General features: G+C 65.3%; 57 protein-coding genes (1 of these 57 cut by a window edge). 26 read left to right on the top strand and 31 right to left on the bottom strand.

The window, feature by feature from the left end:
* The 4 genes in view from AB7F41_RS07455 to AB7F41_RS07440 are tightly spaced (at most 60 nt apart) and all read right to left on the bottom strand, a layout consistent with a single transcriptional unit that may run on beyond the window.
* A protein-coding gene (locus AB7F41_RS07455; protein WP_428382906.1) for an energy transducer TonB crosses the window boundary here: on the bottom strand, positions 1-423 show its 5' portion. The gene continues 45 nt to the left of window position 1, outside the view; the window shows 423 of its 468 coding nt (coding positions 1-423); its start codon is at positions 421-423; its stop codon lies off the left edge, out of view.
* 60 nt (positions 424-483) lie between these two features.
* The gene (locus AB7F41_RS07450; protein ID WP_428382908.1) at positions 484-1,197 is read right to left on the bottom strand and encodes an energy transducer TonB; all 714 of its coding nucleotides are present in this window, start codon (positions 1,195-1,197) and stop codon (positions 484-486) included.
* Positions 1,194-1,712: an ExbD/TolR family protein gene (locus AB7F41_RS07445; RefSeq protein WP_428382909.1), complete on the bottom strand. Its 519-nt coding sequence runs from the start codon at positions 1,710-1,712 to the stop codon at positions 1,194-1,196. The genes AB7F41_RS07450 and AB7F41_RS07445 overlap by 4 nt, the downstream gene beginning before the upstream one ends.
* Positions 1,712-2,356, bottom strand: coding sequence for a MotA/TolQ/ExbB proton channel family protein (locus AB7F41_RS07440; protein ID WP_428382911.1), 645 nt, complete (start codon positions 2,354-2,356; stop codon positions 1,712-1,714). The genes AB7F41_RS07445 and AB7F41_RS07440 overlap by 1 nt, the downstream gene beginning before the upstream one ends.
* A gap of 700 nt (positions 2,357-3,056) precedes the next feature.
* Between AB7F41_RS07440 and AB7F41_RS07435 the strand changes: the two genes are divergently transcribed.
* Both AB7F41_RS07435 and AB7F41_RS07430 read left to right on the top strand, forming a co-directional pair.
* The gene (locus AB7F41_RS07435; protein ID WP_428382913.1) at positions 3,057-3,431 is read left to right on the top strand and encodes a hypothetical protein; all 375 of its coding nucleotides are present in this window, start codon (positions 3,057-3,059) and stop codon (positions 3,429-3,431) included.
* A 78-nt stretch (positions 3,432-3,509) separates the two neighbouring features.
* Entirely contained in the window at positions 3,510-6,137 is a 2,628-nt protein-coding gene (locus AB7F41_RS07430; RefSeq protein ID WP_428382915.1) for a TonB-dependent receptor, read from the top strand.
* A gap of 113 nt (positions 6,138-6,250) precedes the next feature.
* On the opposite strand, the gene AB7F41_RS07425 is transcribed toward AB7F41_RS07430, so the two are convergent.
* The 4 genes from AB7F41_RS07425 to AB7F41_RS07410 all read right to left on the bottom strand — a co-directional run bounded on the left by AB7F41_RS07425 (position 6,251) and on the right by AB7F41_RS07410 (position 9,489).
* The gene (locus AB7F41_RS07425; protein ID WP_428382916.1) at positions 6,251-7,648 is read right to left on the bottom strand and encodes an NAD(P)(+) transhydrogenase (Re/Si-specific) subunit beta; all 1,398 of its coding nucleotides are present in this window, start codon (positions 7,646-7,648) and stop codon (positions 6,251-6,253) included.
* A gap of 4 nt (positions 7,649-7,652) precedes the next feature.
* On the bottom strand, positions 7,653-8,105 hold the full coding sequence (locus AB7F41_RS07420; RefSeq protein WP_428382917.1) for an NAD(P) transhydrogenase subunit alpha: 453 nt from the start codon (positions 8,103-8,105) through the stop codon (positions 7,653-7,655).
* A 37-nt stretch (positions 8,106-8,142) separates the two neighbouring features.
* The gene (locus tag AB7F41_RS07415) at positions 8,143-9,270 is read right to left on the bottom strand and encodes a Re/Si-specific NAD(P)(+) transhydrogenase subunit alpha (RefSeq protein WP_428382919.1); all 1,128 of its coding nucleotides are present in this window, start codon (positions 9,268-9,270) and stop codon (positions 8,143-8,145) included.
* Positions 9,271-9,342: 72 nt separating this feature from the next.
* Positions 9,343-9,489 (bottom strand): aa3-type cytochrome c oxidase subunit IV, encoded by a 147-nt coding sequence (locus AB7F41_RS07410; protein WP_428382921.1) that lies wholly within the window; start codon positions 9,487-9,489, stop codon positions 9,343-9,345.
* A gap of 272 nt (positions 9,490-9,761) precedes the next feature.
* Between AB7F41_RS07410 and AB7F41_RS07405 the strand changes: the two genes are divergently transcribed.
* Positions 9,762-10,265 carry a ferritin-like domain-containing protein gene (locus tag AB7F41_RS07405; RefSeq protein ID WP_428382922.1) on the top strand — a complete coding sequence of 168 codons (504 nt, stop codon included), beginning with the start codon at positions 9,762-9,764 and terminating at the stop codon, positions 10,263-10,265.
* Positions 10,266-10,375: 110 nt separating this feature from the next.
* On the opposite strand, the gene groL is transcribed toward AB7F41_RS07405, so the two are convergent.
* Complete coding sequence (gene groL / locus AB7F41_RS07400) at positions 10,376-12,010, bottom strand: chaperonin GroEL (RefSeq protein WP_428382924.1); 1,635 nt, start codon at positions 12,008-12,010, stop codon at positions 10,376-10,378.
* A 42-nt stretch (positions 12,011-12,052) separates the two neighbouring features.
* A complete protein-coding gene (gene groES, locus AB7F41_RS07395) occupies positions 12,053-12,340 on the bottom strand; it encodes a co-chaperone GroES (protein ID WP_428382926.1) in 288 nt (95 codons plus the stop codon).
* 239 nt (positions 12,341-12,579) lie between these two features.
* On the opposite strand from groES, the gene lspA reads away from it, so the two are divergent.
* The 5 genes from lspA to AB7F41_RS07370 all read left to right on the top strand — a co-directional run bounded on the left by lspA (position 12,580) and on the right by AB7F41_RS07370 (position 18,746).
* The gene (gene lspA / locus AB7F41_RS07390; protein ID WP_428382928.1) at positions 12,580-13,086 is read left to right on the top strand and encodes a signal peptidase II; all 507 of its coding nucleotides are present in this window, start codon (positions 12,580-12,582) and stop codon (positions 13,084-13,086) included.
* Positions 13,087-13,186: 100 nt separating this feature from the next.
* A complete protein-coding gene (locus AB7F41_RS07385) occupies positions 13,187-13,885 on the top strand; it encodes a hypothetical protein (protein WP_428382929.1) in 699 nt (232 codons plus the stop codon).
* A gap of 66 nt (positions 13,886-13,951) precedes the next feature.
* Positions 13,952-15,280 (top strand): M16 family metallopeptidase, encoded by a 1,329-nt coding sequence (locus AB7F41_RS07380; protein ID WP_428382931.1) that lies wholly within the window; start codon positions 13,952-13,954, stop codon positions 15,278-15,280.
* An 86-nt stretch (positions 15,281-15,366) separates the two neighbouring features.
* A complete protein-coding gene (locus tag AB7F41_RS07375; protein WP_428382933.1) occupies positions 15,367-16,650 on the top strand; it encodes a M16 family metallopeptidase in 1,284 nt (427 codons plus the stop codon).
* A gap of 50 nt (positions 16,651-16,700) precedes the next feature.
* Positions 16,701-18,746, top strand: coding sequence for a M3 family metallopeptidase (locus AB7F41_RS07370; RefSeq protein ID WP_428382934.1), 2,046 nt, complete (start codon positions 16,701-16,703; stop codon positions 18,744-18,746).
* Positions 18,747-18,958: 212 nt separating this feature from the next.
* Here AB7F41_RS07370 and fabI read toward each other — a convergent pair whose 3' ends face one another.
* Positions 18,959-19,819, bottom strand: a complete 861-nt coding sequence (gene fabI, locus AB7F41_RS07365; protein WP_428382936.1) for an enoyl-ACP reductase FabI — start codon at positions 19,817-19,819, stop codon at positions 18,959-18,961.
* A 324-nt stretch (positions 19,820-20,143) separates the two neighbouring features.
* On the opposite strand from fabI, the gene AB7F41_RS07360 reads away from it, so the two are divergent.
* Positions 20,144-20,644: a sigma factor-like helix-turn-helix DNA-binding protein gene (locus AB7F41_RS07360; RefSeq protein WP_428406498.1), complete on the top strand. Its 501-nt coding sequence runs from the start codon at positions 20,144-20,146 to the stop codon at positions 20,642-20,644.
* A gap of 5 nt (positions 20,645-20,649) precedes the next feature.
* Entirely contained in the window at positions 20,650-21,552 is a 903-nt protein-coding gene (locus tag AB7F41_RS07355; protein ID WP_428382940.1) for an anti-sigma factor family protein, read from the top strand.
* Positions 21,553-21,561: 9 nt separating this feature from the next.
* Here the strand turns inward: AB7F41_RS07355 and AB7F41_RS07350 are convergent, their stop codons facing one another.
* Both AB7F41_RS07350 and AB7F41_RS07345 read right to left on the bottom strand, forming a co-directional pair.
* Positions 21,562-22,539 (bottom strand): DnaJ C-terminal domain-containing protein, encoded by a 978-nt coding sequence (locus AB7F41_RS07350; RefSeq protein WP_428382942.1) that lies wholly within the window; start codon positions 22,537-22,539, stop codon positions 21,562-21,564.
* A 118-nt stretch (positions 22,540-22,657) separates the two neighbouring features.
* Positions 22,658-23,410 carry an enoyl-CoA hydratase-related protein gene (locus AB7F41_RS07345; protein ID WP_428382944.1) on the bottom strand — a complete coding sequence of 251 codons (753 nt, stop codon included), beginning with the start codon at positions 23,408-23,410 and terminating at the stop codon, positions 22,658-22,660.
* Positions 23,411-23,636: 226 nt separating this feature from the next.
* On the opposite strand from AB7F41_RS07345, the gene AB7F41_RS07340 reads away from it, so the two are divergent.
* The 7 genes from AB7F41_RS07340 to AB7F41_RS07310 all read left to right on the top strand — a co-directional run bounded on the left by AB7F41_RS07340 (position 23,637) and on the right by AB7F41_RS07310 (position 29,584).
* Positions 23,637-24,341 (top strand): hypothetical protein, encoded by a 705-nt coding sequence (locus AB7F41_RS07340; protein ID WP_428382945.1) that lies wholly within the window; start codon positions 23,637-23,639, stop codon positions 24,339-24,341.
* Positions 24,342-24,390: 49 nt separating this feature from the next.
* Complete coding sequence (locus tag AB7F41_RS07335; protein ID WP_428382947.1) at positions 24,391-24,819, top strand: hypothetical protein; 429 nt, start codon at positions 24,391-24,393, stop codon at positions 24,817-24,819.
* A 195-nt stretch (positions 24,820-25,014) separates the two neighbouring features.
* A complete protein-coding gene (locus tag AB7F41_RS07330) occupies positions 25,015-26,199 on the top strand; it encodes a polysaccharide biosynthesis/export family protein (protein ID WP_428382949.1) in 1,185 nt (394 codons plus the stop codon).
* A gap of 205 nt (positions 26,200-26,404) precedes the next feature.
* A complete protein-coding gene (locus AB7F41_RS07325; protein ID WP_428382951.1) occupies positions 26,405-27,154 on the top strand; it encodes a CDP-alcohol phosphatidyltransferase family protein in 750 nt (249 codons plus the stop codon).
* 275 nt (positions 27,155-27,429) lie between these two features.
* Entirely contained in the window at positions 27,430-27,747 is a 318-nt protein-coding gene (locus tag AB7F41_RS07320) for a hypothetical protein (protein ID WP_428382953.1), read from the top strand.
* Positions 27,729-29,042 carry a glycosyltransferase family 4 protein gene (locus AB7F41_RS07315; protein ID WP_428382955.1) on the top strand — a complete coding sequence of 438 codons (1,314 nt, stop codon included), beginning with the start codon at positions 27,729-27,731 and terminating at the stop codon, positions 29,040-29,042. Before AB7F41_RS07320 ends, AB7F41_RS07315 begins: the two co-directional genes overlap by 19 nt.
* A gap of 161 nt (positions 29,043-29,203) precedes the next feature.
* Positions 29,204-29,584: a MarR family winged helix-turn-helix transcriptional regulator gene (locus AB7F41_RS07310; RefSeq protein WP_428382956.1), complete on the top strand. Its 381-nt coding sequence runs from the start codon at positions 29,204-29,206 to the stop codon at positions 29,582-29,584.
* Here the strand turns inward: AB7F41_RS07310 and AB7F41_RS07305 are convergent.
* The 4 genes from AB7F41_RS07305 to AB7F41_RS07290 form a co-directional block, all read right to left on the bottom strand.
* The gene (locus tag AB7F41_RS07305; RefSeq protein ID WP_428382958.1) at positions 29,578-30,684 is read right to left on the bottom strand and encodes a lipocalin-like domain-containing protein; all 1,107 of its coding nucleotides are present in this window, start codon (positions 30,682-30,684) and stop codon (positions 29,578-29,580) included. The two genes, AB7F41_RS07310 and AB7F41_RS07305, sit on opposite strands and share 7 nt — an antisense overlap.
* On the bottom strand, positions 30,674-33,142 hold the full coding sequence (locus tag AB7F41_RS07300; RefSeq protein WP_428382960.1) for an ABC transporter permease: 2,469 nt from the start codon (positions 33,140-33,142) through the stop codon (positions 30,674-30,676). The genes AB7F41_RS07305 and AB7F41_RS07300 overlap by 11 nt, the downstream gene beginning before the upstream one ends.
* Positions 33,139-33,852 (bottom strand): ABC transporter ATP-binding protein, encoded by a 714-nt coding sequence (locus AB7F41_RS07295; RefSeq protein ID WP_428382962.1) that lies wholly within the window; start codon positions 33,850-33,852, stop codon positions 33,139-33,141. Before AB7F41_RS07295 ends, AB7F41_RS07300 begins: the two co-directional genes overlap by 4 nt.
* Before the next feature lie 218 nt (positions 33,853-34,070).
* Complete coding sequence (locus tag AB7F41_RS07290) at positions 34,071-34,520, bottom strand: copper uptake system-associated protein (RefSeq protein ID WP_428382963.1); 450 nt, start codon at positions 34,518-34,520, stop codon at positions 34,071-34,073.
* A 137-nt stretch (positions 34,521-34,657) separates the two neighbouring features.
* Between AB7F41_RS07290 and AB7F41_RS07285 the strand changes: the two genes are divergently transcribed.
* Both AB7F41_RS07285 and AB7F41_RS07280 read left to right on the top strand, forming a co-directional pair.
* A complete protein-coding gene (locus tag AB7F41_RS07285; protein ID WP_428382965.1) occupies positions 34,658-35,209 on the top strand; it encodes a TetR/AcrR family transcriptional regulator in 552 nt (183 codons plus the stop codon).
* 31 nt (positions 35,210-35,240) lie between these two features.
* Positions 35,241-37,520: a hypothetical protein gene (locus tag AB7F41_RS07280; protein ID WP_428382967.1), complete on the top strand. Its 2,280-nt coding sequence runs from the start codon at positions 35,241-35,243 to the stop codon at positions 37,518-37,520.
* A gap of 119 nt (positions 37,521-37,639) precedes the next feature.
* On the opposite strand, the gene AB7F41_RS07275 is transcribed toward AB7F41_RS07280, so the two are convergent.
* The 6 genes from AB7F41_RS07275 to AB7F41_RS07250 form a co-directional block, all read right to left on the bottom strand.
* Complete coding sequence (locus AB7F41_RS07275; protein WP_428382969.1) at positions 37,640-38,017, bottom strand: allophanate hydrolase-related protein; 378 nt, start codon at positions 38,015-38,017, stop codon at positions 37,640-37,642.
* A gap of 80 nt (positions 38,018-38,097) precedes the next feature.
* Positions 38,098-38,772 carry a biuret amidohydrolase gene (gene biuH, locus AB7F41_RS07270; RefSeq protein WP_428382970.1) on the bottom strand — a complete coding sequence of 225 codons (675 nt, stop codon included), beginning with the start codon at positions 38,770-38,772 and terminating at the stop codon, positions 38,098-38,100.
* Positions 38,769-38,969, bottom strand: a complete 201-nt coding sequence (locus AB7F41_RS07265) for a hypothetical protein (protein WP_428382971.1) — start codon at positions 38,967-38,969, stop codon at positions 38,769-38,771. The genes biuH and AB7F41_RS07265 overlap by 4 nt, the downstream gene beginning before the upstream one ends.
* Positions 38,970-39,058: 89 nt before the next feature.
* Positions 39,059-40,051, bottom strand: a complete 993-nt coding sequence (gene hemH / locus AB7F41_RS07260; protein WP_428382972.1) for a ferrochelatase — start codon at positions 40,049-40,051, stop codon at positions 39,059-39,061.
* Entirely contained in the window at positions 40,048-40,860 is an 813-nt protein-coding gene (gene panB, locus AB7F41_RS07255) for a 3-methyl-2-oxobutanoate hydroxymethyltransferase (RefSeq protein ID WP_428382974.1), read from the bottom strand. The genes hemH and panB overlap by 4 nt, the downstream gene beginning before the upstream one ends.
* Positions 40,861-40,933: 73 nt before the next feature.
* Entirely contained in the window at positions 40,934-41,071 is a 138-nt protein-coding gene (locus AB7F41_RS07250) for a hypothetical protein (protein ID WP_428382976.1), read from the bottom strand.
* Positions 41,072-41,584: 513 nt separating this feature from the next.
* Here AB7F41_RS07250 and rpsF point away from each other — a divergent pair.
* Both rpsF and rpsR read left to right on the top strand, forming a co-directional pair.
* On the top strand, positions 41,585-42,016 hold the full coding sequence (gene rpsF, locus AB7F41_RS07245) for a 30S ribosomal protein S6 (RefSeq protein WP_428382977.1): 432 nt from the start codon (positions 41,585-41,587) through the stop codon (positions 42,014-42,016).
* Positions 42,013-42,249, top strand: a complete 237-nt coding sequence (gene rpsR / locus AB7F41_RS07240) for a 30S ribosomal protein S18 (RefSeq protein ID WP_428382979.1) — start codon at positions 42,013-42,015, stop codon at positions 42,247-42,249. Before rpsF ends, rpsR begins: the two co-directional genes overlap by 4 nt.
* Before the next feature lie 100 nt (positions 42,250-42,349).
* On the opposite strand, the gene AB7F41_RS07235 is transcribed toward rpsR, so the two are convergent.
* From AB7F41_RS07235 to AB7F41_RS07205, 7 genes are all read right to left on the bottom strand, one after another.
* Complete coding sequence (locus AB7F41_RS07235; protein WP_428382981.1) at positions 42,350-43,090, bottom strand: YfdX family protein; 741 nt, start codon at positions 43,088-43,090, stop codon at positions 42,350-42,352.
* A 231-nt stretch (positions 43,091-43,321) separates the two neighbouring features.
* On the bottom strand, positions 43,322-45,139 hold the full coding sequence (locus AB7F41_RS07230; protein ID WP_428382983.1) for a glucan ABC transporter ATP-binding protein/ permease: 1,818 nt from the start codon (positions 45,137-45,139) through the stop codon (positions 43,322-43,324).
* A gap of 178 nt (positions 45,140-45,317) precedes the next feature.
* The gene (locus AB7F41_RS07225; protein WP_428382985.1) at positions 45,318-45,632 is read right to left on the bottom strand and encodes an HPr family phosphocarrier protein; all 315 of its coding nucleotides are present in this window, start codon (positions 45,630-45,632) and stop codon (positions 45,318-45,320) included.
* On the bottom strand, positions 45,629-46,030 hold the full coding sequence (locus AB7F41_RS07220; protein ID WP_428382987.1) for a PTS sugar transporter subunit IIA: 402 nt from the start codon (positions 46,028-46,030) through the stop codon (positions 45,629-45,631). Before AB7F41_RS07220 ends, AB7F41_RS07225 begins: the two co-directional genes overlap by 4 nt.
* Before the next feature lie 179 nt (positions 46,031-46,209).
* Entirely contained in the window at positions 46,210-46,677 is a 468-nt protein-coding gene (locus AB7F41_RS07215) for an HPr kinase/phosphorylase (protein WP_428382989.1), read from the bottom strand.
* The gene (locus AB7F41_RS07210; protein WP_428382991.1) at positions 46,674-48,590 is read right to left on the bottom strand and encodes a stimulus-sensing domain-containing protein; all 1,917 of its coding nucleotides are present in this window, start codon (positions 48,588-48,590) and stop codon (positions 46,674-46,676) included. Before AB7F41_RS07210 ends, AB7F41_RS07215 begins: the two co-directional genes overlap by 4 nt.
* Before the next feature lie 22 nt (positions 48,591-48,612).
* Positions 48,613-49,311 carry a response regulator transcription factor gene (locus tag AB7F41_RS07205; RefSeq protein WP_014890774.1) on the bottom strand — a complete coding sequence of 233 codons (699 nt, stop codon included), beginning with the start codon at positions 49,309-49,311 and terminating at the stop codon, positions 48,613-48,615.
* Between the two features lie 551 nt (positions 49,312-49,862).
* Here AB7F41_RS07205 and AB7F41_RS07200 point away from each other — a divergent pair.
* Positions 49,863-50,192 carry a hypothetical protein gene (locus AB7F41_RS07200; protein WP_428382994.1) on the top strand — a complete coding sequence of 110 codons (330 nt, stop codon included), beginning with the start codon at positions 49,863-49,865 and terminating at the stop codon, positions 50,190-50,192.
* Between the two features lie 52 nt (positions 50,193-50,244).
* On the opposite strand, the gene AB7F41_RS07195 is transcribed toward AB7F41_RS07200, so the two are convergent.
* The gene (locus AB7F41_RS07195; RefSeq protein WP_428382996.1) at positions 50,245-50,484 is read right to left on the bottom strand and encodes a YdcH family protein; all 240 of its coding nucleotides are present in this window, start codon (positions 50,482-50,484) and stop codon (positions 50,245-50,247) included.
* A gap of 789 nt (positions 50,485-51,273) precedes the next feature.
* Between AB7F41_RS07195 and rpsL the strand changes: the two genes are divergently transcribed.
* From rpsL to AB7F41_RS07175, 4 genes are all read left to right on the top strand, one after another.
* Positions 51,274-51,645, top strand: a complete 372-nt coding sequence (gene rpsL, locus AB7F41_RS07190; RefSeq protein WP_014890767.1) for a 30S ribosomal protein S12 — start codon at positions 51,274-51,276, stop codon at positions 51,643-51,645.
* Positions 51,646-51,657: 12 nt separating this feature from the next.
* On the top strand, positions 51,658-52,128 hold the full coding sequence (rpsG, locus tag AB7F41_RS07185; protein WP_428382998.1) for a 30S ribosomal protein S7: 471 nt from the start codon (positions 51,658-51,660) through the stop codon (positions 52,126-52,128).
* A gap of 30 nt (positions 52,129-52,158) precedes the next feature.
* The gene (fusA, locus tag AB7F41_RS07180; protein WP_428383000.1) at positions 52,159-54,234 is read left to right on the top strand and encodes an elongation factor G; all 2,076 of its coding nucleotides are present in this window, start codon (positions 52,159-52,161) and stop codon (positions 54,232-54,234) included.
* Between the two features lie 45 nt (positions 54,235-54,279).
* On the top strand, positions 54,280-54,406 hold a 127-nt coding region (locus AB7F41_RS07175), incomplete at its 3' end, for a GTP-binding protein (protein ID WP_237155033.1).

The following is a 54,406-nucleotide window of genomic DNA, read 5'->3' as shown; positions in this document are numbered from 1 at the left end:
GGATCCGCCGGGCGGCGACGGCGCTTGCACGCCCGACAGGATCTTCTTCACTGTTTCGGCGAGCGCTGGGCTGGTCGTCTTGTCGATCGTCACCTTGTCGATCTTACCCTGGGCGTTCACGTGGAAACTGGCCGTCACCTCGCCGTCGCCGGCCGGACTTTCCGACGGCGTTCGCCTGGCGATCGCTGTGTAGAGCACGCCGAGGAACTTGCTCTCCGACATCGCCGGAGCGGCGGCAGGTGCGGTGGTTCCTTGCGGTGACGCGGGCGCGGCGGGTTTTGGCGCCGCGGGGCGCGCCGGCGTGACTGTCTTGGTCGGCGCGGTTGACTGCGCCGGGGTCGGCGTCGGTTTGGCGTCCTCGGCGCGCGCGGCGCATGCGGCAAGCGCCGCGGCGAGGGTGAGCAATCGCGCGAGCTTCATCATGCCCCCAAATGTTCTGGATGTTCGCAGGCGGCAGGCGCGTCGCGCCCGCCGCCGTTTGCGTCAGTGGAAGGCGAACGCCTGGCTGACATGCGCCGCGCCGCACATGCTTGGACCGCGGGACGACGACACGATCCGTCGCGCCAGCGCCGCATGTCCCGGCGTCGATCCCGACGCGGAAATGCCCGACAACCCGCCGCCCGGATTGACGTGGAAGGTCACATTCGCATGGCCAGGACCGAGGCTGGTGGAGCCCGGCGTATGCCGGCGCAGCGCTGCGGCGACGTGCGCAAGACAGGTGGCCTGGGACGCGCCCGAACTGGCGGCGTGTCCCTCAGGCGCGCCGTAGCGCCGGCGCGTCTGAGCCTGCTGACGCTGCTGCGCGCGCTGCACCTGCTGCTGCTCGACCTTCTTTTTGACCTTGTCGACGTCTTCCTTCTTGGCGGGCAAAGGCACCGCGTCGGGCGCCATCACCAGCGGCGGCGGAAGCGCGATCTCCGGCTCCTCGACAGCCTCTGGCGGAGGCGTGTCGTCGGCCTCCGCCACTTCCTCCTGCTCGAAGAAGTCGCCTTCCTGCACGAGGTCCATGCTGATCGAATCGAGCGACACGGTCTTCGGCTTCGGCGCATAGGCGAGAATCGCGAAGACGATCACATGGGCGGCGACGACGGCGGCGGTCGTCGCCGAGCGCAGCCATCCCGGCTTGACCGGCTCGGGTCCAGGCGGACGATCGCCCTCTCGCGCCATATCTTGCGGACTGAGCGCAAGATCCGTCATTTTGGCGCCTCCGCTGGCGCGGCCGCCGGAGCGGCGGCTGCGGCAGGCGCGGCGCGGCCGGGGCCGCCCTTGGTGGCGAGGCCGGTCTTGCTGCGCGAGTTGGTCATGATCGCGATATGGGTGATGCCATTGGTCGCGAGCCGATCCATCACTGCGACGACCTCGCCATAGACCGCCTCGGTGTCGCCGCGGATATGGACCACCCGCGTCTGGTCGTCGCCCATCATCACCTTGATGCCGTCGATGAGCGCCTCCGGCGTCGTTTCATCGGCGCCGAGCGCGATCTTGCCTTCCTTGCCGACCGTCACGACGATCGGATCCTTTTGATTGATCGGCGCTGCGGCGCTCGCCTGCGGCAGGTTCACCTTGACGCCCTTGGCGAGCAATGGCGCGGTCACCATGAAGATGATGAGCAGCACCAGCATGACGTCGACGAGCGGCGTCACGTTGATTTCGGCGAGCGGCTGATAGAGGCCGTCGGTTGCGCTCTGGCGCTGACGAGAGGGCATTCCCATTAGGCCGCCTCCCGCTCGCGACGCGAACGCGACTGATGGCCGCTGCACATAAGCAGCGACTCGTCCTCGATGTAATGGGCGACCTGCTGGCCGACGCGCGCGAAGGCGGCGCCGATGCGGTTGTAGCCGACCGAGGCCGGGATGGCGGCGGCAAGGCCGTAGGCCGTGGCCGCAAGCGCTTCAGCGATGCCGGGGGCGACGACCGCGAGGCTCGTGTCCTGCGACTGGGCGATGCCGGCAAAGCTCGTCATAATTCCCCAGACGGTGCCGAAGAGGCCGACGAAGGGCGCGACCGACGAGATCACCGCGAGGTTCGGCAGGCCGCCTTCCGCCTTGGTCAGGAACTCGCGCGCCGAGCGGCTCATATGGTCGGCGATGCGCGCGCGCTTGTCGCCGATCGTCTCGTCCGGGAGATCGAGCGCAAAAGCTTCGCGCCCGGCCTGCGCCACCGGCGCGAGAACGCCGACGTCTCCGCCCGCGCGGGCGGAGCGCGCCGATTTGGCGATGCGGGTGACGGCCACCACGCCTTCGACGATGAGCACCCATGTCCAGATCGACGCGAGCAGCAACAGCGCCATGACGGCCTTGCCGACGGGACCGGCGTTCAGGAACATGGCGAGAGGGGAAAGCGTGTTGTAATCCATTTCACTCACTCGTTTTCTTTAGGACGCGCTTGCGGCGACCGCGCAGGCCGAGCGTCAGTTTTGATTTTATTGTGTCGTCGCGAGATGAGCGCCGCTCAAGCGGCGAATGCCGCAATCGGACTCGGCGCTTTGCGCAAGCGAGTCCGACGCAAATCCGGGAATTTAGATCGAAGGCGGCGCGCGCGCGCCATTTGCGGCGCTCGAGGCGAAACTTTCTGGCGGCGGCGTCGCGACCACGCTGTGACGGATCTCAGCGGACCGCTCTGCGTCGGGCTGCGTCACCCAGGCGACGCGTTCGGGCAGCACGGCCGAGCCTGCATGAGCCGCCAGACAACAGTCGGGACATTTATGACCGGAGCGCGCCGGCGCGCCGTGGCGGCGCGCTTCGGTCGGCCTCTGCGCAACCGCTGAATCTTGTCCGTCGTGATACGCGGAATGATCGCAGGCGACGTCGATCCGCTCGACGAATGCGTAGGACGGTCGCGCGGCGCCAGACAAAAGAAGGGAAAAAATCAGCGCGCAAACGGCTGCGACGGCAGAAGCCGCGCGGTACCCCCGACGCATGGCGCGCAACTGTGACATAAATGTCTCTTAGTTGATTTTTTAATCTTTGACAACGCGCAGATGCTTGGAGAATCCCAGATTAGCGGTTCACATGCGCGAACGCAGCCGTTGCGGTTAACGGCGCGCGGTCTCGCCAATGCACTCTCGTCGACTCGCCGCTGTCCTCGCGCTCCTTGCGCTTATCGCGACGCTCGCCTCGCCCTGCGCGTCGCTGGCGTCGAGCGCTGTCGCGGCGTCTAACGGCCCGATTGCAAACTGCCATTTGCTGGCGGCCGCATCGCCCCTCGCGCCGGGCCAATCGGACCAGGCGCCCCCGGACGACATGGATCGAGAGGCGTGCTCTTGCGCCCTCTGCGAACTCGGCTGGACCACGCTGCCGCCGGCGGACGATCTTTTCGCGATCCGCAGCCTGGAATATCGCTTCTCGCCACGGGCGCCGCCGGCGCAGGCGCTCGTTACAATTCGCCTCAACCGCAGCGCCCCCGCGCGTGGCCCGCCCGCCTTCGCCTGATCGATCATAACGCATGGCGGCGAGAGCCGCTGGATTCAGGCGCGCCGTCTTGACCGGCGCCAGAAGGAACTACTCGACATGTCTCGCCATTCGCTCCTGCGCGGCGTCTCCGCCGGCGCTCTCGCTCTCTTTGCGTTTTCCGAACTCTGCGTCGCGCCCGCTGCTGCGCAGCAATCGCTGCCGACGATCGACGTCGGCGGCCAGCGCCGCGGCGCACGGCGCGGAGTCGAACGCGTCGCGGGCCCTGCGTCCACGACGAATGTGGCGCCGGCGCCCGGCCCGGCGCCTGCGGCGCCGTCGATCTGGGCGGCCACGCTTCCCGACGGCAAGCCCGCCTTCGTCCAAAAGTGGCAGTTGCCCAATACCGTCGCGAGCATCACGCGCAAGCAGATCGAGCGCCAGATCAACATCGTCGATACGGAAGACGCGGTCAGATACATGCCGAGCCTGTTCGTGCGCAAGCGCAACAGCGGCGACACCCAGGCGGTTTTGCAGACCCGCACCTGGGGCGTCTCGTCGTCGGCGCGCAGTCTCGTTTACGCCGACGATCTGCTGCTGACGGCGCTCATCGGCAATGACAATACGATCGGCGCGCCGCGCTGGGGCCTGGTCGCGCCGGAGGAAATCGACCGCGTCGATTTCCTCTACGGGCCTTTCTCGGCCCAATATCCCGGCAACTCGATGGGCGGCGTTCTGAAGATCACGACGCGCATGCCCGAAAAGCTCGAAGTCTCGGTCAAGAACACGACGACGGTGCAGGATTTCTCGCAGTGGGGCACGTCGAGAGGCTTCGTCAATAACGTCTCGAGCTTCTTCGTCGGCGACAGGGTCGGCGACTTTTCGTGGACGGTCTCCGGCAATTGGCAGCGCGGATCGCAGCAGCCGCTGACCTATGTCACGACGTCCAACTTCTACCCCGGCGGCTATATTGCGACAAACGTCTACGGCACCGCATTCGCCAACGTCATCGGCTCCACAGGCAATCTCGCCAACGATCAGGTCAATGCGAAACTCAAATTCGCCTATGACTTCACCAATACGATCCGCGGCACCTACACATTCGGATTTTGGTCGAACGACGGCCAGTCGTATCCGGAGAACTATCTTTACGCGGGCGCCGGCCCTTATTGGGGCGTGACGACGTCGGCGTCCAGCGTCAACAATGCGCCGTCGCCGGCGCTCAGCAACTCCGTTCTTCAGAACTTCGGAACGCAAGGCCGCTACCGGGTCCAGGAAAAGATCATGGTCAACGCGGCTGCGGTTCGTTCGAACAGCGGCGGTCCGTTCGACTTCGAGGTTTCGGCGTCCAATTTCACCTATCTGCAGTCCGATCAGATCTCGCCCTGGTCCGCCGCCGTGCCTTTCGGCGGCTATACCCAGACAGGGCGCGATACGTCCTTCACCGGCACCTATTGGACGCTTTTCGACGCGAAAGGAATCCTGCGGCCGCCAGAAGGAATATTGCAGGGCCACGATATCTCCTTCGGCGTGCACGGCGACCAATTCCATCTGAACAACCCGGTCTGGCTGACGACGAATTGGACCGCCGGGACGGACGCAAGCACCGGCGCCGCGGTCACCATCGCTCAGGGCACGACGCGCACGCAGGCGCTCTGGTTCCAGGACGCCTTCTATCTCGCTCCCGACCTGAAGTTCACCGCCGGTCTTCGCGGAGAGCACTGGACGGCGTCGGACGGTTATAATCAGGCGGCTGGCGTCAACAATTTTGGGACCGGGCTGACCGGCTCGACATTTTCCTGGCTGCCGATCTATCAGCCGAATCTCTACAGCACGCGTTTCTCCCCCAAGGGATCGCTCGAATATAAATACGACGACGATTGGCGTGCCGTCGGTTCGATCGGCATGGCGAACCGTTTTCCCACCGTGCGCGAGCTCTATAACCTCGCGACCGTGGGCGTGAACGGCGTCGCGACCAACCCCAATCCAAATCTGCGTCCGGAATCGGCGCTCAGCAAAGAGCTGATGATCGAGCGAAAGCTTGGACCCGACGGAGCCGCGCGCATTTCATTTTTCGATGAAGAGGTGCGCGACGCCATCATCAACCAGCTGGTGTCCGTGCCCGGCTCCGCCGCGCAGCTGGTGCAAACGCCGACCAATGTCGAACGCATTCGCAACAGCGGCGTCGAAGTGGCGTTCCAGAAGGACAATTTCTACCTCAGAGGGCTCGAGGTGCTCGGCAGCGCCACCTGGCTCAATGCGCGGGTCATCTCCGATCCGACCTGGGCGCCGAACAGGTCGAACTTTGAGTTCCCCTGGGCGACGTCCGTCGCCGGCAAGACTGTGCCGAACGTTCCGGAATGGCGCGGAACGCTCGCTTTCACCTATCGGCCCGACGACCATTGGGCGTTCACGCTCGCCGGCCGGTATCAGAGCAAGCTCTGGCGCACCCTGGCGAACAATGACCGCGCCTATGGAATCTATTTCGCCTTCGATCCGTTCTTCGTCGTCGACACGAAGATCCATTACAAATGGAACGATCGGTTCTCCTGCGACTTCGGCGTCGACAACATCGGCAATTATCGGTACTTCCTGTTCCATCCGTTTCCGCAGAGAACCTTCTATGTCGCCGGCCGCTATCAGTTCGGCGAGACCAAGGGCGAGCCAGGCCTGTTCTATACGGGGAACGAAGGCGGCTGGCCTGACGTCGGCTCCTGGTTCCAGCCCGTCGCCTGGAATTTCGAGTAGCGGCGCGCCCCTGCCTGGGGCGACTATCTTGGCCCTGTTCCATCGCGCAGCGACCACGCAAAAACGCCCGGGAGGATGCTCCCGGGCGTTTTGTTCGGCGATGATGAAGAGGCTTAGTGCGCCAGCGATTTGACGATCGACTCGACCGTTTTCTTGGCGTCGCCGAACAGCATCATCGTGTTGGGCCGGAAGAACAGCTCGTTCTCGACGCCGGCGTAGCCTGAGCCCATGCCGCGTTTTAGGAACAGAACCGTCTTCGCCTTTTCCACGTCGAGGATCGGCATGCCGTAGATCGCCGAGGTCTTGTCGGTCTTGGCCGCGGGATTGGTCACGTCGTTCGCGCCGATGACGAAGGCGACGTCAGCCTGTCCGAACTCCGAATTGATGTCTTCGAGTTCGAACACTTCGTCGTAAGGGACATTGGCCTCGGCGAGCAGCACGTTCATATGGCCTGGCATGCGGCCGGCGACCGGGTGGATGGCGTATTTGATCTCGACGCCTTCCCCCTTGAGGATGTCGGCCATTTCGCGCAGCGCATGCTGCGCCTGCGCGACCGCCATGCCGTAGCCCGGCACGATGATGATCTTGCCGGCGTTCTGCATGATATAGGCGGCGTCCTCCGCCGAGCCCTGCTTGACGTTGCGCGTCTCCTTGCCGCCTGCAGGGCCGGCCACCTCGCCGCCAAAGCCGCCGAGGATCACCGAGATGAAGCTGCGGTTCATCCCCTTGCACATGATGTAGGAGAGGATCGCGCCGGACGAACCGACGAGCGCGCCGGTGATGATCAGCGCCAGATTGCCGAGCGTGAAGCCGATGCCCGCCGCCGCCCAACCCGAATAGGAGTTGAGCATGGAGACGACCACGGGCATGTCGGCGCCGCCGATCGGAATGATCAGCGTCACGCCCAGCACCAGCGCGGCGAGGATCAGCAGGAACAGCCAGGCGCCGCTCTGCGTGCCGACGAAGAGCGCGGTCAGCGCCAGCATCGCGACGCCGAGCATGATGTTGATGGTGTGGCGCTCCGGCAGCAGGATCGGCTTGCCGGTCATGCGTTCGGACAGCTTCAGATAGGCGATGATCGATCCGGTGAAGGTGATCGCGCCGATCGCCGCGCCGAGCGACATTTCGACGAGACTGCCGGCGTGGATCTCATTCGCGTCGCCGATGCCGAAGGCGCGCGGGGCGAAGAAGGCGCCGCCCGCCACCAGCACAGCCGCCAAGCCGACGAGCGCGTGGAAGCCCGCGACGAGCTCCGGCATTTTCGTCATCGGGATGCGCTGGGCGATGAAGGCGCCGGCGCCGCCGCCGATGGCGACGCCGATCACGATCATCAGCAGGCCGCCGAAGGAGGGAAAATGCGTCAGCAGCGTGGTCGCCACGGCGATCGCCATGCCGATCATGCCGTAGCGATTGCCCTCGCGAGAGGTGGCGGGCGAAGAAAGGCCGCGCAGCGCAAGGATGAAGAGAACGCCGGCGACGAGATAGAGGAGGGCTGCGATATTGGCGCTCATGGCGTCAGCCCTTCTTCTTGTACATGGAGAGCATGCGTTCGGTGACGAGGAAGCCGCCGAAAATGTTCACGCTGGCGAGAATGACCGCGACGAAGCCGAACGCGTTGGCCCACCACGAACCGGACGCCTCTGCGGGGGTCGTGCCTTCGACGCCGGCGGCGAGCAGCGCGCCGACGATGATGACGGAGGAAATGGCGTTGGTGACCGACATCAGCGGCGTATGCAGCGCCGGGGTCACCGACCAGACGACGTAATAGCCGACGAACACGGCCATTGCGAAGATCGCCACGCGAAAGACGAAGGGATCGATCGCGCCGCCGGCGAGCCCATGCGCCGCGGCGGCGGCGGCCGTATGCGCGAGTTCGTCGGAATACTGTTGCGCCTGTTCGGCGAGATGGCGGGCGGCCTCGGCCGCCGCCTGCGCCTTCTCGAGCAATTGTTGCGTAGAGTCGGTCATCGCTTAACGCCCCTTTGTTTGATGTGCGCGCAGGCGGTTATTTGAAACGCTCGTCGGTGACGGCGCCGTCGCGCGTGAGCGCGGTCGCCTTCACCAGTTCGTCTTCCCAATTGATGGCGAGCTGCTTCGTCTCCTTCGAGACCAGCGTCTCGATGAAGGCCAGCAGGTTTTTGGCGTAGAGGCTCGACGCGGTCGACGCCATGCGCCCGGCGAGATTGAGCGCGCCGACGATCTTCACGCCGTCGACGACGCATGTTTCGCCGGGCTTCGTCAATTCGCAATTGCCGCCGCGCTCCGCCGCGAGATCGACGATCACCGAACCGGGACGCATCGAACGCACCATCTCCGCCGAAACCAGCTTGGGCGCGGGCCGGCCGGGGATCAGCGCGGTGGTGATGACGACGTCCTGCTTGGCGATGTGCGACGCGACGAGTTCGGCCTGCGCCTTTTGATATTCAGGCGACATTTCCTTGGCGTAGCCGCCGGAGGTTTCGGCCTGTTTGAACTCTTCGTTCTCGACGGCGATGAATTTCGCGCCGAGCGATTCGACCTGCTCCTTGGTCGCCGGCCGCACGTCGGTGGCGGTGACGATCGCGCCCATGCGCCGCGCCGTGGCGATCGCCTGCAGACCGGCGACGCCGACGCCCATGATAAAAACTTTCGCCGCCGGGACGGTGCCGGCGGCGGTCATCATCATCGGAAAGGAGCGGCCATATTCGGCCATTGCGTCGATGACCGCCCGGTAGCCGGCGAGATTGGCCTGTGACGACAGAACGTCCATGGACTGCGCGCGGGTGATGCGCGGCATGAACTCCATGGCGAAGGCGATCGCCCCGGTCCTGGCCAGTTCGGCGAGCTGAGCGCCGGCGCCGAAAGGATCCATGATCGCGATGATCGCGAGATTTTGTTTCGCGCCCGGCAACTCCGCCGCCGAGGGACGCCGCACGCGCAGCGCGATGTCGGCGCCTGCCAGCGCCGCCCCGGCGTCGTTGGCGATCGTCGCGCCGGCCGCGGCGTAGTCATTGTCCGAGAAGCCAGCGGCGGCGCCCGCCCCGGCCTCGACCGCGACATCGGCGCCGAGCCCGACGAATTTCTTGACGGTCTCGGGTGTGGCCGCGACGCGCGGCTCGGATTTATCCGTTTCAGCCAGTACGGCGATGCGCATGACGAACTCCGGTTGCGGGAAAACCGTCGCCGCCAGCGTCGCCGCCAGCGGTTAAGTTGGCGGAAGGCGACCTTAGCGCGCGACGAAGAAAAACAACCCGAGCAGCAGCGCCGCTGTGCTCGCCGCCGTGATCTTCAGCAGCAACAAAAAAGTCTTGTAAGTCCTTACGTGCTCGGCCCAATCGCCGTTCGATTCCATCGGCGTGCGGATGCTCGCCATTTCGCTCCTCCCGATTCTTGCTGACGCGCGCGTGACCCCGCGCGCGAAGCTGATGCTAAACGAGCGCGAGCCGCAGGGCAACGCCCGCCGCGCGCCGGCGCCTGCGGCGCCCCGACGCGCAGGAATGGCGGCGCGCCTTGCCCGAACCCCGAGCGTTCAGACCCAAGGCGCTTCTCGCCGCCGGGCGCGGAACATTCGCGCGGGCGGCGGCGTTCCAACGCACGTCTGCGGCGCAAGGGCTCCCCAAGACATCGTGAACCCGGAGCGGGAAGATGGGTCTCTTTTCCAAAGACATCAAAACAATCGACGACTTGTTCACGCATACGCTGCGCGACGTCTATGACGCCGAAAACCAGATCCTGAAGGCGCTGCCCGGGATGGCGGAGAAAGCTTCCGATCTGCGTCTGAAGGACGTTTTTGAGCAGCATCTCGGCGAAACCGAAGATCGGTTGCGCCGTCTCGAAAACGTTTTTCAGATCCTGGGCGTCACGCCGAAAGGGGTCAAATGCCCGGCGATCGACGGCATCCTGGAGGAGGCCGACGACGTCTCCGGCGAAACCGCCGACGAAGCCGTGCTTGACGCCGCGCTGATCGCGAGCGCTCAGGCCGTCGCGCATTATGCGATCGCGCGCTACGGCGCGCTGTTCGCCTGGGCGAAGGCGCTCGGCCGCGAGGAGTGTGCGCAGCTGCTGTCCGAAACGCTCGCCGAAGAGAAGAACGCCGACAGGAATCTGTCGTCTCTTGCCGAAGGCCGCATCAACCGCAAGGCCGCCTGACAGGACAATGCGCCGCGCCCGGCGCCCATTCGATCAGCCGGCGGCGCAATACAAAAAAGCCCCGGACGTTCGGTCCGGGGCTTCGTTCGATAGGGGCTCTGTCGAGCGGCTTAGAAGTCCATGCCGCCCATGCCGCCGCCCGGCATCGCCGGCGGGGCTTCCTTCTTCGGCGCTTCGGTGATCGTCGCCTCGGTGGTGATGATCAGGCCGGCGATCGAAGCGGCGTCCTGCAGCGCGGTGCGCACGACCTTGGTCGGGTCGATGATGCCGAGCTTCATCAGATCGCCGTATTCGCCCTTCTGCGCGTCGAAGCCGTAGCCGTATTCGGACGCTTCCAGCAGCTTGCCGACCACCACGGCGCCGTCGCCGCCGGCGTTGTCGACGATCTGGCGCGCCGGCGCCTGGATCGCCTTGCGGACGATGTCGACGCCGGTCTGCTGATCCGGATTGCCGACCTTGACGCCTTCGAGCGCCTTGATCGCGCGCAGCAGCGCCACGCCGCCGCCCGGCGACACGCCTTCCTCGACCGCCGCGCGGGTGGCGTTGAGGGCGTCGTCGACGCGATCCTTCTTCTCTTTGACTTCGACCTCGGTCGCGCCGCCGACGCGGATCACCGCGACGCCGCCCGCGAGCTTGGCGAGACGCTCCTGGAGCTTCTCGCGATCATAGTCGGAGGTCGTCTCTTCGATCTGGCCCTTGATCTGAGCGATGCGGGCCTCGATGTCCTTCTTCTCGCCGGCGCCGTCGATGATCGTCGTGTTCTCTTTCTCGATGCGCACGCGCTTGGCGCGGCCGAGCATGTTGAGCGTGACATTCTCGAGCTTGATGCCGAGATCCTCGGCGATCAACTGGCCGCCTGTGAGAATGGCGATGTCTTCGAGCATCGCCTTGCGACGATCGCCGAAGCCCGGCGCCTTGACGGCCGCGATCTTCAGGCCGCCGCGCAGCTTGTTGACGACCAGCGTCGCGAGCGCCTCGCCTTCGACGTCCTCGGCGACGATGAGCAGCGGCTTGCCGGTCTGCACAACGGCTTCGAGGATCGGCAGCAGCGGCTGCAGCGTCGAAAGCTTCTTCTCGTGGATGAGAATATAAGGATCGTCGAGTTCGGCGATCATCTTCTCGGCGTTCGTGATGAAGTAGGGCGACAGATAGCCGCGATCGAACTGCATGCCCTCGACGATGTCGGTCTCGGTCTCGAGGCTCTTGGCCTCCTCGACCGTGATCACGCCCTCATTGCCGACCTTCTGCATCGCCTTGGCGATCTCTTCGCCGATGAAGCTGTCGCCATTGGCCGAGATGGTGCCGACCTGGGCGATCTCGTCGTTCGACGTGACCTTCTTCGAATGCTGCTTGAGATCGGCGACGATGGCTTCGACGGCGAGATCGACGCCGCGCTTCAGATCCATCGGATTAAGGCCGGCGGCGACCGCCTTGGAGCCTTCGCGGGCGATCGAAGCGGCGAGAACCGTCGCCGTGGTCGTGCCGTCGCCGGCGATGTCGTTCTGCTTGGAGGCGACTTCGCGGACCAGCTGGGCGCCGAGATTCTCGAACTTGTCGGCAAGCTCGATCTCCTTGGCGACGGTGACCCCGTCCTTGCTGATGCGCGGGGCGCCGAAGGACTTCTCGATGACGACATTGCGGCCTTTCGGGCCGAGCGTCACTTTGACGGCGTTGTTGAGGATTTCGACGCCGCGCAGAATGCGGTCGCGGGCGTCAGTCGAGAAACGGACGTCTTTTGCAGCCATTTAGAATTCTCCTAAAGATTGGAAGCGAACGGCGGCGTCGAGTCAGTCGACGATGCCGAGAATGTCGCTTTCCTTCATGATGAGCAGGTCATCGCCGTCGATCTTGACTTCGGTGCCGGACCATTTGCCGAACAGCACGCGATCGCCGGACTTGACGTCGAGCGGGTTCAGCTTGCCGTTTTCGTCGCGGGCGCCCGGGCCGACGGAGACCACCTTGCCCTCTTGCGGCTTCTCTTTCGCGGAATCCGGAATGATGATGCCGCCTTTGGTCTTTTCCTCGCCTTCGAGTCGCTTGACCACGACGCGGTCGTGGAGGGGACGGAACGCCATTGTGAATCTTTCCTTTTCTGGCCTGACGGGGGTCTGCCCCGCCAAAAAGGGATATGCGAACGCTTGTTGGCACTCATAAAAGGCGAGTGCCAACAAGCGCCCTGCAAATAGGTGCGGCCTCCCCGCCTGTCAAGCCGCGGTTCGCGAGAGGAAAGTCTGCGGCGAACTTTTCTTTTTCCGCTGCGGGCCTTATTGCTGCCGGCGTCCGTCGGAGACGCCGTTTGCCGCCACGCTTCACAATGCGCGCCCTGTCGCCCCGGGCCTGGGGACTTGCCGCGGCGCTCGCCGCTCTGGCGCTCGACCAGGCGCATAAATTCTGGATGCTGCATATTTTTGACGTCGCGACGCGTCCGCCGATGACGCTTGCGCCGTTCCTCGACGTGGTGCTCTCCTGGAACTACGGCGTCTCCTATTCGCTGTTTCCGGCCCATGAGGCCATGGCCCGCCTTGCGCTGCTGATCGTCCAGGGCGCGATCATCGCCGGCCTGGCGGTCTGGATGACGCGCACCGAAAGCCGCGCCACGGCGCTGGCGCTCGGCCTCATTATCGGCGGCGCGCTCGGCAACGCCGCCGACCGCATCACGCGCGGCGCGGTCGCCGATTTCTTCTATCTGCACACCAGCCTGCCGGTCGGGCCGCTCGCCAACTATGTGTTCAACCTGGCCGACGTGTTTATCACCGCAGGGGTGGCGCTGCTGGTCATTGAAGGGTTTTTCCTGCCTCAGGAGCGGCGCGCCGAGACCTGAACCGGGTTCAGCGCGCCGAAACCGGGCCTTCGCCACTAAATCGCCAATAAGTCGCGGCCATGTAGCCGCATACCACCGGAGCCTGAACGGAGTCCGATAGATGAAGCTTGCCCAGTCGCGGCGTCGCGCCTTTCACGTTCTCGTCGGCATCGCCGCGATTCAGGCCGCGCCCGCGCTGGCCGGCGACGACAAATCCACGATCACGACGATGATGGAGATGGTCGGCGCCTCTTCGGACGAAGGCGTCGGGAAGATCGACTACAGCGAACGGCCCAAGCTTGTTTTGCCGCCAAGCATTGGCCAATTGCCGCAGCCCCGCGAGCGGGGGGAGCGGTCGAACGGCTGGCCTTCCGAAATCTCCGCAGAACGACGCCGGAACGTCAACCGCTACGCCCGTGTGCCCAATGCGCCGCCGGAAGCGCCCCGCCAGGGCATGTTTGCGCGCGTCATGTCGTTTGGATCCGGCGGCGAACCCGCCGGGCCTGCGATCGAGGAGCCGAATCGGATCATGCTGACGGAGCCGCCGCCCGGCTACCGCCGCCCGACGCAGGATCTGAACAATCTCCGCAGTACGGATCCGGCCAAGAAGAGCACCTGGTGGAACCCGCTGACCTGGGGCGGCGGCGCGAACAATTCCGCCGCCGGCGCGTCGGGAAATCCAGGCGCCACCGACATGCGCGGCGGTTCGGGGGCCTACAACGCGGCCGCTCCGGACACGCGCGGCGGCGGCGCGATCTCCAGCTTCAGTTCGATGATGCCGAGCTTCATGCGCGGAAGGTCGGACAACGACAACAACTAATTTCCGGCCTATATTAGGAGAAACTACTCTCCGATGCGCGGCCGCAGCCGCGGGAAAGGCCGATGAATGTCATTTGAGACGAAGGCGTCAGCCGTCGCTTCGCTCGCGCCCGGCGCCGCCGCGCCGGAGCCCGCGCGCGCGAGCATCACGAGCTTCACGCTCCACAACGGCATGGAAGTCGTCGTCATCCCGGACGCGCGGACGCCCGTCGTCACGCATATGGTCTGGTACAAGAACGGCGCCGCCGACGATCCGCTCGGCCAGTCGGGCATCGCCCATTTTCTTGAACATCTGATGTTCAAGGGCACGAAAGATCATCCGCAGGGCGAGTTCTCCAACCTCGTCGCCGAGCTCGGCGGCCAGGAGAACGCCTTCACCAGCTATGATTACACGGCTTACTTCCAGCGCATCGGCAAGGAGCATCTGGCCACGCTGATGGCCTTCGAGGCGGACCGCATGCGCAATCTGGTGTTGACCGACGAGGTCGTCGATCCGGAGCGCGACGTGGTGCTCGAAGAGCGCCGCATGCGCACCGACAGCGACCCGGCGGCGCAGCTCGACGAGGCCGTGCAGGCGGCGCTCTTCGCGCATCATCCCTATGGCACGCCGATTATCGGCTGGAATCACGAGATCGAAGGGCTCGATCGCGCGCATGCGCTCGCCTATTACGAGCGCTTCTATACGCCGGAGAACGCCATCCTGATCGTCGCCGGCGACGTCGACGCCGCCGCGGTCGAAAGTCTCGCCAAGGACACCTACGGCAAGATTCCGGCCCGCGCCGCGCCGCCGCGCCGCGCCCGCACGCAGGAGCCGCCGCATCGCGCCCATCGGCTGGTGACGCTGCGCGACGAGAAGGTCGAGCAGCCGGCGCATGAGCAGGTCTTCCTGGTGCCGTCCTACACGACCGCCGCGCCCGGCGAGGCCGAGGCGCTGGAGACGCTCGCCTATATGCTCGGCGGCGGGCCGACGAGCGCGCTCTATGAGACGCTCGTCGTCGAGGAGAAGGTCGCGGTCGGCGCCGGCGCCTATTACATGGGCTCCGCCGTCGACGACACGCGGTTGTGGGTCTACGCCACGCCTGCGCCGGACGTATCGCTCGAAGATCTCGACGACGCGATGGGTCGCGTGCTGCGGCGCTTCGCCGAAGATCCGATCGACGCCGCGCATCTGCAGCGCGCCAAGACGCGGCTGATCGCCGACGCCGTCTACGCCCAGGACAGCCAGGCCTCGCTCGCGCGCTGGTATGGCGAGGCGCTCGCCACCGGACTCGCCATCGAGGACGTCGTCGCCTGGCCCGACCGCATGGAGAAGGTGACGGCCAGGGACGTGCAGGACGCCGCGCGCAAATGGCTCGACAAGCGCAGGGCCGTGACCGGCTTCTTGCTTCCGGCCTGAGACGGCGCTCGCGTCGGGGCGTCGGCGGAGGCCGGCGCCCGATCCGACTGCCGAACATCGATCGCCGACCGCCGTTAGGAATTCATATGACCGCTCACGCGCCTACCGTCACCATCGCCTCCCGCGCCGAACATGTGCAGCGGATCACGACGCCCGGCGGGCTCGAGGCGTGGCTTGTGGAAAGCCACGCCGTGCCGCTCGTCGCGCTCGAATTCGCGATCCGCGGCGGCGCCGCGCAGGATCCTTCGGACAAGCCCGGACTCACGACGCTGCTCGCCGCGACGATCGACGAAGGCGCCGGCCCTTACGACGCGCGCGGCTTTCATCGCGCCATCGACGAACTCGCGATCCATCTCGGCTTTGGCGCCGATCGCGACGCGATCTCGGGCCATCTTCAGACTCTGTCGCGCAATGTCGACAAGGCTTTCGGCCTGTTGAAGCTGACGCTCAACGACGCGCATCTCGACGCCGGCGACGTCGCGCGCGTGCGCAGCCAGCTCGCCGCCGAATTGAAGCGCGACGCCAACGAACCCGATGCGGTGGCGGCGAAAGCGTTCCGGGAAGCGGCGTTCCCGAACCATCCCTATGGGCGCCCGGTGCGCGGCGACCTCGCCTCGATCGACACGCTTTCGCGCGAAGACCTCATCGCTTTGCGCGAGCGGCTGTTCGCGAAACGCGATCTCAAGATCGGCGTCGTCGGCGCGATCGACGCGACGCAGCTCTCGGAGCTGTTGGACGCGACCTTCGGCGGCCTGGCGCTGCAGAACGATCTCTCGCCCGTTCCGCAGATCGACGTCGCCAATGTCGGCCTGCGCAAAATCATCGAGCTCGACGTGCCGCAATCGACGATCCGCTTCGGGCGTCCGTCGATCACCAAGCACGATCCCGACTATTACGGCGTCGTCGTCGCCAATCACATTCTCGGCGGCGGCACCTTCACCTCGCGGCTGTTCCGCGAAGTGCGCGAGAAGCGCGGCATGGCCTATTCGGTCTATTCGCATCTCAACGAATATGACCATTGCCCGATGCTGATCGGGGCCGCCGCGACCAAGAACGAACGCGCGGGAGAGGCGATCGGCGTCATCGAGGAAGAATTCAGGCGCTTCGTCGCCGAGGGGCCGACCGAGGACGAATTGGACAAGGCCAAGAAATTCCTCATCGGCTCCTATGCGCTGCGTTTCGACACGTCGACCAAGATCGCGAGCCAGCTCGTCAATCTGCAGCTCGACGGATTCGAGCCGAGCTTCCTCGACGAACGAAACGGCCGCATCGCCGCCGTGACGATGGAGGCCTGCCGGCGCGGCGCCCAGCGTCTCCTGGGCGATGGCGGTCTGCTGGTGACGGTGGTGGGCAAGCCCGCCGGAGTGTGAGCGGCCGGTCACGGCGCCGCCGCTGGTCGGCATCTTGCTAAGAGACGGTCATGGATAACCCTCTCCTTACGGCCTGGAGCGGCCCGTTCCGCTTGCCGCCCTTCGACGCGATCCGGCCCGCGCATTTCAGGGAGGCGTTCGAAACGGCCTTCGCCGCGCATAAGGCCGAGATCGACGCCATCGCCGGCGACCCGACGCCGCCGACCTTCGATAATGTCGTCGGCGCGCTGGAGCGCAGCGGGTGCCTGCTGACCGATGTCGGCGCGGTCTTCTGGAATCTCGCCGCCGCCGACTCCAGTCCCGAATTGCAGGAGATCGAGCGCGACATCTCCGGCGCCTTTTCGCGCCACTCCAGCGACATCTCCATGAATCCCGCGCTGTTTCGCCGGATCGAGGCGCTTCATGAAACGCGCGGGGCGATGGAGCTGACGCCGGAGCGGCGCCGCGTTCTCGAGCTGACCTACAAGAACTTCGTGCGCGCCGGCGCGAAGCTGGCGGACGCCGACAAGGCCCGTCTCAAGACGATTCTCGAACGCCTCGCGACGCTCGCGACGCAGTTCGCGCAAAATGTGCTCGCCGATGAATCGTCATGGCTGCTGCTGCTCGACGAAAGCGATCTCGACGGCCTCTCGCCCGATTTTCGCGCCGCCGCGGCGCGCATTGCGGCGGAGCGCGGATCGCCCGGCAAATACGGCGTGACGCTGTCGCGCTCCAGCGCCGAAGTCTTTCTGCAAAGCTCGACGCGGCGCGATCTGCGCGAGACGGTGTTTCGCGCCTGGGCGAGCCGCGGCGAGAATGCGGGCGCGACCGACAACCGCCCGCTCATCCGTGAAATCCTGCAATTGCGCGAAGAGCGCGCGCAGCTGCTCGGCTTCGATAGTTTCGCGGCGTTCAAACTCGACGACACGATGGCGAAGACTCCGGCCGCCGTGCGCGACTTGATCGGTCGCGTCTGGGCGCCGGCGCTGACTCGCGCCGCCGAGGAGCGCGCGCAGATCCAGGCGATGGTCGAAGAAGAGGGCGCGAATTTCGCCGTCGCGGCGCATGACTGGCGCTATTACGCCGAGCGCGTGCGCGCGAAACGCTACGATCTCGATCAGGCGGCGCTGCGTCCCTACTTCCAGCTCGACAACATGATCGCCGCGGCCTTCGACGTTGCGCAAAAGCTCTTCGGCCTCCGCTTCGTCGAGCAGAAGGGCCTGCCGCTCTACCATCCGGACGTGCGCGCCTTCGACGTGCTAGACGGCGACGGCGAGCATGTCGCGCTGTTCCTCGCCGATTATTTCGCGCGGCCGTCGAAGCGCGGCGGCGCCTGGATGTCGGACTTCCGTTCCCAGCACAAGCTCTGGGGCGAGGTGCGGCCCGTCATCGTCAATGTCATGAATTTCACCAAAGGCGCCGACGGCGCGCCGACGCTGCTCAGCCTCGACGACGCCCGCACGCTGTTCCACGAATTCGGCCATGCGCTGCACGGCATGCTGTCGGACGTGACCTATCCTTCGGTCGCGGGCACCAATGTCGCGCGCGATTTCGTCGAACTGCCCTCGCAGCTTTACGAGCACTGGCTGATGGAGCCGGCGGTGCTGAAGGCGTTCGCGCTGCACGCCGAGACGGGCGCGCCCATTCCCGACGAACTCGTCGCGCGCATCACGGCGGCGCGGCACTTCAACCAGGGCTTCGCGACGGTCGAATTCTGCGCCTCCGCCCATGTCGATCTCGACATTCACGCGCAAAGCGTCGCGCCGGATTTCGACGCGGGCGCCTTCGAGACGGACAGCCTCGCGCGGATCTCGATGCCGCCGGAAATCGTCATGCGGCACCGCCTGCCGCATTTCGCGCATGTCTTTTCCGGCGACGGCTATTCGGCCGGCTATTACAGCTATCTCTGGGCCGAAACGCTCGACGCCGACGCGTTCGAGGCGTTCAAGGAGACGGGCGATCCCTTCTCGCCCGAGGTCGCGCGGCGCCTGCGCGATCATATCTACGCCGCCGGCGGAAAGCAGGACGCGGCGGACGCCTATGTGGCCTTCCGCGGGCGGATGCCGACGGTGGAGCCGCTGCTAAGGCAGAGGGGATTTGCGGGGCCGGTTGGGTAGAGTTTTAGTCGAATACGGCTCTTCAAGGAAAACAGTATGGATTCCGGCTGATCCGTTCGCGTGGGCCGTGTCATTCCCGGCGGGCCGAAGGCCTGACCGGGAATCCAGAGCCAATCCAAGAAAGCTGGGTTTGCTCTGGATTCCCGATCGCGCTTCGCGCGTCGGGAATGACATCCGGACGCCCGCGGCGCGCGCGGGCGTGATGCGGCGGCCTACTTCTCCTGCGGCAGCAGCGCCAGGAGGTCCGCCATTTTCGGCGCCGCGCTCGGGTTCATCATGCCGACGACATGATAGCCGGCGTCGACATGCAGCACTTCGCCGGAGACGCCGCGCGCCAGCGGCGACAGAAGATAGACCGCCGTCTCGCCGACTTCCTCGATCGTCACGACGCGGCGCAGCGGCGAATTATATTCATTCCAGCGCAGGATGTAGCGGAAGTCGCCGATGCCGGACGCCGCCATCGTCTTGATCGGCCCGGCCGAGATCGCATTGACGCGAATGTTCTTCACGCCGAGATCGGCGGCGAGATAGCGCACCGACGCTTCGAGCGCCGCTTTCGCCACGCCCATCACATTGTAATGCGGCATCCATTTCTCGGCGCCGTAATAGGTGAGCGTCAGGAGCGAGCCGCCGTCCGTCATCAGTTTCTCGGCGCGCTGCGCCAGCGCCGTGAACGAGTAGCAGGAGATATTGAGCGACATCTGGAAATTTTCCAGCGTCGTCTCGACATAGCGCCCGTCGAGCTGGTCCTTGTCGGAATAGGCGAGGCAGTGCACGACGAAATCGATTTTGCCCCAGAGCTTTTCAACCTCGGCGAAGACGGCGTCCATCGTCGCCGGTTCGGCGACGTCGCAGCGGCCGACGACCTGCGCGCCGATCTCCGCGGCGAGCGGACGCACGCGCTTTTCCAGCGCTTCGATCTGATAGGTGAGCGCCAGTTCGGCGCCGGCGTCGGCGCAGGCCTTGGCGATGCCCCAGGCGATCGAGCGATTGTTGGCGACGCCCAGAATGAGCCCCTTTTTTCCCTTGAGCAGTCCGGCGAAAAGGGCGGCGGGCGCAGCTTGATCGGTCATGCGTGTCTATTTCCTGGGCGTGAAAAGCGCTCGGCGAGCCCGCGCCCTTTAGCGTGGATTTGGCGCAAAGGGAACCTCAGATCGCCCCGCATTCGGCCGGCGGTCGCCCAAATGCGGGCGCAGGGATCGATCTTGAACGGCGAGACCGCGCTCGACGCGAAAAACAGGGCTGCGCCGTCGCCCGCGCCGAAGCGCACGGGCAGGCGAACGGGGGCGGGCCGGCCGCTGCGAGCGATAGCCAATCGCGCGGCTTTGTCCTATCATCCGATAGGAAACGTCATTGGCTTCGCAGACTAGGCGAGAAGACCGAGTGGAGCGGGCCGTATGGGCAGAAGAACCGACATGATTGCGGGTCTGGGCGGAGCGACTCCCGCCCTGCGACGCTTTGCGCGTGCGCTGTGCGCCGGCGCAGGGCCCGCGGTCGCCGACGATCTCGTGCAGAACGCGCTGCAGTCGGTCGGCGCGCGCATTCGCGCGCGCGAGCTGCGCCCGGCCGATCCGGCCGAGGCGCGAATCGAAACCTATGCGACGCTGGTCGCGCTCGCCCAGAAAAAGCTCGCGGACGCCCCCGGTCCGGCGTCGCGTCACCCGCCGATCGTGCATGGGCTCGCCAGCCTCGCCTTCGACGAACGCGCCATGCTGCTGCTCGTCTCGCTCGAGGGTTTCGGTTATGACGCCGCGGCGCGGATCATCGGCGCGAGTCGCGAAGCGGCGCTGGCGCGGCTGATGCGCGCCCGGGCGGCGCTCGGCGCCGAGGGCTTGCGGCCGGTCGCGTCGTCGGAAAGCGGCCGAAGGGCCGTCTCGCATCTGCGAGTCGTGAAATAGCGGCGATGACGCCCTCGGCCCTCATCGAAGAAGCTGACCTTCACGCGCTTGTCGACGGCGAGCTCGACCCCGAGCGGCGGCGCAAGGTCGAAGACCATCTCCTGCAGCATCCCGACGACGCCGCGCTCGTCGAAGGCTGGCGACGGCAGAACGCCGCGCTACGCGCCGCGTTCGAGCCGGTGGCGCTGGAGCCGCCGCCGCCGTCGCTGCGCGAAGCCGCCGCGCGCCCGGCTGCGCCGCCCGCCGGGCAAGGGCCGATCGAAACCGGTGCCATCCATTGGGGGCGACCCGGCGCGGCGCCGCGGCCCACGCGCAAGCTCGACGAGATTCGCGCCAGCCGGCGTCGCCAGGCGCTCGCTTCGACGCTGCTGACGCTCATCGCGGGGGCGGCGGTCGCCGCCGCGGCGCTGCTTTTCCTGGCGAGTCGTCCGCCGGCGCAGGACCCGACGACGCGCGCCATGGCCGCCACGAGCTACGCCACACGGGCCGCCTTGACCTACGCGACCTATGTCGTCGACGCGCGGCCGGTCGAAATCGACGCCGGCCGGCGCGGCGAGCTTCTCGCCTGGCTGCAGGAGCGCGTGGGATTTTCGCGGGCGCCGGATTTGAGCGGGCTCGGCTTGCGGCTTCTGGGCGGACGCGTGGCGCCCGGAGTCGCGTTGCCGGCCGCGTTTCTTGTCTATGAGCGCGACGACGGAGCCCGCGTCGGCCTTTATTTCGAGCGGGCGGAAGCCCAGGCGGCGCCCTCCGGGCAGCGCGCTCAGGCCGTTTCGGTGATCGAATGGCGCGCCGGCGGCTTCGCCTTCGCGCTCGTCGGCGCCCTGGAGCCGGAGGCCATGCAGGCCGCGGCGGAAGCCGCGGCGGCTGCGGTCGTGACGCCGCCGCCTACGCCTGCCGAACCGAAATAGAAGCGACGGTCACGACATTTTGGCGCGCGGATCGTAGGGATGCGCGTCCCGCCACTCGCGCATGCGCGCGTCGAGATCGCCGGACTCCGTCTCCGGCAGCATGATCTTCAAGGAGACGTACAGGTCTCCGGCGATCTTGCCCTCCGACGCCGGCAGGCCCTTGCCGCGCAGCCGCAGCACGCGTCCGCTGTTGGAGTGCGGCGGGATCGTCAGCTCCACCTTGCCGTCGAGCGTCGGCGTCGCGATTCGTCCGCCGAGCGCGGCCTCATAAACGGTCACCGGCAAATCCAGCCGCAGATCACGGCCGTCCAGTTTGAAATGGGGGTGCGGCGCGACTTTCACGGTGACGATGGCGTCGCCGGGTTCGCCGCCCATCGAGCCGGGCTGGCCCTGGCCGCGAAGGCGAATCTGCTGCCCGTCTTCGATTCCGGCCGGAATCTTGACTTCAAGCGTGCGGCCGCTCGGCAGAATGACGCGCGCCGCGCCGCCATGCCCGACCGTTTCGAGCGGCACGGTCGCCGTGGCGACGACGTCGTCGCCGCGGGTCGGCTGCGGCCCGGCGCGACGGCGTCCGCCGCCGGCGCCGAAGAGGTCGGCGAAAAGGTCGGACGGGTCGAATCCTCCCCGTCCGCCAGCCGCTTCATTGCCGAAATGGAATTCGTAATGCTGTTCGCCGCCGGGGGCGCCGCCGCTCGTGCGCCAGTTGCGGGTGAAGCCGCCAGGTCCGGCGCCTGCGTTGAAGCCTTCGAATCCGGTGAAGCGCGGCTTGCCGTCGGGACCGATCTCGCCCTTGTCGAACTGCGCCTTTTTCGTTGCGTCGCCGACGATTTCGTATGCCGAATTGATCTCGGCGAAGCGCTCCTTGGCCTTCGCGTCGTCCTTGTTGCGGTCGGGATGAAATTTTTTCGCGAGCTGGCGATACGCCTTTTTGATTTCGGCTGCGCTCGCCGATTTTTGCACGCCGAGTACTTCGTATGGATCGCGCATAATTCTCCAATAGCCCATGTAAGCGCCCGCCCTCTGCGGCGCAGGCGCATATGTCCGCCTTATTATTTGGGAGAAGCCCGGGCGCAACGCAAGCGGCCAAAGTCGCCCGCGTCGAAGCCTATTGCGGACGCTGGGCGAAAAAGGCGGCGAAGCGCTCCCGCGCCGCCGGCGACGCCAGCGCCTGGGCGAAAACCGCAGCTTCTGCGTCAATGCGCGCCAGGACGTCCTTCGGGTCGCCGCGCATCAGCCGTCGCGCCGCGAGAAGCGCCTCTCTCGGTTTCGCCGCCAGGCGCCGCGCCGCGTCCATGGCGCGTTCGACGACCTCTTCCTCGGTCGCGCCGAGCGCGTTGACGAGTCCGCGCCGGAGCGCCTCATCGCCGTCAAAACCGTCGCCGAGCAGCAGATATTCGGCGGCTTTGGACATGCCGAAGCGTTGCGGGACAAGCAGGCTCGCGCCGCCTTCCGGCGGCAGGGCGAGGTCGATGAACGGCATTTTGAAGCGCGTGTCCCGAGTGGCGTAGACGAGATCGCAATGGAAGAGCAGGGTGGTTCCGATGCCGACGGCGACGCCGGTGGCCGCGGCGATCAGCGGCTTCCCGAAGGCCGCGACGGCGCGCACGAATGCGAGCGCCGGGAAGGTCTCGGCGCCCGGCGCGAAGTCGCGGAAGTCGGCGAGGTCGTTGCCCGCCGTGAAATTTCCGCCTGCGCCGGCAAGAACGACGGCGCCCACCGCCGCGTCCCCGGACGCCGCTTCGAGGCTTGCGATCAGCGCGCAATACATTTCGCGGTCGAGGGCGTTCTTCTTTTCGGGACGATTCAGCATCAGGCGCAGCACGCCCTGGTCCTGGGAAACGACGATCTTCTCGGACATGAGGATCTCCAGCTCGGGCAAGGCGGCGGCTCGGCTATATCCGCGGTCCCGCCAAGCTTCGCCAAAGTTTTGAGGGATTCCACTGAGATAGCAGGAGCGCTGCGCGGCGCCGGCGAATCATCGGCGACTTGCAGCGACGCCGCAAGCGAGTAGATTTCAGCAGGATGAGGTTGTCGACGGCTGGGGCGCCGATTTCCGGCTCCGTAGCGGAAGGAGCGTGCGCGGCATGAATGTCGGCGAGTTGGCCAGTCGGCTGTTCGGGGGGGCGCCCGGGCGGGGCCAGAGCTTCCTCTACGGCGCGGAACAGCGCCTGGCGCAAAGGATGGCGCGCGCCGCGCCCGCGTGGATCATGCCGGCGCATTTGTCGATGATCGGCGCGGCGGGCGCCGTATTGGCGGCGGCGGCGCTGGTCGGCTGCCGCTCATGGCCCGAATTGGTCTGGCTGACGCCGCCGGCGATGCTCGTGAACTGGTATGGCCTGACGACGGATCTTCCGCTTGCGCGTCTGCGCGGCGGCGAATTGCCGGGCGCCGGCATGGCGCACCACGTCTCCGAACTCTTTTCGCACATCCTGCTTATCGTCGGCTATGGATTCTCGCCGTTTCTGACGCTGCGCGCCGCGGCGGCGATCCTCGTCTGCTATCTGCTGTTTTCATCCTACGCCTATATTCGCGCCGCGACGCGCCACGTTCAGCAGATGGCCTACATTGGTCTGGGCGTGACGGAGTTTCGCATCCTGCTGGCGTTCTGGCCTTTCGCCGCCATTGCGCTCGGCGTTCCCGAAAGTCAGCACGATCCGCTGCCGGCGATCGACGTCGCGGTGATCGGGCTGGCGCTGGTGGCGGTCCTCGGCCTCTTCGTCAAACTCTTCAAGGACGGGCGCAGGATCGCAGCTTCTTCCGCGGCTGCGACGCGGAGCAGAGAAGAATAGTCGGGACGAGGGACGCGGAACCTTCCTGAGGCGGACGCATTTTCTCTTTATGCGCGCCGCTTTTCTGACGACGGTCATCGCGATTCTGCTGGGAGCCTTTGGGGCGAGCGCCGCCGCGCGCTCCGGCGCCGCTTCGTCTCCGTCGAGCGAAGCGCGAGACGCATTGGCCGCCGCGCAGTCGGCCTGGCGTCAGAAGGTCGAAGGGGCGAAACAGCGTTACGAAGCCTTCGCCGCGCGCGCCGGATCCGAGCTTCGCATGCGCAGGTCGACGGAGCTTGGCGCGCCGTCCTCGTTAGAGCCGTTCTCCGCCGTGCTCGACGATCCGACGCTGCGCTACAATGATCTGGTCGTGACGCACGACGGCGTTTTCATGTTTCGCGGCGTGGAGGGATCGCGGCACAGCGCGGCGGAATTCGAACGGTTGCCCGATGCGCGCGTTCGTGCGCTGTCGTTGCGGCTCTTCGACGAAACGAATTGAAAAGAAACTGTTCTCGCAACCGAATTAACCATTCGCACACATTCGTAAAATTTTTAGCATCGTTCAGAAAACTGATGGTATTTCCGCCATATAGCCGGCATATTTCGTTTGCCCGCGCAGCTCCCGGCGTCTCCGGGAGGGCGGCTTCCGCCGTGTTCGAAAGTTCGCGCCGGGCGGGCGCATATTGGAGCGACTTTGAAAATTTCAATTCTCCTCCCGCTGCGACTTTGCCTCGCGTTTGCTCTCGCAGCGCTGCTGGCGGGCTGCTCGATCTTCCCCGCCGCAGGTCCGTCTCGTAAGGACATTGTGGAGAATGTGGCGCCGACCCTGACGAGCCCGGAGCCGAGCTTCGCGCTCGTCGAGATCGACGAAAATTCGCTCAATGTGCTCGGACGCCGCGCCCCGCCGACGTTGCGCGGCTACTTTGGCGATTACAGGCCGGCCGCCGCCCAGACGATCGGCGTCGGCGACTCGGTTCAAATCACGGTTTGGGAGGCCGCTTCGGGCGGTTTGTTTTCGGCGCCTGTCGCCGATCGCTTGAGTCCCGGATCCCGGTCGGCGGCGATCCCGGATCAGGTCGTCGGGCGTGACGGTTCCGTCACCGTGCCTTACGCCGGGCGCATCAAAGTCGCCGGGCGCTCCCAGCAGGAGGTCGAGTCCGCGATCATCGAGCAATTGCGCGGCAAGGCGATCGAACCGCAGGTTGTGGTCAACGTCACCCGGACCGTCACCAACACGGTCACCGTCACCGGCGAAGTCGCCAATGGCGCGCGCGTCCCGCTGAGCCTGCGCGGCGATCGCGTCATGGACGTCATCGCCACGGCCGGCGGCTATCGTTCGCCGGTCCACGAAACATTCGTGACCTTGACGCGCGGAAAACGCTCCGCGCGCGCGCCGATCCAGGCGCTGTTGGCCAATCCGAGCGAAGACATCTATCTGCGGCCGGGAGACATTCTGACGGTCGAGCGCACGCCGCAGACCTTTACCGTCATGGGCGCCACCGGCAGCAACGCCGTTGCGCCCTTTGATGCGCGCGGCATCACGCTCGAAGAGGCGATCGGTCGGTCGGGCGGTCTGACGGACAATCGCGCCGACCCCGACGGCGTGTTCGTGCTGCGTTACGAGCCGGCGAGTCTCGCGCGCGAATATCCCGCTGTCGCGCCAAATCTGCTTGCGCGTGGCCAGGTGCCCGTCGCCTATCACCTCAATCTGCGCGAGCCCGCCGCGCTGTTTGCGGCGCGACGCTTCCCCATGCGCGACAAAGACATTCTGTATGTCAGCAACGCGCCCTTCGCCGACGTCAGCAAGCTGATGCAGCTTGTCAATACGCTTGGACAACCTGCGGTTCAGGGCGCCGCCGTGAGCCGGTTCCTGAACTGAGCGCGTCAGGCGGGCGTCGCGGAAGAATCGAAAACCACCGTGAGTTGCAGCTTTCGGCTTAAGATTAATGCCGGTTAAGTTCTCAATATGTCATGGTTTTGCCCGTTTCATCGGTAACATGGAAAACCGTAAGAGCGATCGTCCGCTTCAGCGTCATCGAGGGTCGCGTCGACTCTGACATGTTGAACGCTTTTGAGGGTTTGTAGTGGCCAATCAGCGGATCAACGAAAGTTTTCTCGCGCTCAAGGAGCGCGCTGCGCTATTGGCCTTGGTGCGGCGTTTGCCGCATTGGATGACCCCGGACCATTTGACCGCGATCGGCCTGTGCGGCGCGGTTCTCACGCTCCTCGGCTTCATCGCCTGCCACTGGTCGAACTGGTTTCTCGCGGCCGTCGTTTTGGGCCTATTTCTCAACTGGTTTGGCGATTCTCTCGACGGCACGCTGGCGCGGTTTCGCGAAATCGAGCGGCCGCATTACGGCTATTTCATCGATCATTCGTCGGATCTCATCGCTCAGACTCTGATCGTCGTCGGCCTCGGCGTGTCCCCTTATTTTACAGTCGGCGCGTCGCTGCTGGTTCTCTCGCTCTACCTGCTGATGAGTTCATACACCTATCTGAGGGTCGTGACGGAGAGAGTGCATCGACTGTCGTACGGGGGCATGGGCGCGACGGAATTTCGCATGCTCGTCGCCGCCTGGGCGCTCTTCGCCGCCTGGCTCGGACCAGGCGTCGCCGAGACGCAGGCGTATGGCTTCGCAGTGCTCGATCTGGTGATCGGAGGCCTGTCCGCCTTGACCTTCCTCGGTTTCGTCGCCGTCATACGGAAGGACCTTGCGCGGATGCAGCGCGAGGAACGCGAATTCATCGAATCGCTCCAGCCGGCGGCGGCGGAGAGCGAGCCGTCGATGTTGGACGTCGACGAGCAGATTCTGATCGAGACCGTGGCCAATTGATCGCGCCGCCGACGAAACCCTTTCCGATCGTGACTCCACACTCCAGCGTCCGCCCTTTCGGGGCGTCGCGCGCTCTGTAGATTCGACGGAGCGATGGCGACAATTCGCGTTGCGAACGGCGACGCCAAGTCCGGAAAAGCCGGACGCACAGGGAGCGATTCCACCGCGCACGCGGCCGAATTCTTTCGGCGGCCATGACGTGAAGCGACCGCTTGCGGAAGGGAGTCGCTCTGCGCAAGTTTGTGCGTCGGTGGAGTCGGTGCGAGCGCTTGCCCATGAAACGGACCCGATATTTCTGCAGCGCGGGGCTTGCGGCTGCGGCTGTTCTCGCGCTTGCGCCGCCGCTCGCGGCGCAAGGCGTTCGCGGCTTCACCCATTGCGCGCCGCCCTTACGTCCGGCCTGCATCGAGACGTCCGCCGCCGCATTGGCGATGGCCGCCTGTGACGAAGAAGTGCAGCTATTTACAAGAATGGTTTTTCGATACCGGGAGTGTCTCGAAAGAGAGACGGAACGCGCGGTACGAGACGCCAATGACGCGATCGAGGCGTGGCGATGTCGTCTAGACGAGACGAAATGCCGCAACAGACTATGACGGCGGACGCGGCGAACAGACCCGTCATCTATGACGTTACGAGGATCGTCACGCGCGCCTTGAATGCAGCGCCGAACGGCATTGATCGCGTCGACTTCGCGCTCGCCAGGTTTTTCCTGACGCGCAATGCGCGCGCGCGCGGCGCGCTGATCTGCACGGCGATCGGCCCACGTCTCGCGGATCCCGACAGAGCGCTTGAGACAATCGAGGAGGTGGAGCGTCACTGGCGCGAGGAGGGCGATCCCGAGCGGGACGAGGTCTACCGCGCGCTGGTCGTGGCGCTTCGGTCGAACGGCTCCGCGCCATCGTTGGCGGCGCGCGTCAGAACGGCGTCAAATCTCGCGGCGCTTCAGCGCAACTGGCGAGCGATGCGGCGGTGGGCGCCGCATCTCGGACGCCCGATGCGCGACGCGCCCGACGGCGCGATCTATTTCAACGTCACGCAATTCCTGATCGATCGAAGCTGGTATGTGAGCTGGCTCAACGCGCGGCCGGATATAAAGCCGGTCTTCTTCGTCCATGACCTTCTGCCAATCGAGACGCCGGAGTTCTTTCGCGCGCGGGAGGCAATGCTGCATCCCCGGCGCATGACGAATATCTGCCGCTACGGCGCCGGCGCCGTCGTCGCATCGCATGCGGTCGCCAGACGGCTTCGTGAATTCGCCGAAGCCTGTGGAAGGCCGGAACTGCCGATCTGCGTCGCGCGCCTGCCGGTGTCGCCGGTCTTTTCATCGCCGGTCGAACCGCCGCCCCTCGACGGCGTCAACTATTTCGTCGTCTGCGGCACGATCGAACCGCGCAAGAATCATCTGACGCTGTTGAACGTGTGGCGTGAATTGGCGCGGGATCCCACGCCGCCGAAGCTGGTCATCGTCGGCAAGCGCGGCTGGCTCAATGGACCCGTGATCGAAATTCTGGAGCGAAGCGCCGCCTTGCGGCCTCATGTCATTGAGGCGGCCGGATTGTCCACGCCGGGATTGCGCAAGCTGCTGGCCGGCGCACAAGCGCTGCTCATGCCGTCCTTTGCGGAAGGCTTTGGCCTGCCTGTCGCCGAGGCGCTTGCGGCGGGGACGCCGGTGGTGGCCTCGGACATCGAGGCTTTCCGCGAAGTCGGCGGCGACGCGATCGACTATGTCGATCCACTCGACGGGCGGGGATGGCTGCAAGCCGTGCGCGAATATTCGACGCCGCAATCGCCGCGTCGTCACGCGGCGCTTGCCCGGCTTAACGAAAGAGATATATCCGACTCAGATCATTTTTTTTCGAAAATTGACGAGTTCATCGCGCGCGTTTAAAGCGCGCTCCCACGAATTGGTTGGCGCGCGCAACATTTGAACGCTCCGATCGAGTCGCCGAGCGCGAAAACGACTTGGAAAACAGGGGATTTCACTTGAGTCTCTGGGATCAGCAGCAAGCGTCCATCCGCAAAGCGCCGAGTGAAGAAGATCTGGCCGCGTTGGCGCGTTTTCGTCAGGCCTTGCGCAAGTTCGTGGCCTTCAGCGAACAGGTCGCCGCCGACCATGGCGTGACCGTGCAGTGGTATCAGGCGCTGCTCGTGGTGCGCACCTATCGCGGCGCGAAACATATCAGCGTCGGCGAACTCGCCGAGCAACTGATGATCCGCGATCATAGCGCGGCGGAGCTGGTGTCCAGATTGGCGCAGGCCAAGCTTGTCAGACGCAAGACCGATCCCACCGACCGCAGACGCTCGCTCGTCGTCATCACCCGCGCCGGCGAGCGACGCCTGTCGGAGCTCGCCGCCGTTCATTTGAGAAAGCTGCGAGAGGCGCGGAGCGTGTTTGCGACCTTCTTCGGAGCCGCGGCGGAGTCTCAATAGCCGGTCATTTCGAGATAGCCTTCGCCGGTGTGCGAACCGCTGAAACGGATCGGCCCTTCCCAATAGGCGGGATCGGTCCCCATCCAGCTCCTCGGGTTGAGCGGCCGGGTCTCGACGTTCAGGTCGCGAGATTTGATCCGGACGCGCCAGCGAATCGGCACGTCGCGATCGGCGATGCGTATCGTCTCCAAAGGCGCGATGGCGATGTCTTCGCGCGCGAGGGGCGCCGTTGCGCCGCCGGCGTCGATCCAGTTCCCGAAGAGAAACGGCGCCGCCGCGACGCTGCGCATGCGATAGAGCATCAGCTTCGCGCCGCCATCCAAATGGAGCGCAAACCAGTCCCAGCCTTTCTGGTCGGGACCGAGCGCCTGGCTCGACCATTCGCGGTCCATCCAGGCCCGTCCGGAGACGCGCGTTTCACGTCCGTGGATCGACAAGGAACCTTCCGCCGTGAAGAACGGCTGGCTGTAGTAGTAGGAAGCCTGTCCCTCGTCGGATTTGCGGCTGTAGCCGGCCTCGCTCTGCAACACGATCGGTCCCGTCGCGGCGAGATCGAGCGCATAGGCGAAATCTTTGCTCCCGGCGCGAACGCGCAGCCGCCCGATTCCGGCGCGCGCAGAGTCGTCGCGCGTTTCGAGACTCCAGTCGTCGATGTCGGCGCGAAAAGGCGCGGCCTCGACGCCCGCCTGTCCGACGCCGCCGCGGGCGAATTTCTGTGCGAACAGATGTTCCTCGGCGCTCGTCGCCGCCGCATGGCCCATCCAGACGTTGCGGTCCTCCCAGCCGGGGCGCGCCGCATTCGGCTCGAGCGCGAAGCGGAAGAGCGTCCATTGCGCGCCATATGAGGCGCCATCCGCGCCGGTCAGATTCGCGGTGACGTACCACCATTCGGTGCGGAAATCGAAATGCGGGCCATGGTCTCCCGGAAAAATCAGCGGCGTTCCCCGACGCGGCGTCGCGAAACCGGGTGCCGTCGCGCCAAGCCCGCCGAAGCCTTGCGCCAGCGCGCCGCTCGACGAGAGCGCGAGAAGCAGCGCGGATCGCCGCGATATGCCCGGGCGATAGCGTGCGCGCGAAACGTTCGGCCGCTTAGCGTTCATCGGAAAAGACTTTGAGCAGTTCGGCCGGCGCGGCGCGCGCGAGCCGCGCGACAGGAACGAGCGCCGCGAGGAACGCCGCGCCGAGCGCGATCGAGAAAACCGCAAGCCATTGCGCCGGAAACATTTGGAACGGCAGCCGCCATCCGAAGGCGGCGACATTGACGATCGCCACAAGGCACCAGGTCATGAACAGGCCGAGAGGCGTCGCGAAGACCGCGGCGCCGGCGGCGAACGCCATGACGCGGAGCATTTCCAGCGCCGCGAGTTCGCGGCGCGTCGTTCCCAGCGCCCAGACAGGCGCGACGCGCGCGCGCCGCATGTCGCTGAGCGTCAGCAGGCTGGCGAACAGCGCAACCCCCGACACGATCAGCGTCAGCGTGTTCAGCGCCGTGGTCACGGCGAAGGTGCGTTCGAAGACATCCGTCGACAGCGACTTGACCTCGGCTTGATCGACGATGCGCGCAATCTTTGCGCCGAAGCGCCGCTGCATGTTTTCGATGACGCGGGCCGTCGCGTCGGGCGCTGCGCGCAGGCCGTAATGGACTCCCGATGCGTCGGCGAAAGAGCGCTTCAGCGCTTCGTGATCGATGCGCAGCTGGCCCTTGGGATTGCCGTAATCGGGAAAGACGCCGACGATGCGCGCCCGCCAGTCCTGGCGTGACGTCGGAACGTCGAGAGTCGCGCCGACGCCGAGGCCGAGCCGGCGCGCCAATTGCTCGCTCACGAGAATCGTGTCCTGCGCGTGCAACGCCGTCCACACGTCGGGCGTCGCTTCGACCAGCGGAAAATGCGCCGCGTAGGTTTCGTGAGGCGTCATGCCGATGATATCCACGGGCCATCCGCCGATGCGCGTCTTCGCGCGCCAGATCGGCAGGACCGCGTCAATGTCGGGCTGCGCGCGCGCCCACGCCTCGATGTCGCGCGCATCAGCGGGCGTCGCCGCCTCGAAATAAATCTCGGCGACGAGGCGCTGGTCGAGCCAGCGGACGAAGGTCTGGCGGAAGCCCTCGACCATGCCGCCGACGCCGATATTCGTCGCAAGCGCGATGAGCAGCGCCATCAGCGCAAGCGACAGGCCGGAAATTTCGAGGCGTCCGTCAGCGAAAAACCAACGAGCGAGGGGGCCGCGCGCGAAATGTTCGCCGAGCGCCAGGGCCCCGGCGAGCCCGACCGGCAGGATGAGCGCCGCGGCGAGGAGAGAGAAGCCGATGACGGCGAAACCGGATGCGAGCCCCTGGCCAAAGGCGTAGGCGCAAGCCGCGGCGAGAAGGGCGAGGACCGCCAGCGCCGCTTGTCGTCGCAGATAGCGGTGATGCGCGGCGCGCCACGCGATGGGCCGCGCGACCGACAGCGCCGGCAGCCGCAACGCTTTCGTCAAGCCGCTCGCCGCCGCAAGAACCGCGCCGGCCCCGGCCATGGCGAGCCCGGACAGCCACCAGCGCGCATCCAGCGTCAGGCTTTCCGAAATTTGCGCGCCATAGAGGCTCTCGAGACTTTTTGCGACATCGGGCAGAAGCGCCTGCGCGATCGCATAGCCGCCGATGACGCCGGCGCCGCCGGCGACGAAGGTGAGAACGGCGATTTCGAACGCCATCGCCGCGATGAGATGAGGCGGCGCGACTCCCAGCGCGCGCAACGTGCGCAAGGTCGGCAGGCGTTGCTCGAAGGCGAGGCCGTAGGCGGCGTGGACGATGAACAGTCCGACGATGAACGCAAGGAAGCCGAAGGCGGTGAGATTGAGGTGAAAACTGTCGGTCAGCCGGTCGAGATCGCTGTCTTCGTCCGGCGCGACAAGCCGCAGCGCATCGCCTGCGACGCGTTTGAGCCGATCCTCGTCGAGCGCTTCATCGTCGGCGATGAGGAGGCGCGAGAGTTTGCCCGGCCGGTCGAGCAGACGCTGCGCGACGCCGATGTCCACGACAATGGCGCCCGGCGGCGCGCCGGCGAGCGCGGCGAGCGGCGGCAGGCGCCGGCCGCGCTCGGTTCGCGGCTGCGCGCCCTCGGAGAGCCCGAGCTCGCGCAAGGTCTCGGGCGCCGCAAAGCCGCGGCCGGGTCCCGAGAAGAAATCCTCGAGCACATCCGACCGCTTCCGCCTCTGGGCGAGCGTCGAACGGCTCGGAAGCGACACCGGATCGACGCCGACGATCCGCACATTCTTGTCGTTCATCCGGGCCGCGCCTTCCAGGACCGGAGAGACGTCGACGCCGGCGCGGTGCAGCGTCACGAAGACGTCCTGATCGAACAACCCTCCGCGCGCGGCGATGAGCGTCCTTGCGCCGCCGCCCGAAATGGCCGTCGCCGCGGCGTCGTAGCTGTTGCGCGCCTGAGCGTTCAGCGCCTGCACGCCGCTCCACAACGCGGCGGCGACGGCCAGGCCGATCACGAGCGTCGCGAGACTCCCGGGACGTCGGCGCCAGTGGCTTGCGAGCGCGGCGATGGTCCAGAAAATTTCTCTCATTGCGCCGCCAGCAGACCTGACTCGAGCCGCATGCGCCCCTGCAGCCGGGCGGCGAGCCGCTCGCTGTGCGTCGCCATCAGAAAGGCGCAGCCGGTCGCTGCGACGAGATCGAGCGCAAGCGCCATGACGCCGTCGCCGGTCGCTTCGTCGAGATTGCCGGTCGGCTCATCGGCCAGCAGAAGCTTTGGACGCACGGCGATGGCGCGGCCGATGGCGACGCGCTGCTGCTGTCCGCCGGAAAGCTCCTCCGGATAGCGGGCGGCGAGCGCCGCAAGGCCGAGACGCGCCGTCAGCTCCTCCTGCCAGACCGGATCGTAGCGCCCGGCGAGCCGCGCCTGAAAGCCCAGGTTTTCGGCCACCGTCAGGCTCGGGATCAAATTGAACTGCTGGAAGACGATCCCGATCGTCTCCCGCCGAATGGCGGCGCGCGCCGTTTCCGACAGGCGCGTCAGCGCGACGCCGTCGAGAACGACCTCGCCGGAATCCGCATGATCGAGCGCGCCGACAAGATGAAGCAGCGTGCTCTTGCCGCTGCCGGATTCGCCGGTCAGCGCCAGGCTGACGCCGGCGGCGAGCGTGAAGTCGACGCCGCGCAGCACCGGAATGCGGCCCTGTGGCGTGGGATAGGATTTTCGAAGATCCGCGACGCGCAGCAAGGGCGCGCCGGTGCCGGCCGCTGCAAGATGTTCCGGCGTCGCATGAATCGACAAGCATTGCGCCCTGATCGGGCCGGCGAAGGCGGCCGGCGCGCCAGTCTTTATATATGGGCGCTCCGCCGATCGCCCAAACGCCGGCATGAGGCGAGATGAAATTCGGCGCCGCGCTTCACGACGTCGATTGCGCGAAAAGATTTCGGGCGACGGCCTCGGGCGGGGCAAGGGACATATTTTCTCGCGCCGTCGTTCGCGCGCCGGCAACAGTGCGGCAATCAGGGAAGCGGCTTGTGATGCGGATCGATCGGCGAATGGCCGCCGTCCGCGTCGACGGCGGCCATGCCGTCAAATCGGGAGAAACGCTCGACCACGTCGGGAGAAAGTCGCGTCTCCGCGGCCGCCAGCCGCTTCGACAGCGCCTCGGCGTTGGCTTTCGAAACGCCGAGCCTTTCGAGCGCGCCGCTGTCTTTCAGGGCGTCGCCGGCGCAAAGCGCGATGCTCCAGGCGTCGCCCTTGCGGGTGAGAAACGCCCGGCCGCCGAGTTCGCCCTGGCGCCAGTCGGCGACGGCGGCGTCGCCTTCGACGACGATCGCGTCAACGAAGAGTCGCGCTTCGGGCTTGTCGAATGTCTCGAACAGCAGGCGGCGCGCCGCCTCAGAGCCGTCGTCGGCCCAGGCGCACGCGCACATCGCCGCACTGATCGTCGCCAGCAAGAAACATCTCATCCATCCGCTCCAGCATCGTCCGCGACTACGCGTATTGGTATAATACCAATACGCCGCCGCGCAAGAGCGCCGGAGACGTTTCCGCCGCGCGCTTTTTTTGATACGACGCTGGCGCGGCGAAAGTTGAATGAGTTCAAATGGCGACGGTGGAAAAAAGCGCGCGCCAGCGCATTCTGGACGCAGCGCTCAAAATTCTGAGGAAGGAAGGCGTGTCTGCGCTGACCCAACCGCGCGTCGCGGCTGCGGCCGGATTGCGGCAGTCGCATTTGACCTATTACTTTCCGCGCAAGACCGATTTGCTCGCCGCCACGCTGGAAGCGTCTCATGCCCAGGCGCAAAAACCGAAGCGCGGCGCGACGGGAGGGGAGGCCGATCCTGTCGAAGCCGTGCGCGCGCTGATGTTCGATCGCAACCGAATGCGCTTCTTCCTGAGCGTCGTGGCGCAGGCAAGCGATCGTTCGGACATTCGCGCGACGCTCGCCGCGCATGCGCATGGCGTCGCTGAGCAGCTTGCGCCGCTCTTCGGGCGGACAGCCGACGACCCCGACATCATCGCCTACGTCGACATGCTGCGCGGGTTGGGGCTGCGGCTGCTGCTCGAGACGGATGAAAAGCGTCCCTTGCCAGTCGATCTCGACGCGCTCGCCGCGCGCTTTGGCCTCAGGCGCGCGCCTGGAGCGCGGCTTTAAGCCATGCCCCGAAACCGCTAGAACCATAGGCATGCAAAGAATCGGCAAAAGCGCGGGCGGCCTGGAGGGCCAGCCCTATGCCCTGGCGGCGGCGTTTTTCCTCGTCTGCGCGCTGGCGCTCGCCTTTCCCTGGCTTTCCGGACGGGTCACCATCCCCTGGGACGCGAAGGCGCATGTCTTTCCGCAATTCGCCTTTCTCGCCCACGCCTTGCACAGCGGCCAGTCGCCGTTCTGGACGCCGAATGTGTTTGCGGGAATGCCGCAGATCGCCGATCCGCAATCGCTGATTTTTTCGCCGTTCTTTCTTCTGGCGGCGGCGCTCGTTCCCGAACCTTCCTTCGCCCTGGCCGACTCGATCATCTTCGCGATGCTGGCGATGGGCGGCCTGGCGTTGATCGCCTATTTCCGGGATCGCGGCTGGACCGCCGCGGGCGGATTGCTCACCGCGCTCGCATTTGCGTTCGGCGGCTCGGCGGCGTGGCGAATCCAGCATGTCGGCCAAATCATGAGCCTCGCATGGCTTCCGGTGACGCTGTGGTTGTTGGCGCGCGCGCTCGATCGCCGGTCGGCGCTCTATGGCGCCATGGCGGGCGCCGTCGCGGCGCTGCTGGTGCTCGGGCGAGACCAGGTCGCTTTCCTGAGCGTGCTGATGCTGTCCGCCTATGCGCTCTACCGCGTCGCGACGGATGATTCGCCAAAACTCGACGCGGTCGCGCCGCTTGCCTGGGGCGCCCTCGTCGGCATGACGATCATCGCCGTTCCGCTGGCTTTGACGCTGGACCTCGCCGCGCATTCGAACCGTCCCGAGATCGATCTCGACGGCGCCTTCAAAGGCTCGCTGCCGCCCGGCTCATTTTTCACGCTCATCTCCGCCAATATGTTCGGAACCGACGGTCCGCTGAAAGCTTTCTGGGGTCCGCCGGTTGGCGAGCGCGACCTGTTTCTCGCGCGCAACATGACGGATCTTTACATGGGCGAACTGACCCTCGTCGTATTGGTCGCCGCGATGGGCAGGCGGTTCTTCGCGAGCAAGGAAATTCGCTTCTTCGCCGTCGCCGCCGTGCTGTTCGGCCTCTATGCGGTCGGCCGCCACACGCCGGCCTACGCCCTTTTCCATCGCCTGCCTGGCGTTGATCTTTGGCGCCGGCCGGCCGACGCGACCTTCCTGCTCGGCGCGACGCTGGCGATTCTTTCGGGCTATGGCTTCAATCTGATCGAGCGCGGCGACGTCGCGCCGCGCGCGTCTTGGGCGATCGGCGCCGTCGCAGCGCTTTTCGCCGCGGCGACGCTCGTCGCGGCGGTGAAAGGCCACCTCGTCCAGGCGTCCTGGCGGCTTGCGATCAGCGCGGCGTTCGCCGCGCTCGCCGTGGCGCTCGTTCTTGCGACCCGCGACCGGCTGTTGCGCGGCCCCTATCTGCTTGCCGCGGTCGCGGCGCTGATGAGCGCCGATCTCGCGATCGGCAATGAGCCCAATGAGTCGACGGCCTCGCCGCCCGAGCAGTTCGACGCGCTGCGGATCGACGGCAAGGATCCGGTGATCGCTTATCTGCGCGGAAAGCTCAAAGAGACCGCCGCGCCCGATCGCCGCGATCGCGTCGAACTCGCGGCGATCGACGTCCATTGGCCGAACGCCTCGCTCGTCCACGGCCTCGATCACGATCTCGGCGATAATCCCATTCGGCTGCGGCTCTTCGAAGACGTCACGGGCGCCGGCGATCACCTCGCTCTGCCCGAGCAGCGCGAGTTCTCGAAGCTCTATCCTGCCTATCGCTCCGTCCTGTCGGACATGCTCGGCCTGCGATTCATTGCGACCGGCGTGCCGATCGAAGAGATCGACGAAAATTACAAGACCGGCGACTTCGTCGAACTGACGCGCATCGGCAAGGTTCGCATCTACGAAAATCCGCGCGCCATGCCGCGCGTCCTTCTCGTGACCTGCGCCATGCATGTCGATTTCGCGGCGATGATCAAGAGCGGCGAGTGGCCGGAGGCCGACTATCGCGAGACGGTGCTTTTGGAAACGCCGCCGATCTGCCATACGCGCAAGGATGCGCCGCCGGCGACCGCGAAGATCATCTCCTATGAAAACGATCGCGTCCGTGTCGAGGTCAGCGCGCCTCCCGGCGGCGGCTGGCTTGTCCTGAACGACGTCTGGCATCCATGGTGGGGCGCGCGCGTCGATGGCGAGGACGCGCCGATCCTGCGCGCGAATGTGCTGTTCCGCGCCGTCGCGGTTCCCGAAGGACGCCATGAGGTGCGCTTCGACTTTCAGCCGCTGCGCGGACTGCTGGCGAAACTTCCGCAGAGATAGCGCAGCGAACTGCCGCAATTCGCGCGGTATACGAAATCCCCTAGAGGCTTGTGGTCGTCTGCTGGAGACGTCGTGGGGCCGACGACTGAACGAATGATTCCGCCGATCACGACAAGGATCTAATCGCTGCGCAGGGTTGCCGTGTAGGCGCGCCAATCGCCGAATTCGGAAATGTCTTTGTAGCGGCCTTCGGCGATGGCGCGCGGAAACAGGATGCCGTCGACGACGCCGCCGTCCGCAAGTTTGACGGGACCGCGGTAGAGGTTGGGCGGCTCGCCGGCCTCAACACGTGCGCATAGCTCATCGCTCATGCGGTAGATTTCTCCTGCGACCGCGACGCCGCCGGTCTCGACCTCGAACATGCCGGGATGGACATCGTCGATCGAGTAGAGCCGATAGATCGGCGCGGTGCGGACGGCGCCGATGAACTCGGCGCCATCCAAGTTATGATGCAATGCAAGTCCACGCATCAACGTGCCGTTTACGAATAAGTCCATGGTCGTAACCTTCGCTCAGCGCGTGGAACCTCGCATCGCTTGGCGTTTGAGCGCCCGCCAGCGCGGGCGCGACGTCGCTGCTAGATCGCCTCCAGCAACGCCTTCGAGTTGGCGACGGCGCCAAAGACGCCGCCTTGCATCTTGACCATCTTGAGCGCTGCGAGATGGTTGCCAGGATCGGTGGCGGCGCAGCAGTCCTCGAGCAACAGGCACTCGAAGCCGCGGTCGTTGCCTTCGCGCATCGTTGTATGGACGCATACGTCGGTGGTGACGCCGGAGAGAATGATATTGGCGATGCCGCGCTGGCGCAGCATCAGTTCGAAGTCGGTGGCGCAGAATGTTCCCTTGCCGGGCTTGTCGATGATCGACTCGCCATCCCTCGGGGTGAGCTCCGGGATGATGTTCCAGCCAGGCTCGCCGCGCACCAGAATACGACCCATGGGGCCCTTGTCGCCGATGCCGCCGCCGATGCGTTCGGAGCGCCATTTCTTGTTGGCGGGAAGATCGTTGAGATCGGGCCTGTGCCCCTCGCGGGTGTGGAAGATATGATAGCCCTTGTCGCGCATCGCGGTGAGGACGTTTCGAATGGGCTCGATCGGCGCGCGCGTGAGCGTCAGATCATAGCCCATGCTGTCGACGTAGCCGCCCTTGGAGCAGAAATCCATCTGCATGTCGATGATGACGAACGCGGTATTCTGCGGCCGTAAGTCGCCGTTGTAAGGCCACGGATATGGCTCTGATACAATCGTGGTCATGGCAAGCTTCCTCCAGCGTTTATCTTCACTCGACGTTTGTCAGGCGTCGCGTCCCGATAGCTGACTTTCACCGAATGAACCTTTGAAACGGTGCGAAAGCTAACATTCTGACCGGCTCCAGGAAACTCCAGCTTGAGGCGGCGGTGGAAATCGAGCCGCAGCGCATCGGATTCGGTCTCGCCTACTGGTTGCGCCATCATCGTCTCGAACCAATGAGATGAAATATCCTAATCCTACAACTCAACACGGATCAGCGCGGACAAGTTCAATCGCTAGGAAATACGGGCTAGATCCAACCCGCGAGTTCGCGTCTCGCCAGAGTCTCGATGAGCGCCATGCCTTCGTCGCTGTCATTGAGACAGGGCAGACGCGCGTATTTCGCGCCGCCCTTCTTTAAGAAGAGATCGCGGATCTCGACGCCGAGCTCTTCGATCGTTTCCAGACAGTCCGCGGCGAATCCCGGCGCCGCGACGGCGATGCGCTTGACGCCCGCGCCCGCAAGTTCGCTCACGACATCGGATGTGTAGGGGCCGATCCACTGCGCCCGCCCGAAGCGCGATTGAAAGGCGAGACGCAGGCGGTCCTGGCGCATCCCGAGCTTTTCGCAGAGCAGCCGCCAGGTCGTCTCGCAGTGATCGCGATAGGGATCGCCGCGATCGATCTGCGCCTGCGGCAGGCCGTGAAACGACGCGATGACGACCTCCGGCTCGAAATCGAGCGCGGCGAGCGCGCGCGTCATATGCGCCGCGAGCGCCTCGATATAGGCGGGGTCGTCGTAATAGGGCGCGCCGATGCGCAATGCCGGCTGCTTGCGCATATCGCGCAGCGCGTCGAAGGCGGCGTCGGCGGCGGAGCCCGTGGTCGACGACGCATATTGCGGATAGAGCGGCAGCAGCGCGATCCGCTCGCAGCCTTTTGCCGTCAGCGTTTCGATCTGCTCCGCGATCGACGGCGCGCCGTAACGGAGCGCATAGTCGACGATGAGGCGGGATGCGCCCATCTGCGCCTGCAGTTTCTCGGCTTGCAGGCGCGTGAACGTCTTCAGCGGCCCTTCGCCGGAGTCGTTGTTCCAAATGGACTCGTAGAGCTTCGCCGAGCGGGCCGGACGCGTCGTAAGCACGACGCCATAGAGGATCGGAAGCCACAGCGCGCGCGGGAGATCGACGACTCTGCGGTCGGAAAGAAATTGCGCGAGATAGCGCCGCACCGCCGCGACGTCGGGCGCGTCCGGCGTGCCGAGATTGACGAGGAGCAGGCCGACGGGGGAATCGGAACTCACGGCCGCAGGCTTTCAAAGGCGGCGCGTTCCTCGTCCGCCATATGGAAACCGTGCGCCTCCTCCGGAAAGCGGCCGGCGCGCACGTCGCGCGCATAGGCCGCGACGGCGTCGCGCAACGCCGCGCCGAGGGCGCCGTAACGGCGGTTATGCTTGAATTCGCGCGCGGTGACGCCGGCGAGATCGTTGACGACGAGGACCTGTCCATCCGTCGCCGCGCCGGCGCCGATGCCGATCGTCGGCGCCTTGATCGCGCGCGTCACCCGTGCGGCGAGTTCATGCGGCACGAGCTCCAGCACCAGAAACGCCTGTCCGGCGGCGTCGAGCGCCAGCGCGTCGTCATAGAGCTTGGCGGCGGCCTGCGCCGTCTTGCCCTGGCGCCGCTTGACCTCGTGATGCTGCGACTCCAGTCCCAGATGACAGCACACGTCGAAGCCGGCCGCGGTCAGGGCGCGCACGATGTCCGGCTGAGCGCCTTCGAATTTCACGCAGTCGGCGCCGGCGTCGCGCAGGATGCGCGCATTCCCGATCGCCTGTTCGGGCGCGTCATAGGTCGCATAGGGCAGGTCGCCGATGATATAGACGCCGGGCGCGCCGCGCCGCACAGCCGCGATATGATGCGCCATATCGGCGAGCGTCACCTCGCGCTCATGCGCATAGCCCAGAATATTCACGCCGACGCTGTCGCCGACGAGAATGATGTCGACCCCCGCCTCGACCTCGATGCGCGCTGTGGGCGCGTCATAGGCGGTGACGACCACGATCTTCTCTCCCCGGCGCTTCATGTCGGGGAAGGTGCTAGCGTTCGACAAACGGGGACTCCGGCGCGCCTACGTCAGGGCGGCAATCTATCTCAAAACGGCAGGCGCTTCCGGGAAATCAGGCTCAATGCGGGGCGCCGTCCCTGCAGGCGTGAGGCTGGCCAGGCAGGCGCAGTTCCTGGAAGCCGCCGCATTTGTCGCAGGCGGAGAGCAGCGCGGCGAGGCCGGCCAGCAGCGCGAAAAGCGTCAATTTGCGCATCATCTCGTCTTTCCAGGGGCGGGATCGCCAGGAGCAGGATCGTTTTAGAGGGAATCGCATGTAATCCCGTCTAAAACATGAACCTTGCCGGCCCTCCCGCCAAAAACGATCTTCCATGTTCGGCGGGGCGACGCGACCGTAATTCGCTCCCGCCGTTCCGGCAAGCGGCATGCCCCGACGCGCGGCCCGCCGACCGCAGCCGCCGGGCCGTCGCCGAAACTCGCGTTTCCGGTCCGCGCCGCCGGCTTGCATCTTGCCGAGACCTCGGTATAAAGCGCGGCTATCGCGAGGTTCCCGGCCGGGGGCTGAACGGAAGCGCTCGACGCGCATCTTCCCGAAAAGTGTAAAGCGGTTTTCGGACAAGAATATGCGAGAAAACGAGCGAGGGAGCGATTCCCGTCTTCCCGTGTCTCCGCCTTCGAACTTTCCATTCGAGCCTTTCCGGGGCGCGTCCCCAAGAAACGCTCGAAGGGCTTGGCGCCGGAACGGCTCGCGGCAACGGAAAGGCGAAAATCCATGCCTCTTTACGAGCATGTCTATCTCGCCCGTCAGGACATTTCTCCCCAGCAGGTGGAGGCTCTGACCGGGCAGTTCAAAAACGTCATCGCGTCGCTCGGCGGCACGGTCGGCAAGACCGAATATTGGGGCGTCAAATCGCTCGCCTATCGGATCAAGAAGAACCGCAAGGCGCATTTCACCCTGATGAACATCGACGCGCCGCCGGCGGCGATCGCCGAGATGGAGCGCCAGCAGGGCATCAGCGAGGACATTCTGCGCGTGCTGACGCTGCGCGTCGACGAGCTGGAGGACGGCCCGTCCGCCCAGCTGCGCAAGCGCGAAGACGATGACCGCGGCGAGCGCCGCGGCCCGCGCGGCGACAGAGGCGATCGTGGCGAACGTCGCCCGCGCCGCGAAGAAAGCAAGCCTGAGGGAGGAGAGGAAGAATGAGCTCCGCGCCCCGTCGTCCCTTCTTCCGCCGCCGCAAGTCCTGCCCGTTCTCCGGCGCCAACGCGCCGAAGATCGACTACAAGGACACGCGTCTGTTGTCCCGTTACATCAGCGAGCGCGGCAAGATCGTGCCCTCGCGCATCACCGCCGTTTCGGCCAAGAAGCAGCGCGAACTCGCCCAGGCGATCAAGCGCGCCCGTTTTCTCGGCCTGCTGCCTTACGTGATCCGCTAAGAAGATCGCTTCATGAAGCCTACGGCCGCGCTCCGAAAGGGGCGCGGCTTTTTCTATGCGCGCCAGTCAGGAGCGCGCGCTTGCGGCGTTGCTTGCGGCGCTATTTGGCGGCGGGCTTTTGCGGCGCGGCGGCGGCGCCCTTGCCCGTCGGCTCGATCAGATTGACGGTTTCGACCGTCAGCCCATCCTCCACCGCCTTCAACGCCAGATTCGCTTCATAATATTTATGCTCTCCGAGGAGCTGGACCGCCTGGTCGACATGTTTTTTCGTCGCCTCGATCGGCATCAGGATGCGCGTGTAGTTCAAGGCGACTTCGGCGAGGCGAAGCTCTTCCATGGCCGCCTTCTGCTCGCCCTTCTTGAGATGCTCGTTCGCCTTGGCGATATGCGCCTTCTTGTCGTCCGTCGGAACATAGTCGTCGGCCAGCGCGAGCGTCGCGTCGATCGGAATGAGATCGATCTTCTGGCTCTGCGTCGAGGTTTCCTCGCTCTTGCCGTTGATCGTCTCGCTGACTTTCACGGTGAAGGAGGGCGCTTCCTTCTCGGCCGCCCGAAGCGATGCTTCGGCGCTGTCGAGCAGCTGCGAGACGAATTCGGGCTTGCCGTTGAACAGCGCGATCCTCGCCGCCCGGACCGCCCGGACCGCCGAGAACCCATCCTGCGACAAACGCATCATCGCGCGTTCGGCGGCGTCGTCTTTCGGCGCTTCTGTCGCGACAGCCGTGTCCTTCACCTTGGCGCGGACCGCAGCGGCCGAACGCTCGGCGCGGGCGAACGCGGGAAGCGAAGCCGAAATCGCGAGACAGGATGCGACGACGATCAATCCGTTTAGTTTTTTCAATCTCATGTCTCCTCCTCCGCGGAACGGGTCCGGGCGCGGACGCAGCCGGACGAGAGGAGCCTATTGAGCTTGATTTGCTGCGGTCTTTCCCGTTTGTTTCTGCGGCAAGCCTCGGATTGCGGCGACTTGACGCGGCGCGCCCGTCAGTTCGCGCCATCGCGAAGCGTCAGGCGGCCCGCGGTGCCAGAGCAGGATGCTATGCGTTGTGCGGACGGATGAGACCGAGCCGCATCACTCCGCCGCCGCTTCCGCCGTGGCAGCTTCGTAAAGCCCGTCGAGATGCGTCGCGGAAACCGTCGGTTCGGTCATGAATTGCGCCGCCGCGAGAGTCGCGAAACGGCCGCCCTTCGCCACCAGCTCATCGAACTCGCCGCTTTCGACGATCTCGCCCTGATCGAAGACAAGAATGCGGTCGGCGTTGCGCACGGTGGCCAGCCGGTGGGCGATGACGAAGGTCGTGCGCCCCTGCGTCGCCGCCTCCAACGCCTTCTGGATCAGCCGTTCGGTCGTCGCGTCGAGCGCCGAGGTCGCCTCGTCGAACACCATGATCGGCGGGTTTTTCAACAGCGCCCGCGCGATCGAGAGCCGCTGGCGTTCGCCGCCGGAGAGCGAGCGGCCGCGTTCGCCGACGCGAGTCTGGCGACCGTCGCTCTGATGCGACACGAATTCCGTCGCCTGCGCCAGTTCGAGCGCATGGACGATCTCCTCCTCGGTCGCGTCGGGATTGCCGATGCGCAGATTTTCGTCGATCGAGCGCGCAAACAGCATCGGCTCCTGAAAGACGACGCCGATGTTGCGGCGAAGCGAACTCAAGGTGAATTCGCGGATGTCGACGCCGTCGATTTTGACGACGCCGCTGTCCGGATCGAAGACCCGATGCAGGAGCCCGAGCGTCGTCGATTTTCCGGACCCGGTCGAGCCGACGAGCGCGATCGTTTCGCTGGGCTTCGCCACGAAGGAGACGTCGCGCACCGCCGCCCGGCGCCCGTCATAGGAGAAGGTGACGTTCTCGAATTCGACGGCGCCGGTCAGACGTTCCGCGTCGCGCGCATGCGGCCGGTCGGCGACGGTCGGCTGCGTGTCGAGAACGGCGAAGAACTCCCCGATCTTCGCCGACTGCTGGAAGAGGACGTTGATGAAGCCGACGACCTGCTCCAGCCGCGCGATCAGCATGGTCGCAAAGCTCATGAAAGCGACGATCTCGCCGATCGTGGCGAGGCCGCGCAAATGCAGCCAGACGCCGAGCAGAAAAATCGCGAGAAGCGTCAGTGTGGCCGAGGCGCGGCTGGCGACGACGACGAGCGCCCACCAGGAGAGGACGGGCAGTTGCGCCGCCAGCACGTCGTCGATGATGCGGTTGAGCGCATGCGACTCGCTCTCCATCCGCGTGAAGCTCTGCACCACGGGAATATTGCCGAGCGCGTCGGAGGCGTGTTCGGCGAGCGTCGAATTGTAGCGCTCGACCTGGCCCTGCAGATCCTCGGTGCGGCGGAGCACGAAGCTCGTCGCGAAATAGAAGATCACGACCAGCCCCATCAGCAGGGAGCCGAGCCGCCAGTTGACGAAAAGCGACGCCGGCAGCAGAACGAACAGCGCGACGAACGACGCGCAATTCTCACGGAAGAAGGACAGCCACAGCCCCGACATGGCGTTCGCCCCGTCGAGCATGATTTTCAGCAGACGCCCGGAATGGACCTTGGTGTGAAAACTCAGCGGCAGGCTCAGGACATGGTCGAAATAATCCGACATGACCGCGAGCCGCCGGCGATGCGCGAGCCGGTCGGCGTTCAGGCCGACGAGAATGGCGCCGCCGATCGAGAAGAGGCCGAAAGCCGCCCAGGCGGCGACGAGCGGCAGCAGATCGTTCCAGGTCAGCGTTACATCCGGCGCTTGCGCCCGGGTCATGCGGTCGATGATGCGCCCGAAGAGCATCGGCTCGGCGAAGGCGGCGACGGCGAGCGCCAGATTGGCGGCGACGAGAATGAATGCGAGCCGCGCCTGAGGGCGCAATCGCCCCAGCACCCGCACATAGACGCGAAAGACGGACATGTGACTCGCCTGCAGAAAGGAAGAGTTCGGCAATCGGCGCGCGGCCGCAACTTCCGCGCTGGCCTGAATGGTCAAAGAGCGAGAGGGCTATTGCGCGCGCGTCCTACAGACATGGCCGCTTCCGCGTAAGGTTTCAACGCGCCAAAGCTTGCGCGGGCTCCGGCGGGTTCGGCGCGAACTACTCGTCCTCGCCGAAGCGATTGGCGACGAGCGTTTCAAGCGCGTCGAGCGCCGCCTTGGCTTGCGGCCCCGTCGCGGTGACGGTGATCGTCGATCCCTGGCCTGCGCCCAGCGTCAGAATGCCCATGATCGAGCTGCCGCCGACGGTTTCATCGCCGCGCGAAACCGTGATGACCGCATCGAATTTCTCGCAGCACTGCACGAATTTGGCGGTCGCGCGCGCGTGCAGCCCCTTCTTGTTGACGATCGGTAGATCTCGCGAGAAGGACTCTTCGGCGGCATCCTGATGCATGTCGGTCACGAGATCATTCATTTTGCGTTGAGCACTTTGCTGGCGATGTAAACATATTTGCGTCCCGCGTCCTGCGCCTGCGTGACCGCCTGCTCCAGGGACTGCGTGTCGCGGACTGAAGCGAGTTTGATCAGCATCGGCAGATTGACGCCCGCGAGCACCTCCACCTTGCCGCCGTCCATCACCGAGATCGCCAGATTGGACGGCGTGCCGCCGAACATATCGGTCAGCAGCACGACGCCGTCGCCGCTGTCGGCGTCGCGGATCGCCTCGATAATGTCCGCGCGCCGCCGCTCCATGTCGTCCTCGGGACCAATCGAGATCGCCGCGATCTGCTTCTGAGGCCCCACGACGTGCTCGAGCGCCGCGCGAAACTCAGTGGCAAGGTGGCCATGGGTCACCAAGACCATTCCGATCATTCGACCCTACCACTCATGAAGGCGTCTCTTGCGCGCCGATATCTGAAAACGCGTCGGCCGCGTGGGGCGAACGGCGCCAATTATACCGGAGTCTTGCGTCCGCCGTAATCGCCTCGCTCAACAGGGGCGACATTTTGTGCAATGCGGTGAAATAGGCAAGCAAAAACAGCACGGCCCCGTCAATTTGTCGCAACCGTCTGAATGTAGGCTGCAATCCGCGAGACCGCGCCGAGGCTTGCGGCGTTTTCGAACATGCGCGGCAAGGTCACGCCGCTCAACTCTGTCGTCGTTTCGTCGGCGTCCGGATAGCGGTTCGGCGCTTGCGCGCCGGCGCGCAGATCGACGACGGCGCGCAAGACGCAGGCGGGCTCATAGGCGACGCGCAATATGCCGAGGCCGCGCGCTTCGATCATGCCGCGGATCGCCGGATGGGGCCGGGCGATCAGCCGGCCGTGGCGCGCCTCGATCGCGACCCGGTCGTCTCCGACAAGCGCCGCGAAAACGCCCCGCGTCCGCCAGTCGGCGATGAGCTGCAAGGCGAGCGCGCTCTTGCCGGCGCCGGACGGCCCGCGCAGCAGCAGTCCAAAATCGCCGAGAACGAGCGCATTCGCGTGGATATAGTCAGGCGCGTGCGGCGGCGCCGTCATCGGGCCGCTGGCAGCCAAACCACGAAACGCGCGCCCAGTACCGTATCGCCTTCGCGCGGCGTATCCGTGCCATGCGGGTGCGCGCGGGTGCGGTTGAGGGCGCGGATGCGCCCGCCATGCGCTTCGATGATCTGGCGGGAGATCGAGAGTCCCAGACCGGAATTCTGCCCGAACCCCTGTTCGGGACGGTCGGTGTAGAAACGTTCAAAAATCCGGTCGAAGGCCCCGTCGGGGATTCCGGGCCCATCGTCGTCGATGATGATCTCGTAGCCATCAAGCTGCTGACCGCCAGGCCCCTTGGCCTGTTCGGGCCACAGGAGCACGCGCACGACGCCGCCGCGCTTCGAGAAGGACTTGGCGTTGTCGATCAGATTGTTGAACACCTGGCCGAGACGGGAGTCATGGCCAATGACGCGCCACCGGCTCCGCGGCGAGTCATAGGGCGAGGGGCGCAGGTCCAGTTGAATCGTGACGCCGTCGCCGCAATCCACGGCGCGCGACACGCTGACGACGGCCGACAGGGCGGCCGAGAGGTCGACCAGGTCCATGTCGGCGCGCGCGAGTTCGGCGTCGAGACGAGAGGCGTCGGAAATGTCGCTGATCAAGCGATCCAGCCGGCCGACGTCGTGTTTGATGATGGCGAGCAGCTTGTCGCGCGCAGCGTCGGTCTTGGCGATCGGCAGAGTCTCGACGGCGCTGCGCAGCGAGGTCAGCGGATTCTTGAGTTCATGCGCCACGTCTGCGGCGAAATGCTCGATCGCGTCGATACGGTTGTAGAGCGCCTTGGTCATGTCGCGCAGCGCGCCGGACAGATGGCCGATTTCGTCGGGCCGGTCGGAAAAATCGGGAATTTCCTGACGGGACTTCACGCCGCGCCGCACCCGCTCGGCGGCCTCTGCGAGGCGGCGCATGGGCTCGGTGATGGTGTTGGTGAAGAACAGCGAAATCAGCAGCATCACGCCGGCCGAGACCAGAAAGATGCGGATGATGCCCCAGCGCTCCATGGCGATGACGGCGTCGATGTCGCCGCCCATCGTCGAGAGGAGCAGCGCGCCGCGAACCGACCGGAAGCGCTGAACGGGAACGGCGACGGAGATGATGGTTTCGCCCTTGGCGTTGGCGCGCACCACCGAGTGGATCCGACCGTCGAGCGCGCTGCCGACCTCGGGATAGCCCTTGCCGTTGCCCATGCCGATATCTTCATAAAGCGGCAGTTCCGGCCGATGCGCCAATCGCTGGACGAAGTCCAGGGTCCTTTCAAGGAAGGAGGAGGCGTCGAGCGTCGCGGGTTGCGCCTCGGCCGGCGGCAGTTCGAAGCGCAGAATGTTGGATCGCCCGGAAACGGAGCGCGAGTCGAGCAGCAGAAAGCCGTCCCGGTCGTAGATGCGCGCGCGCAGCCGCGTCGGCGACACGAGCCGCCGCAGCAGCGGCCCGACCCGTTCGGGATTGAGCGAAAACTCCAGCGGCGAGCCGCCCTCGGCGCCGCTGGCGCTCTCGCCCGGCGCGAGCTTCAACAGCTTTTCGGGATCGATCGAGATGGCGTCGGTGTCGACCGTCGCCGAGGCGGCGACCGCCGCCGCGATGATCGCGCCCTGCGTCTGCAGACTCTGCACGCGAGCGTCGATCAGTCCCTCGCGAAACTGATTGAGGTAGAGGAATCCGCCGAGCAGCGCGACAAGGCCGCCGAGATTGAGAACGACGATCCGGCGGGTGAGCGAAGATGAAAGATGCGATTGAATGGCGCGCATCGTGCGCGTGAATCGGAAGGAGAGCGTGCGCCACAGGCGCGCCCTTGCCGCAGCGGATTCGCGCGTAGGCGCCTGACTCGGACTGGCGACGGGCTGATGCGAAGCTTCCGCAGCCGCTTCTTCGGCGGCGTTCACCTCGGCGTTCCCTTCGAGTTTAGCGTCCATCTCGCGTTCCCTCCGCGAGAGTTCAGGCTTCCTTGAATCGATAGCCGACGCCATAGAGCGTTTCGATCATTTCGAAATCATTGTCCACCACCTTGAATTTCTTGCGTAAACGCTTGATGTGGCTGTCGATCGTGCGGTCGTCGACATAGACCTGGTCGTCATAGGCCGCGTCCATCAGCGCATTGCGGCTCTTCACGACGCCAGGGCGCTGCGCCAGCGACTGCAAGATCAGGAATTCGGTCACCGTCAGGACGACCGGATCGCCGCGCCAGGTGCAGGTGTGGCGCTCGGGGTCCATCACGAGCGCGCCGCGTTCCAGGACTTTCGCCTCCGATTCCTTTTGGGCCGCGGCCTCCTTGGGGTTCGCGCGGCGCAGGATCGCCTTGACGCGTTCGACGAGCAGCCGTTGCGAAAAGGGCTTATGGATGAAATCGTCCGCGCCCATTTTCAGGCCGAAGAGTTCGTCGATTTCCTCGTCCTTCGAGGTGAGAAAAATCACCGGGAGGTCCGACTTCTGCCGCAGTCGGCGCAGAAGCTCCATGCCGTCCATCCGCGGCATCTTGATATCGAAGATCGCGAGATCTGGCGGATTCGCCCGCAACCCGTCAAGCGCCTGGGCGCCGTCGGTATAAGTCTGAACGCGATAGCCCTCGCCCTCCAGAGCTATGGAGACAGAGGTCAGAATGTTGCGATCGTCGTCGACGAGAGCGATGGTCGGCATCTTCAACCTTTGCTACTTGCGGCCGCAATTTAATGTCGGGGCCGGCGCGACATGACTGCGCTTTCCGCGCGAAACGGCCGCGCCGATGTTCAGGGGCGCGACGTCGACGCTCAACAGTCGACACTCTTAATCGACTCGATGGCGGGCCCTCCGGAAGGCGCGCCGTCAACGCCAACACAAAGTCCGAGGCCAAGGCGGCTGAAATGTGGCCGACGTTCGTCGCAGGCGCCGCCGTCCCGATGCCGTCTGAATACTTTATACACAGGGTCGCCGAAAAAATCACCTGATCCCTTGGTTTGGCCAGCCCATCGGACCGGCGAACGCGGGACAGGCGGTCGGGAAGCGTCCGGGGTTGGCAAACGCCGGCCCCACGCCAATCTGCTAGAGGGCCTTTCAGCCCGGAGCGCCGGTCAAGCATAAAAGAACCAACGGCGTCAGTTCCAAGGAGCGGATCGATGAGCGAAGACTGGGCATATCAAGTTCGGGTCAATCTTGCCGAGAACGCGGCCAGGCTCGCTCGAAAAAATCCAGAAAGTCAAGAACTTAAGCCGTTGAGCGATATTCTCGCCAAGCACAACGCCAGGCTTCGCAACCAGCTCGACGCCTTTGCGGACTATGTCGCGGCGGCCGAACGGAGCGGGCAGGAAAATTTTCCGCTCTACAAATGGACCAAGGCGGTGATCGAGGATCCCGAGAAGATCGAGAAGCACAGCAAGGCCTTCTCGATCCATGTCGCCGGCGAGGAAGTCTATGGAAAGGACGCCGCCGATGCGCTGGAGGCGGAACTTCGGCCGCTGGTCGGGGGGCCCCTGGTCACCCGCCTGACCAAGCACGACAGCAATCCCGCGAACAATCCGCAGCCGCCTGCGCAATACCGCTAGCGGCGGAACGCCCCGGCGCGCGCCGGGGCGTCTGGTCGCCGTTACGAGCGGATCAGGTCGTCACGAGGAAACCGGCGATCTCGTCCTTGAGGGCGAGCCGCTTCTTCTTGAGGTCTTCGATCGTCGCGTCGTCCGCCGGCTCGACATTCGTCTCCATGCGGTGAATGGCGCGATTGAGCATGTGATATTCTTCGGCGATGCGCGCGAAGTGGGCGTTCTTGGCCTTCAGGGCGTGGATCGCCTCGGCCTGTTCCGGAAATTCTTCATGCAGTTCGTGCGCAACGTGGCTCATTCGACCTTCCTTCCTTGACGATTCTGGCGTCGCCGCCGTCCGCGCGATGATGTGGCCGGCTTAAGCCGAGCGCAATGTCGGCGGCATGCGACGAAACTGCGCAGATGATCTTGCAAGAAATCAGCGGCGCGCTTGATCCCCCCGGCAATCAAGCCGTTACGCTGAATCTTCGCCATTTCGTTGAGATGTTGGCGTCGGCGCTTGCCGGGCGTAATGGGACGACAGTCGCCGTTCAGCTGCTGTGGCGATTTTGATCCGTTTGACGCGATCTGCGAATGCTCATCGCAGGATGTTGTCGATCGTTCGATTGCGCGCTGTCAATGAAAAAGCGCCGGCGCAGGGGCGATGCGCAGGGCGAAAGAGGACGCGCGGCGCGGCGCGCGACGATATTCGAAAAATCGCGCAATCTGCGCTTGACGCGACGCAGCGCCGCCATTAGGTTCCGCGCACTTTCGACAGGCCGTAAGTTCACGCCGTCGCGGGCGCCTCGCTCTCGATCCTTCGAACTTAAACGCTGTCGCCTTGCCTGTGACCGCCAAACGAAATTGGTAATCATACCGGCGCTTCGGACGCGTTCCGAAAGAGTTGTAAGACTTTTTCGATCAGAACGCGCCCAACGATGTGTCGGACAGGAAGGCACGATCCCGGCTTCCGGGATCCTCTGCGTTAGAAGCGCCTTGGCCCTTACGGCCATCGGCGCTTCGCTCGTTTGCGCATGCCTTTCCAGGCGGTGCGCGCCGGGTTCACCACGAAATCCGCCATTCGCAATCACGCGAAGGACTTTATTGAATGCCGACGATCAGCCAATTGATCCGCAAGCCGCGCCAGGCGCCCACATATCGCGAAAAGGCGCGCCATCTGCAGTCTTGCCCGCAGAAGCGCGGCGTGTGCACGCGCGTCTATACGACGACGCCGAAGAAGCCGAACTCGGCGCTTCGCAAGGTCGCCAAGGTGCGTCTGACCAACGGGTTCGAGGTCATCGGCTACATTCCGGGCGAGGGCCACAACCTTCAGGAACACTCGGTCGTGATGATCCGCGGCGGCCGCGTGAAGGACCTTCCCGGCGTTCGCTATCACATTCTGCGCGGCGTTCTGGACACCCAGGGCGTCAAGGACCGCAAGCAGCGCCGTTCGAAATACGGCGCCAAGCGGCCGAAGTAAGGAGATACGGCGATGTCGAGACGTCACCGGGCGGAAAAGCGCGAAGTTATCGAGGACGCCAAATATGGCGACGTCGTTCTCGCGAAATTCATGAACTCGATCATGTACGACGGCAAGAAGTCGGTCGCCGAGGCGATCGTCTATGGCGCGCTCGACCAGGTCGAGAGCAAGGCGAAGAGCGACCCGCTCGCCGTGTTCAAGCAGGCGCTCGACAATGTCGCTCCGGCGATCGAAGTGCGCTCGCGCCGCGTCGGCGGCGCCACCTATCAGGTGCCGGTCGAAGTGCGCAATGAACGCCGTCAGGCGCTTGCGATCCGCTGGATCATCACCGCCGCGCGCGCCCGCAACGACAAGACCATGGTCGACCGGTTGTCGGCCGAACTCCTCGACGCCTCCAACAACCGCGGCGCCGCGGTGAAGAAGCGCGAGGACACGCATCGCATGGCGGAGGCCAACCGCGCCTTCTCGCACTACCGCTGGTAAGGCGCACGAGCTTTCACGAGGACAACCGTTATGGCCCGCTCTCATCCGATCGAGGACTACCGTAACTTCGGCATCATGGCCCACATTGATGCGGGCAAGACGACGACGACGGAGCGTATCCTCTATTATTCCGGCAAGAGCCATAAGATCGGCGAGGTGCATGAAGGCGCCGCGACGATGGACTGGATGGAGCAGGAGCAGGAGCGCGGCATCACCATCACCTCCGCCGCGACGACGACCTTCTGGAACGGCAAGCGCCTCAACATCATCGACACGCCCGGCCACGTCGATTTCACCATCGAGGTCGAGCGCTCGCTGCGCGTGCTCGATGGCGCGATCTGCGTTCTCGACGGCAACCAGGGCGTCGAGCCGCAGACCGAGACGGTCTGGCGTCAGGCCGACAAATACAATGTGCCGCGCATCGTCTTCGTCAACAAGATGGACAAGATCGGCGCCGACTTCGACCGCTGCGTCGAGGAAATCAAGACCCGGGTCGGCGGGCGCCCGATCTGCGCGCAATTGCCGATCGGCGCCGAGAACGCCTTCAAGGGCGTCATCGATCTCGTGCGCATGAAGGCCGTCGTCTGGGAGGACGAAGGTCTCGGCGCGAAATATCACGACGAAGAGATTCCGGCCGATCTTCTCGACCGGGCGAAGGACTATCGCACCGCGCTCGTCGAGGCCGCGGTCGAGATGGACGACGACGCCATGGCGGCCTATCTCGACGGCCAGGAGCCGGACGAGGAGACGCTGCACAGGCTCATCCGCATCGCCGTGCGCAAGATCGCCTTCATTCCGGTGTTCTGCGGCTCGGCCTTCAAGAACAAGGGCGTGCAGCCGCTGCTCGACGCGGTCGTCTATTATCTGCCGTCGCCGGTCGATCGCGAGGCGATCAAGGGCGTCGACGTGAACACCGGCGAAGAGATCGTGCGCAAGCCGCTCGACTCCGAGCCCTTCTCTATGCTCGCCTTCAAGATCATGGACGACCCCTTCGTCGGCACGATCACCTTCGCCCGCGTTTATTCGGGCAAGATCGAATCTGGCACCACCGTGGTCAATTCGACGAAGGAAAAGAAAGAGCGCATCGGCCGCATGCTGCTGATGCACGCCAACAACCGCGAGGACATCAAGGAAGCCTATGCGGGCGACATCGTCGCGCTCGCCGGCCTCAAGGACACCCGCACCGGCGACACGCTCTGCGACCAGCAGAAGCCGGTCATCCTGGAGCGTATGGAGTTCCCGGATCCGGTCATCGAGATCGCCATCGAGCCGAAGTCAAAGGCCGACCAGGAGAAACTCGGCATCGCGCTGCAGAAGCTCGCCGCCGAGGATCCCTCGTTCCGCGTCTCGACCGATCAGGAAAGCGGCCAGACCATCCTCAAGGGCATGGGCGAACTGCATCTCGACATCAAGGTCGACATCCTGAAGCGCACCTACAAGGTCGACGCCAACATCGGCGCGCCGCAGGTCGCCTATCGCGAGCGTCTCGGCCGCAAGCAGGAAATCGACTACACGCACAAGAAGCAGACCGGCGGCACCGGCCAGTTCGCGCGCGTGAAGATCATTTTCGAGCCCAATGAAGCCGGCAAGGGCAATGAGTTCGAAAGCAAGATCGTCGGCGGCGCGGTGCCGAAGGAATATATCCCCGGCGTCGACAAGGGCATTCAGTCGGTGACGACCTCCGGCATTCTCGCCGGCTTCCCGGTCGTCGATCTGAAGGCGACGCTCATCGACGGCGCCTTCCACGACGTCGACTCGTCGGTCCTCGCCTTCGAGATCGCGTCGCGCGCGGCGACGCGCGAAGCGTTGCAGAAGGGCGGCTCGGTGCTGCTCGAGCCGATCATGAAGGTCGAGGTGGTGACGCCGGAGGAATACACCGGCTCGGTCATCGGCGATCTGAACTCGCGCCGCGGACAGATTCAGGGGCAGGACATGCGCGCCAACGCCGTGGTGATCAACGCCATGGTGCCGCTCGCCAATATGTTCGGCTACGTCAATCAGCTGCGCTCCTTCACGCAGGGACGCGCGAGCTACACGATGCAATTCGATCACTACGAACAAGTGCCCGAAGCGGAGTCGAAGAAGGTTCAGGCGAAATACGCCTGATCTCGAACGCTCGGGTCGACAGGAACTCTTTAAAGGAGCACGGCGATGGCCAAGGAAAAGTTTTCACGCACGAAGCCGCACTGCAACATTGGGACGATTGGACACGTCGACCATGGCAAGACGTCTTTGACGGCGGCGATCACGAAGGTTCTGGCGGAGACGGGCGGCGCGA

This window comes from Methylocystis sp. (assembly GCF_050251305.1).
Classification (GTDB): Bacteria; Pseudomonadota; Alphaproteobacteria; order Rhizobiales; family Beijerinckiaceae; genus Methylocystis.
This window is presented reverse-complemented; position numbering and strand designations above follow the sequence as displayed.

Excerpts from the sequence above, each read along its gene's own strand:
- AB7F41_RS07415 (WP_428382919.1), bottom strand. The coding sequence starts at position 9,270 with ATGCGCATCGCCGTACTGGCTGAAACGGATAAATCCGAGCCGCGCGTC.
- rpsL (WP_014890767.1), top strand. The coding sequence starts at position 51,274 with ATGCCGACGATCAGCCAATTGATCCGCAAGCCGCGCCAGGCGCCCACA.
- AB7F41_RS07435 (WP_428382913.1), top strand. The coding sequence starts at position 3,057 with ATGCACTCTCGTCGACTCGCCGCTGTCCTCGCGCTCCTTGCGCTTATC.
- AB7F41_RS07440 (WP_428382911.1), bottom strand. The coding sequence starts at position 2,356 with ATGGATTACAACACGCTTTCCCCTCTCGCCATGTTCCTGAACGCCGGT.
- fabI (WP_428382936.1), bottom strand. The coding sequence starts at position 19,819 with ATGACCGATCAAGCTGCGCCCGCCGCCCTTTTCGCCGGACTGCTCAAG.
- AB7F41_RS07360 (WP_428406498.1), top strand. The coding sequence starts at position 20,144 with ATGGGCAGAAGAACCGACATGATTGCGGGTCTGGGCGGAGCGACTCCC.
- AB7F41_RS07265 (WP_428382971.1), bottom strand. The coding sequence starts at position 38,969 with ATGGCGCAACCAGTAGGCGAGACCGAATCCGATGCGCTGCGGCTCGAT.
- lspA (WP_428382928.1), top strand. The coding sequence starts at position 12,580 with ATGCGCGCCCTGTCGCCCCGGGCCTGGGGACTTGCCGCGGCGCTCGCC.
- AB7F41_RS07380 (WP_428382931.1), top strand. The coding sequence starts at position 13,952 with ATGTCATTTGAGACGAAGGCGTCAGCCGTCGCTTCGCTCGCGCCCGGC.
- rpsG (WP_428382998.1), top strand. The coding sequence starts at position 51,658 with ATGTCGAGACGTCACCGGGCGGAAAAGCGCGAAGTTATCGAGGACGCC.
- AB7F41_RS07430 (WP_428382915.1), top strand. The coding sequence starts at position 3,510 with ATGTCTCGCCATTCGCTCCTGCGCGGCGTCTCCGCCGGCGCTCTCGCT.
- AB7F41_RS07285 (WP_428382965.1), top strand. The coding sequence starts at position 34,658 with ATGGCGACGGTGGAAAAAAGCGCGCGCCAGCGCATTCTGGACGCAGCG.
- AB7F41_RS07335 (WP_428382947.1), top strand. The coding sequence starts at position 24,391 with ATGCGCGCCGCTTTTCTGACGACGGTCATCGCGATTCTGCTGGGAGCC.
- fusA (WP_428383000.1), top strand. The coding sequence starts at position 52,159 with ATGGCCCGCTCTCATCCGATCGAGGACTACCGTAACTTCGGCATCATG.
- AB7F41_RS07445 (WP_428382909.1), bottom strand. The coding sequence starts at position 1,712 with ATGGGAATGCCCTCTCGTCAGCGCCAGAGCGCAACCGACGGCCTCTAT.
- AB7F41_RS07350 (WP_428382942.1), bottom strand. The coding sequence starts at position 22,539 with ATGCGCGATCCATACGAAGTACTCGGCGTGCAAAAATCGGCGAGCGCA.
- rpsF (WP_428382977.1), top strand. The coding sequence starts at position 41,585 with ATGCCTCTTTACGAGCATGTCTATCTCGCCCGTCAGGACATTTCTCCC.
- AB7F41_RS07225 (WP_428382985.1), bottom strand. The coding sequence starts at position 45,632 with ATGAATGATCTCGTGACCGACATGCATCAGGATGCCGCCGAAGAGTCC.
- AB7F41_RS07355 (WP_428382940.1), top strand. The coding sequence starts at position 20,650 with ATGACGCCCTCGGCCCTCATCGAAGAAGCTGACCTTCACGCGCTTGTC.
- AB7F41_RS07315 (WP_428382955.1), top strand. The coding sequence starts at position 27,729 with ATGCCGCAACAGACTATGACGGCGGACGCGGCGAACAGACCCGTCATC.
- AB7F41_RS07305 (WP_428382958.1), bottom strand. The coding sequence starts at position 30,684 with ATGAACGCTAAGCGGCCGAACGTTTCGCGCGCACGCTATCGCCCGGGC.
- AB7F41_RS07210 (WP_428382991.1), bottom strand. The coding sequence starts at position 48,590 with ATGGACGCTAAACTCGAAGGGAACGCCGAGGTGAACGCCGCCGAAGAA.
- AB7F41_RS07250 (WP_428382976.1), bottom strand. The coding sequence starts at position 41,071 with ATGATGCGCAAATTGACGCTTTTCGCGCTGCTGGCCGGCCTCGCCGCG.
- AB7F41_RS07300 (WP_428382960.1), bottom strand. The coding sequence starts at position 33,142 with ATGAGAGAAATTTTCTGGACCATCGCCGCGCTCGCAAGCCACTGGCGC.
- AB7F41_RS07385 (WP_428382929.1), top strand. The coding sequence starts at position 13,187 with ATGAAGCTTGCCCAGTCGCGGCGTCGCGCCTTTCACGTTCTCGTCGGC.
- AB7F41_RS07375 (WP_428382933.1), top strand. The coding sequence starts at position 15,367 with ATGACCGCTCACGCGCCTACCGTCACCATCGCCTCCCGCGCCGAACAT.
- AB7F41_RS07450 (WP_428382908.1), bottom strand. The coding sequence starts at position 1,197 with ATGACGGATCTTGCGCTCAGTCCGCAAGATATGGCGCGAGAGGGCGAT.
- AB7F41_RS07340 (WP_428382945.1), top strand. The coding sequence starts at position 23,637 with ATGAATGTCGGCGAGTTGGCCAGTCGGCTGTTCGGGGGGGCGCCCGGG.
- AB7F41_RS07290 (WP_428382963.1), bottom strand. The coding sequence starts at position 34,520 with ATGAGATGTTTCTTGCTGGCGACGATCAGTGCGGCGATGTGCGCGTGC.
- groL (WP_428382924.1), bottom strand. The coding sequence starts at position 12,010 with ATGGCTGCAAAAGACGTCCGTTTCTCGACTGACGCCCGCGACCGCATT.
- AB7F41_RS07420 (WP_428382917.1), bottom strand. The coding sequence starts at position 8,105 with ATGACCGACTCTACGCAACAATTGCTCGAGAAGGCGCAGGCGGCGGCC.
- AB7F41_RS07370 (WP_428382934.1), top strand. The coding sequence starts at position 16,701 with ATGGATAACCCTCTCCTTACGGCCTGGAGCGGCCCGTTCCGCTTGCCG.
- AB7F41_RS07345 (WP_428382944.1), bottom strand. The coding sequence starts at position 23,410 with ATGTCCGAGAAGATCGTCGTTTCCCAGGACCAGGGCGTGCTGCGCCTG.
- rpsR (WP_428382979.1), top strand. The coding sequence starts at position 42,013 with ATGAGCTCCGCGCCCCGTCGTCCCTTCTTCCGCCGCCGCAAGTCCTGC.
- AB7F41_RS07220 (WP_428382987.1), bottom strand. The coding sequence starts at position 46,030 with ATGATCGGAATGGTCTTGGTGACCCATGGCCACCTTGCCACTGAGTTT.
- AB7F41_RS07410 (WP_428382921.1), bottom strand. The coding sequence starts at position 9,489 with ATGGCGAGCATCCGCACGCCGATGGAATCGAACGGCGATTGGGCCGAG.
- AB7F41_RS07405 (WP_428382922.1), top strand. The coding sequence starts at position 9,762 with ATGGGTCTCTTTTCCAAAGACATCAAAACAATCGACGACTTGTTCACG.
- AB7F41_RS07205 (WP_014890774.1), bottom strand. The coding sequence starts at position 49,311 with ATGCCGACCATCGCTCTCGTCGACGACGATCGCAACATTCTGACCTCT.
- AB7F41_RS07280 (WP_428382967.1), top strand. The coding sequence starts at position 35,241 with ATGCAAAGAATCGGCAAAAGCGCGGGCGGCCTGGAGGGCCAGCCCTAT.
- AB7F41_RS07195 (WP_428382996.1), bottom strand. The coding sequence starts at position 50,484 with ATGAGCCACGTTGCGCACGAACTGCATGAAGAATTTCCGGAACAGGCC.
- groES (WP_428382926.1), bottom strand. The coding sequence starts at position 12,340 with ATGGCGTTCCGTCCCCTCCACGACCGCGTCGTGGTCAAGCGACTCGAA.
- biuH (WP_428382970.1), bottom strand. The coding sequence starts at position 38,772 with ATGACCACGATTGTATCAGAGCCATATCCGTGGCCTTACAACGGCGAC.
- AB7F41_RS07230 (WP_428382983.1), bottom strand. The coding sequence starts at position 45,139 with ATGTCCGTCTTTCGCGTCTATGTGCGGGTGCTGGGGCGATTGCGCCCT.
- AB7F41_RS07425 (WP_428382916.1), bottom strand. The coding sequence starts at position 7,648 with ATGAGCGCCAATATCGCAGCCCTCCTCTATCTCGTCGCCGGCGTTCTC.
- AB7F41_RS07275 (WP_428382969.1), bottom strand. The coding sequence starts at position 38,017 with ATGGACTTATTCGTAAACGGCACGTTGATGCGTGGACTTGCATTGCAT.
- AB7F41_RS07320 (WP_428382953.1), top strand. The coding sequence starts at position 27,430 with ATGAAACGGACCCGATATTTCTGCAGCGCGGGGCTTGCGGCTGCGGCT.
- AB7F41_RS07215 (WP_428382989.1), bottom strand. The coding sequence starts at position 46,677 with ATGACGGCGCCGCCGCACGCGCCTGACTATATCCACGCGAATGCGCTC.